Origin of the sequence: Rhodopila globiformis (assembly GCF_002937115.1) — a bacterium.
GTDB lineage: Bacteria > Pseudomonadota > Alphaproteobacteria > Acetobacterales > Acetobacteraceae > Rhodopila > Rhodopila globiformis.
In genome coordinates this window covers 56318-97951 of sequence record NZ_NHRY01000182.1, presented here as the reverse complement: position 1 = coordinate 97951, position 41634 = coordinate 56318, and the positions used below count along the sequence as shown (strand labels likewise).

Sequence of the window (41634 nt, the reverse complement as noted above, 5' to 3'; positions counted from 1 at the left end):
ACCGTCAATGGCGATCCCATCATCGTCTCTCCTGGTCCGAATGCCGTTCGAGGTTACGAATCGAACCTTGAACGTGCTGTCAACCAGGCGCCCGGCCGGGAGAGTCCTTCTTTATGCGGGTTGGTATTACTACACTATAGGTTACACCCGCAACAGTGGCCACCCCGGCAAGTGCTCCACCAAGGACTTTCAAAATCGGCGGCTGTTGCTCTAGAAATCTCAGGATACTCACTTCTATTGCTCCTCACCAGCAGCGAATCGGCATCAACCCCCTCCCGAAATCAAATGCCAGTCCGCCCGAAATTGCCAGTCAAGATGCGGCCTCTGACGACCGATGCCATCACCCGGGCAAGCCGCGCCTGCCTTTGCGCCTCGGTCTCCGTCCCGGAAGCGGTCCCGATCCGTTGGTCTTAGGGTGTCCATGACCGTAGGATAACGCCGTCCGGCCGCGCTTGCCAGTGTCGTCGGAGGACGCAACCAAGACGCATCGGCGACAACAGCGTTTCGCTGCCTGACGGGCACAGCACCGGTTGGCTTCGTCATCAGGAACCCAATCGAAAATACATCCGCGTCCAGCCCGATGCTGCCGCCGGCGCGCGCCCCGTCGTCAGGCGCGCCCTGTCAGCCCGCCGGGCGAATCGGGGGGCATTTCGAATCCGGCTGAAAAACCTCGGCGACGCGCAGACTCTGCCGCTTCAGCCATTCGATCCTTGATGGCGGCAACGGATTCAACACGACATAGGTATCCGGCCTCGATGTTTGTAAGGCATTCGGTGCCGTGGCCGAATTCGGCGCGCCAGAATTGCTCGAGTTCGTATCCATGCTTGTTGCTTAGCACATCCGGCACGTCCTGGCGAACCGCACTATGCCGAGCTTCGCGGGTTTCCGTCAGGGTTGTCATGCCCGGCACATGGCCGCCGTGGTGCTCGACAAAGCCTCGCAGATTGGCAAGCGTACCGCCAAACCCGACATGATCGTCAACCAGACGATAATCGGCGCCGGCAACCACATCGCCGGTAAACAGCGGCGGCGTCACGAGGCGGTGCCACCCGCTTGCCTTCGTGTGACCAACCTTGGTGGACTGCACGACGCAGCCGGCCGCGGCCGCCAGGCCAAGCTCGGCGGCGAGCGCCTGTGCCATGGCATCAGGGATCACGTTGAAGCCTGTGACCTCATCGGCGGTCACCGCCAGGACAAGCGGCCGGCGACCCGCCAACAGGCGGCCGAGCCGATCGGCGGCGTCCATGGCCAGCAGATCCATAACCAAGGCCTTGGCGGCCACGGGGTCGCCAGACTTCGCCGCAGCGTAAAACGGGTGGCTGTCCCGGATCTTCTGCACACTGTGAATGGCGACTTCGGGAAAGTCGGCAGGCCATGGCGTGCGAGGAATGAAACCCGGCATGCTTCTGGTATGCAACTTTCCGGTGTATTTTCAAACACGCGTCGCAAGACCGCATCGGCCTCGCGCCAACAGCCGTCTCAATCCGGCAGGCCGGGCCCATGCCGGCTGAACGCCGGATCATCGAAATCGGCCGGCAAACGCACGGTGAGGCCATCCAGCCCAAGCGCGCGGCGGACGTTCTCCGCCTTCTCGAAATCCATGCCGGAGGTCCGTTGCGCGGACACCAGTTCGACGAACGGACGGCCGTATCTGGTGACGACAACGGGCTCGCCGCGAGCGGCGGCCGCGGCGGCTTCGGCGAAGCGCGCTTTCGCCTCGCGGATCGAAAGTTCCATGGCGCATCTCCCGTTGCATCGGCGCCCAGGGTCAACCGGCGGGCCAAGCGGCACAACAGTGTAACGCCGGAAAGGTTTGTGGTCACCACGGGACCACGCCTCGCCCGGAAGCCGCCGGCGTATGACGGGGCGAAAAGTGTTGGCGCCATGCCATGCTCAGGCGTGCAACCCAGGCGCCTTATGCCCGGTCGTCAGCGATGATGCGGAGCGACGCCTCGACCGTTCGCCTGCTCAAGCGGAAGACGGGCGGAGCCTGTACCGGACACCACAGACCGCAAGGAAGCTGCCGGCCGCCAGTAGCGCCTCTCTGGCTTCCTCGGGTGATGGCACGATCGTCTCGTCGTAATCGGCCGCGGTTCTTTCGTCCTTCACTTCGTTGAATGCTTTCCCGGTGGCCCTCAGAGCGTCATCCCCGTCCCGGACCAGCAGTCCGAACTGCTGGATAACCCCATCGTGCCGCTTTGGCGCACGGCCGGCCGCATGAAACAGGACCGCCCGGGCCGCATGGAACATGGCATAGTCGCTGGCGTGGATGACAGCCATCGGCGAGGCATCCGGATCCTGCGCCAAGGCCTCGCGGAGGTGCGCTTCCGCCTTCTGCCAGGATACCGCTGCCCGATCGGGATCGGAACTCACGTGATTTCCACGCCGTCGCGCAGGATGTCCTCGGCCAGCTCCGTCACCCGCCGTCCGCGCGGTCGAAGATAATCAGACGGCAAGGGGATCGGCCGGATAAAGAAGCCACTCAGGATATGGTCATAAGCCAGGCTGGAAAGAACGCGCCGGACATGCCGGCGATCCGCCAGATCGCGGACCACGACGGCGATGTCGTAGTCACTGTCGGCGCGCGCCTGGTTGCGGGCGCGGGAGCCGAACAGGATCATTTTTTCCACGCCCGGCAGCGCGCGCTGGACGTCGCGTTTATAGGCCGCGAGGCGAGATGCTGCCTCAATGGGAAGGATGTCGGTTGCCGTCCTCATCGCCATGCCGGTTTGTGTCTCTGGCCCATGGGCTGGATCATAACACGGGTCACCGCTGTACGTCGCGCGTTTCGCCACGAACGCGGCATTGACGCCGTGGCGGCCGCCCCTATGTATCGACATTGTCGATATAGGAATGCCAATGCGGGTTCTGGTCAGGAAATGGGGCAACAGCGCCTCGGTCCGCATCCCGGCCGCCGTGATGGAAGCGGCCAGGCTGTCGCTCGACCAACCCGTGGACATCCGCGAGGAAGGCGGTCGCGTGATCATAGAGCCGATACCGGAACCGGCGTTCAACCTCGCGGACCTGCTCGCAGCGGTGTCCGACGAGAATATTCACGCGGAAATCGACTTCGGCCCTCCGGTCGGCAAGGAAATTCTGTAGGTGGGTCAAGGCGGCTATGTGCCGGATACAGGCGATATCATCTGGCTCGACTTCGATCCGCAAACCGGGCACGAGCAGGCTGGACACCGGCCGGCCGTCGTGCTCAGCCCTGCGGCCTACAATGGTCGCATCGGCCTGTTGGTCTGCTGTCCGGTGACCACGAATATCAAGGGGTACCCGTTCGAAGTGCCGCTGTCGGGGTCGCCGCCGAGCGTCGCGCTCGCCGACCAGGTGAAGAGCCTTGATTGGCGGACCCGAGGGGCGATCCGCAAAGGCGTGGCAACGCGGGAGGAAATGGCGGTCATCCGCGCGAAGATCCGAGCGCTGATCGGCACATGACGGTCCGCGTTCGGGTTGCGCTGCCCGGATATCCCCTCGCCCGCCCGGCCGATTGAGGAGCCGGCGTGTCTTGATAACCCCGGCTTCACCGGATATATTACTGGAAGCAGCACGGGCCCCGTCCATGGGCAATTCCCAAAGCCGCGCCATCCGGGCCTACCGCGCCCGCCTCGGCGAACGCGGCCTCGCCCGCTTTGAAGTGCTTGGCCGCGAGGCTGACCGGGACCTCATCCGCGCCCTCGCACGCCGGCTGGCGCAGGAGGGGCCGGAGGCATCGCGGCTGCGCGCTGCCGTCAGCCAGGCGATCGCCGGTGAACCGCCCCGGACGGGCGGCATTCTCGCGGCGCTTCGCCGTTCGCCGCTGGTTGGCGCCGACCTCGACCTTCAGCGTCCGCGGGAGACGGGGCGCGACGTCGCGATCTGATGCGCTACCTGCTGGATACCGCCATCATCAGCAACAGTGTGAAGCCGAACCCATCCGGGTCGTTGATCGCCTGGATGTCGCAGCAGGCGGACCAGGACCTGTTCATCGCCTCGCTGACCGTGGCGGAGATACGCCGCATCGTGCTGGAAGAGCCCGCCGGAAAGCGGCGCGACCGGCTTGAAGCCTGGTTTGACGGTCCCGAGGGGCCTCAGGCGCTGTTCGCGGGCCGCGTCCTTCCCTTCGACGCGGCGGCGGGCCTGATCTGGGCTCGGCTGATGGCCGAGGGGAAAGCAAAAGGCCGGCCGCGCAGCGCGCTCGACATGATCATCGCCGCGGTGGCCGAAGCCAACGGTTGCGTCGTTGTTACTGATAACGAAAGGGATTTCGCAGGGCTCGCGATCGTCAACCCGTTGCGGGGCGGAGCATGAAGGCGCCGAATGCTGACTGGCGCCCCCAGGCGGGCCGTGGTGGTCTGTGACGGCGCGCACCAGTCCCAGCCGGTCCCGCGACAGCGTGTGACATTCGACCCGCGGCCTTGGATCCTGGAAGCCCTGCGCCGCCGAACCAGGATGGGCAGCGGCGCGACCGCCATTCGGTCACGGCAGCCGCCGATGCAACGCAAGAAAGTCGCGCGCTGTCATAATCCTGGTGCCCTCATACAGCCTGAGGGCCAGCAGATCGCGCTTGTCACCGGTAACCAGAAAGTCCGCTGAACCCGCCACGGCCATGGCCAGGAGATAATTATCGGCCTGGTCAGCCAAGGCGGTGACGACAGGAAGTCGATCGATCACGGTGGCAATGTCACGCAGTTCGTTGATGAGCCGGCCCGCCAGCGCCGGGGACAGCCGCTCACATATTCTCGGATAGCGGGTCACGCGCATCAGTTCATCCAACTGTTCGACCGACGTCAGAAGGTCGAACCGGCCCTCGCGCCACAGCACGATAAGGTGGGCCGGCAGCGACGTGCCCGAGAGCAAGGCACGGATGAGGACATTCGTATCAATGACGAGCCGCACGCCTCATGTCGCCTTGGGGGACTTCGCCTGGCGCGTGGCGGCGACGGCCTCATTGATCAATGACTCCAGTTCCTCCCGCGGCACGTCGGCAAACTTGCCACGGGCCTCGGCCATGGTCTGGTCGAGCACGCGCCATTTGACGGCGTCCTCGATGAATTTCGACAGATCGCCTTTCTTCATGCCGCGCTGCGCCAGAAAACTGCGCACGGCGATGTCGGTGGCTTTTGACACCGAAACGGTCCAGCGGGTCGTGTCGTCCGGCATGGCATCCTCCTGAAAAGCCGATAGGCGTCTATCATGATAACCGCTTAAGCGCTGAAGGCCAGTCGGATACCGATGGCGACCCGCCGGATGGACCGCACGCACCGGGCTGCCGCCGACGTCAGGACGCCGCTCCTGCCCCGAACATCACGCATGACAAAGGAAATGATCATACGGCAGACAGGCCGGGCCGGATGAAAGGCAGGATCCTTGCGAGTCTCGGGCCGATGATGACAGTCTGGTCGCTATAACCAGATTGACCGGGACTCCGCCGACGAAGAAGAAGAAGCGGCCCCGCAGCCCCGGCCACTCGCCGCTTCAGCGAACGCGCGCGCACGGCGAAGGGACGCGGATCGTCACCGAGCCCGGGCGCGGGGAAGTCGTCGTCTCGGCGCAGGACTTTCATCGCCGCGAGGGCGACCGGTCCGGTGAGGCCCTGATCGCCGCCATGCAGGCCTCGCCCTGCCGCGACATCGACATCGTGCCGGAAGGCGTGCGCGCCCCGGTGCGCGGGGTCGATGTGTGGCCGGCTGGCTGCTCGATACCAACGTCCTGTCGGACCTGCGCCGTCCGAAACCGGAGCCCCGCGTGCTCGCCTTTGCCAGGAGGTTCCCACTAAATCATGGCACTGCACAAAATTCCAGCAGCCTGAATGGCGGATTCCTGCGGGCCGCGCGCAGTTCATTGCGCCGAATCGGTCGTCAGGCGCCAAATCTGGGTTCACTCGTTTACCCGGACACCAGATCCGGGACGCCGTGCCGGGCTTCAATCGACCGAGAAGCTGGTGCCGCATCCACAGGCAGACTTGGCATTCGGGTTCCGCACCGCGAAGTGGCTGCCCATCAGCGCCTCGGTGTAGTCCAGTTCCGCGCCCCCCAGCAGATCCATGCTGACGGGATCCACCACCACCCGGGCGTCGCCGTGCTGGATGATCAGGTCGTCCGGCTGCAGGTGGCCGTCGAACTCGAACCGGTACTGAAAGCCGGAACATCCGCCGGCCAGCACGGCGACGCGCAAGGCGGCGTCGGGCGGCTGCCGCGTCTCGGCGACAATCTCGGCAATACGGGCGGCGGCGCGATCGGTGACGGAAAACTTGTCCATGCGGTACAACATAGGGAATGTGCCGGCGGAATTGAAGCGGGACATAATTGTGTGTATCGCCTCGGGGCATGCCCGGTGTTTCCCCCTTGGCCCGCTACGCCGTCTCCCCAGCCACCGCGCGCGGGCGTCTGCACCCTGAGCCCGAGGCGGAGACCCGCTCGCCCTGGCAGCGCGACCGCGACCGCATCATCCACAGCTCGGCATTTCGAAAACTGCAGTACAAGACCCAGGTCTTCGTCAATCATGAAGGCGACTTCTACCGCACCCGCCTGACCCACAGCATCGAGGTGGCGCAGATCGCCCGCTCCGTCGCCCGCGCGCTGGGGCTGGACGAGGACCTGACCGAGGCGCTGGCGCTGGCGCACGACCTGGGCCACCCGCCGTTCGGCCACGCCGGCGAGGAGGCGCTGAACCAGGCGATGAAGCCGTTCGGTGGCTTCGACCACAACGCCCAGAGCCTGCGCGTGGTGACCCTGCTGGAAAGCCGCTACGCCGGCTGGGACGGGCTGAACCTGACCTGGGAGACGCTGGAGGGCCTGGTCAAGCACAACGGCCCGCTGCCGAAGCCGCCGGCCTATATCGCGGATTACGACGAGCGCTATCCGCTTGACCTGGACACCCACGCCGGCGCCGAGGCGCAGGTCGCCGCCATGTCCGACGACATCGCCTATCACAGCCACGACCTGGACGACGGGCTGCGCGCCCAGCTGTTCCGCGTGGACGACCTGCACCATCTGCCGATTGTGGGCGAGGCGCTGGCGGCGGCGCAGAAATCCAGCCTGGACGTGCCGCCGCCGCGGCTGCGGCACGAGATGCTGCGGCGGGTGATCAATGCCTTGGTCACCGACCTGATCGCCGAAACCCGCCGCTGCCTGGCCAGCCTGGACCCGGACAGTCCCGACGCCATCCGCCGCAGCAAGCAGCGCGTGGTGGCGTTCAGCCCGGCAATGGCGGACGCCAACCAGGCGATCAAGGATTTCCTGTTCGCCCGGATGTACCGCCACTGGCGGGTCAACCGCATGACCAACAAGGCGCGGCGGCTGACCGAGGGGGTGTTCCGCATCCTGCACGACAACCCCACGCTGCTGCCGGACGACTGGCGCCCCCGCGCCGGGGCGGGCGGGATGCAGCGATCGGCTGTGACCGTCTGCGACTATGTGGCGGGCATGACGGACCGCTTTGCGATGGATGAGCACCGGCGGCTGACGGATATCTCCGTGCAGGGATGAGGCTTGGGGGATTTGCGGACATTCCCGACTGGCCGACGCTAAAAGCGTGCTTCGTCAATGGATTATCGGGGCTGGCAAGATAGCTCGCTCGGGCGGGGATGGTCGAAGTCAGGCAGGGGTTGCATGATTTCAGCGGTTCGGATTCTCTCGCCTTTGCAAAGACACCGGGCGAATCCAGATGGCCCGGACTGAAATCACGCGCCCGAAGTATCGACGAGGCGGGCTGCGCTGAGCAAGCGACCTGATGGATGCGGAATGGGCCTTGATCGAGCCATATCTGCCGCCTCCAGCCAGTGTGGACGCATCCGCACAACCAGCCTGCGTGAGGTTGTCAATACGATCTTCTACGTTGCCCAGTCCGCTGCCGGTGGCGGTTGCTGCCGAAGGATTTCCCGCCGTATTCAACGGTGCAGCGCTATTTCCAGGCTTGGCGCTCCGTGGCGCTCCAAGGCCCTCAGCTCCTTCTCTGTGCGAACAGAAATGCGCCATCAACCACGCTGCCGCAACCGGGGACGCACCTTCCCGGACTGCGGCCAAGCCAGGAAGGCCATGACCCAATCCTTCACGCATGCCCCACGGTGCCAGTTTCCAGCCAGGCAGCAACCGCTCCGGACCTCAAGGTCCGATTCAATCAAACATGCTTACTTCACGCGCCTCGCCGGGCGGCCAGCGCACCTGCCAGTTCGATAGCAGCCACCAAACTCGTTGCCTCAGCAATTCCCATACCGGCGATGTCAAATGCCGTGCCATGATCAGGCGAAGTACGGATGATTGGTAAACCAAGGGTTAGATTGACGCCATGATCGATATCCAGAGTTTTCAACGGTATCAAAGCCTGGTCGTGATACATACAGATCGCGACATCGTAGCAGGCTCGCGCTTTGGCGGTAAACATCGTGTCCGGCGGCCAAGGTCCGGATACCTCGAATCCATCTGCTCGCAGTTCATCAATTGCGGGCTTTATTAAAGTGATTTCTTCAATCCCCAACGCACCTTGTTCTCCGGCATGTGGATTAAGCCCGGCAACCGCCAGGCGCGGTGACACTATGCCAAAATCGCGTCGCAAAGCCTGCTCTGTCGTTCGGCAAACCGTGACAATTCTGTCCGTTGTCAACGTCGCTATGGAATCGCGAAGCGAGGCATGTACCGTGACCGGAACAACACGCAACAGAGGGCTCGCCAGCATCATGACCTGCTGCCCGGGCACGCCGCTCAGTGCTGCCAACAACTCGGTATGCCCGGGATAGGTGAATCCCGCCTTGTAAAGCGCCGCCTTGTTGATCGGGTTGGTGACGATGCCGCTTGCGTCGCCTGCAAGCGCCAGGAACGTTGCCTGCTTGATTGAGTCAACGATGGCATTGGCGTTCGCCTTGTCAGGTTGACCTGCGGTGGGCATGACAGGAAGCCTGGTCGGGAGCACCGGAAGGCTCTGTGAGAATACAGAGGCCGCTTCAGCAATATCTGTGACCGCACGGACGGGAACAGCAAGCCGTAACTTCTGTGCCGTGTAATCCAGGCGTCCGGGATCGTCCAATGCAACGAAAACCGGACCCGTCTGACGCAGCGCCAGCCAGGCACGCAGCGTAAGTTCCCCGCCAATTCCGGCAGGGTCACCCATTGTCAACGCAAGTGGTTTCATGACGTTCGTCGTGTTCACCTGCTGCAGGAACTTCCGATCAAGACCTTTCGGCCGAAACTTCGGCCTATGATCGAGGAATGTCCAGTTGCGGCAACTGAATCGTCAACAATCATGGCGCCGACGCATTGCAGCAGTGAGTGTGTTCTCCAGCAAACATGCGACTGTCATCGGCCCGACACCGCCAGGTACCGGCGTAATGGCGCCGGCGACGCCCGCAGCGCTCTGAAACGCGACATCACCAACAAGGCGACCGTCCGAAAGGCGGTTAATACCGACATCGATTACCGTGGCGCCAGGCTTTACCCACTCTGCCGTCACCATCTCGGGCTTGCCGACTGCCACGATCAGAATGTCTGCCCGCCGGCATTCCGCCACCAGATCACGGGTCCTGGAATGCGCTATCGTGACCGTGGCATCGGCGGCCAGCAGGAGCGATGCCATTGGCCGTCCGACAATAGCCGATCGGCCCAAAACCAATGCCCGTGCGCCGGCAGTCGTCACGTTGGCTGAATGCAGCAGCTTCATCACGCCCGATGGGGTGCATGGCACCAGGGCTGGCCGTCCGTCATACAAATAGCCGACATTGATGGGATGAAAGCCGTCCACATCCTTGGCCGGATCAATCGCTTCAATCACCGCATGCTGATCGATCCCGCGAGGCAAAGGCAACTGGACCAATATCCCATCGATTGCCGGATCGGCATTCAGCGCCTCGATGGTCGCCAATAAAGCGGCTTGCGAGGTCTCGGCGGGCAGATGGATGGTGTGCGCCTGAATGCCGGCCTCTCGCGCGGCACGGTCCTTGGTGCGGACGTACACGCTGCTGGCGGGATCACTACCGACCAGCACGACAGCCAGACCGGGCGCAAAGCCCGCAGCCGCAACGTTCGCCGCAACCTCGGCACGCAATGCCGCAGCCACGGATTTGCCGTCAATAAGCCGAGCAGTCACAGAGCTTCCAGTCTCGCTTTCAAAAGGGAAACATCGCCGGCGACATGGAGAATTTTGTCGCGGCTGGTCTGGCCGAGCGTCACGGTTACCGCCGAAGCCGGCATATCCAGCGCCTGTGCGAGCACGGTACAGGCTGCACGGTTGGCGCGGCCATCCTCTGCCGCTTCGCTCACGCCAATGCGCAGGCAGGGGCCGCGCGAGGAACTGGATCGGCCCTGGATGCCAGGCCGGCGCGATTTTGGCTGAACCTTCACCGTGAGATTGACGCCATCAGGACGAGGGCACCAAAACATTTTCAGAACAGCGGCCGCAACGTGCCCAGGATCAGCGCCTGATAGATGCTCGCCAGGACCATCCGGGCGGCCTGCAGCAAGAGTATGACGATGATTGGGCTGATATCGATGCTCCCGAAGTTAGGAAGCAAATTGCGAATCGGCCGCAGAGCCGGCTCGGTGATGCGATACAGAAAGTCACCGATGCTCCAAACGACGCGGTTGCGCGTGTCCAGAACCCCGAAGGCCGCCAGCATGCTGAACAGCGCCGCCAGGATGACGGCCCAGAGATATAGGCTGAGTAGCTCATCCAAGAGCCAAAACAGCGCACCCATAGGTAAGTACTCCAGATTCGAAAGCGGAACCTAACCGCGACGCCGCCATACCGCAACACTGCTGATCGACCTCAGGTTCGTGATTGCCGGTGTGTGAGGCAGTTCACAGATGGATCAGAGCCGTTGAATGATTATGTGGGCCTCGGCCGGTGGTGCCCCAACCCCGCGTGCCGAGGGGATCTCGATTGATCCTTGTCAACCCGGACCTGACTTGCCCGGCCGCTCTTGCGGCCGGGCCATTTTTTCATGTCCGCGGCGCTGGAACCGTTCAGGGAACCGATGTAAAATGTGTTTACATGAGTTGGTCTGGTTCCTCAAATGGCGGTTCAGGCCGCCGCGGCTATCATCACGGCAATCTGCGTGAAGCGTTGATCGACGCGGCGCTGGAACTGATAAGCGCCAAGGGGCCGGCCGGCTTCACAATTGCGGAAGCCGCCCGGTTGGCGGGCGTCAGCCCAGCCGCCCCATATCGGCACTTTCGCGACGCCGATGCCCTGTTGGCGGAGGTCGCCACGCGCGGTTTCGATCTTTTCGCGGCGCGTCTGGCCGAGGCCTGGAATGGTGGTCGTCCCAACCCGGGGCGCGCATTCGAGGATCTTGGACGGGCCTATCTGGCATTCGCCCGCCAGATGCCGGCCTATTACATAGCGATGTTCGATTCCCGTCTCGCGATGGACGTTCATCCCGGGATGCAGGCTGCGGGCGACCGGGCGTTCAATGTCTTGCGGGAAGCGGCAGACCAGGTCGCCGCGACACTGCCGCCGGAACGGCGCCCTCCGTCGCTGATGATGGCATTGCACGTCTGGGCCATGGCGCACGGAATCGCATCGCTGTTCGTGCGAACAGGCCCCTCCCGGCGCAAACTGCCCATGCCTGCGGAGGATTTGCTGGAGGCCGGCATCTTGATCTACCTGCAAAGCCTCGGCCTGGCCGGCGGTTGACACATTGGCGTTAAAAGCGCAGCGGGCTATTGCCTCTTCGTCATGGCCCGGCTCGTTTGGGCCACCCGTTCCAGCACTGTACCGCGACAGTTGGCGCGGACGAGCCGGGCCATGACGAAGAGGCAAGCATCGTGCCGCCGCCGCGCTATTTTAACGCCAATGCGGCGGTTGACAGCCACCGGCTTGCCGCGCCGGCAGCGATCGTCCCAGAGGTTCGACCCATTGGTTCGACGCCAGTTCCGCTGGACTGGGCACCGCGACGGCCTTCGATGACCAAGCTGCAGCGATGGATTCCCCCGGATGAACGCAGAGGACTTGATTTCACGTTTCCAAAGCTTGACGTCTCATTCCTTCGACCCTAATGTAAATGTGTCTTACATTCACATGAGGCCCTCAATGATGAGTGCTGCAAATCGTAACCCCTATGGTGATCGCGACTGGAACGGCAATCCTGCGTCAACCGGCTGGGGCGGTTCCCGGCAAGGTCCCTGGGCTCAGCAGTGGGATCAGCGGTCCAACGGGGCTGGGGCAGGTATTCCGCCGCCTTTCTGGTATCCGGCGGGTATGAGCCGCCCCGTTGCAATCGCCATCGTTGTCCTCGGCTTCATGTTCTGGTGGCCAGTGGGACTGGCTTTGTTACTCTATATGATTGGGAGTGGCCGTATGGGATGCTTAAGCCGCCGCGGCAGAGCCCGGGTTCAGAATTGGCAGGACGCCGGACCGTTCAGCACCTGGAAATCGTGGGCATGGGGAACCGATGGGTCCTCCGGCAATCATGCCTTCGACGAGTACAAGGCGGAAACGCTGCGCCGCCTGGAAGAGGAGCAGAAGGACTTCACCGCCTTCCTGGAACGCCTGCGCTTTGCCAAGGATAAGGCGGAGTTCGACCAGTTCATGGCGGAACGGCGCAATCGGTCGTCGTCTCCCCCGGCGGAGGAACAGCCTTCGACATGACGGGTGACTGATGATGGCTGCATAGCCATATCGTGCACCGTCTCGGCAATGTCCGGCGGCATCCCGTGTCGCCGGACATGTCTTTGTGTACAGGACGCTACCTCGCCTGCCTGCCGGCGACCATAAATTTCCCACAAAGTGTGGACATGCGGGGCGAACAACCCTGAAGTGACAATTCGGTCTTTGCGCAAATGGGCCGCTTCTCTAAGAGGCATGTGACGTACAGGTAAGGAATCGTAACAAATGGCAGGTATCGACATCCTGGCATCGGCCTTCAATGGTGCCAACGCCGCATTTCTGGCCGATTTGTACGCACGTTGGGCATCCAATCCATCCTCCGTCGATCCCAGCTTCGCCGATCTCTTTGCCGCCATGAACGATGAGGCGCGTGCCGTGCTGGAGGATGCAAGCGGCGCATCCTGGGCGCCCCGCCCGAGCCTCAGCTACGACGAGCAACCCGCCGCCGCCACGGCACCCGGCGGATTGTCCGCCGAGCAGGTCCGGGCCGCCACCATCTCATCGCTCCGCGCGTTGATGCTGATCCGGTCGTACCGTGTGCGCGGCCATCTCGAGGCCCGGCTGGATCCACTGGGCCTGCAGATTCCAGCGCCGCATCCGGAACTGGATCCGAAGTCGTATGGCTTCTCTGAAGCCGACATGGACAAGCCGATTTTCATCGACTACGTGCTCGGCAAGGAAACCGCCACGCTGCGTGAGATCCTGAAGATCCTCCGCGAGACGTATTGCGGCCCAATCGGCGTCGAATTCATGCACATCCAGGACCCGGAACAGAAGTCCTGGATCCAGCGCCGGGTCGAAGGCGCACCGTGGCATTCCACGCTGGACGCCGCGGAGAAGCGCACTATCCTGCACAGCCTGACCGAGGCCGAAGGATTCGAGGCGTTTTGCCAGAAGCGCTATGTGACCACCAAGCGGTTCGGCCTGGAAGGCGGCGAGGTCACGATCCCGGCGCTACGTGCCATGATCGAGACCGTTGCCGCAGCCGGCGTGGGCGAGATCGCAATAGGCATGCCGCACCGCGGCCGGTTGAACACGCTGGTCAACATCGTGAAGAAGCCTCTGATCGCGCTGTTCAGCGAATTCAGTGGTGAAAGCTTCAAGCCGGACGACGTGCAGGGATCGGGCGACGTGAAGTACCACCTCGGCACCTCCACGGATGTGGAGATCGGCGGACACACGGTGCACCTGTCGCTGCAACCCAACCCATCGCATCTCGAGGCCGTCGATCCGGTCGTGGTTGGCAAGGTCCGGGCGCGCCAGGACTGGGCGGGCGACACAAAGAAGCGCGGCTCGGTCATGGCTATCCTGATGCATGGCGACGCGGCGTTCGCCGGCCAGGGGCTGGTGTACGAGACCCTGGCCATGAGCCAACTCATTGGCTATCGGACGGGTGGCACGATCCATCTGATCGTCAACAACCAGATTGGCTTCACCACTGTTCCCGCACATGCTTACTCCGGTCTGTATTGCACCGATGTCGCGAAGTCGATCCAGGCGCCGATCCTGCACGTCAACGGCGACGATCCCGAGGCGGTGATATTCTGCGCCCGGATGGCGGCCGAGTACCGCATGAAGTTCGCCAGCGATATCGTACTGGACATCGTCTGCTACCGGCGGCACGGCCACAACGAAACCGACGAGCCGGCCTTCACCCAGCCGTTGATGTACAAGGCCATCAACCGGACGAAGACAACGCGTGCCCTGTATGCGGAGAAACTGGCAGCGGAAGGCACTGTTTCCGCCGAGGATGCACAAGGTATGCTGGACGCAGTCACCAGAACCTTGGAAGAGGCCAACGCGGCGGCGAAATCCTACAAGCCAAACAAGGCGGATTGGCTGGAGGGACACTGGGCGGGCTTCACGCCGGTCGATCAGCAGGAAGTGGAACTGACGGAAGAGCCGACCGAGGTCCCGGCCGGCACGCTCAGGAAGATCGGCGCCGCCTTGTCCCACGTGCCGGACGGCTTCAACGTCAATCCCAAGATAGCCCGTCAGCTTGAGGCCAAGGCGGAAGCGTTCGAAAGCGGCCAGGGCATCGACTGGGCAACCGGCGAGGCGCTGGCTTTCGGCAGCCTGCTGCTGGAGGGGAGTCGTATCCGGTTGTCCGGCGAAGACACGCAGCGTGGCACGTTCAGCCAACGCCATGCCGTGCTGATCGACCAGTTGAACCAGAACGAATACACACCGCTGAACAACATTGCTCCCGACCAGGCGAAGATCGAGATTTACAATTCGCTTCTGTCGGAGGCCGGCGTGCTGGGGTTCGAATATGGCTACTCGCTGGCCGATCCCCGCACCCTGGTGCTGTGGGAGGCGCAATTTGGCGATTTTGCCAATGGTGCCCAGGTGATCATCGATCAGTTCCTGGCCAGTGGTGAAACCAAGTGGTTGCGCATGTCCGGTCTCGTGCTGCTGCTGCCGCATGGCTTTGAAGGGCAGGGCCCGGAACATTCGTCCGCCCGGATCGAGCGCTATCTGCAGCTCTGTGCGGAGCGCAATATGTATGTATGCAACCTCACGACGCCGGCAAATTATTTCCATGCCTTGCGCCGCCAGGTGCATCGTAACTTCCGCAAGCCACTGGTCGTGTTCGAGCCGAAATCGTTGCTGCGGCACAAGCTGGCGGTTTCGTCACTCGAGGACATGTCCGACGGCACCCGGTTCCAGTACGTGATCCCTGAGATCGACGAAATCCTGCCCCCCGATCAAGTGCGCCGCGTCGCAATCTGCTCCGGCAAGGTCTACTATGACCTTCTGGCCGAGCGCCGGTCCAAGGAGATCAAGGATATCGCCCTGGTCCGGCTGGAGCAGATCTATCCGTTCCCGGAGAACTCGCTGGCCCATGCCTTGGCCCCATATCCCAATGCCGACGTCGTCTGGTGCCAGGAAGAGCCCGAGAACATGGGGGCGTGGAACTTCGTCGACCGGCGCATCGAGAAGGTACTCAGCCGCCTGGACATGAGGGTCAGGCGGCCGGTCTATGTGGGACGTGAAGCCGCGGCGAGCCCGGCCACCGGACTGGTTCGCACGCATATGGCTGAACAGTCGCGACTAGTGGCAACTGTGCTCGGTATCGGCTAGACCCCTCTGCCGTTCGATATAGCGCCTGACTCTTGAGAGGTACTGCCGTGGCGACCGAGATCCTAGTGCCCGCGCTGGGCGAAAGCGTGACCACTGCGACCATTGCTCGCTGGATGAAGCAGCAAGGTGACGCTGTGGCGGCCGATGAGCCCCTGGTGGAACTCGAGACCGACAAGGTGACGGTCGAGGTGAATGCGCCGTCCGCCGGCGTCCTGTCCTCGATTGTTGTGCCTGAAGGCACGGAAGTCGAAGTCGGCGCGGTATTGGGCCTGGTTGTTCCGGCTGATGCGTCCACCCAGGCACAACCGGCCAGGCCAGCCGCCAATCCGCCCGCTGGCATCAATCCGCCGCCGCGGCCTTTGGGACCGGTGTCCCGGCCGGCGGCGTCGGAGCCGGTTCACGCACCCTTGCCAGCGGCCGCGAAGCTTCTCGCCGACAACCAGATCGCTGCGGGCGATGTTGGTGCCGGTACCGGCAAGGATGGGCGCATTACCAAAGGCGACGTGCTGGGTTTCCTGAACCGCCCGGCTCCGGCCCCTGCGTCTGTTCCGGTCGCGAAGGGGCCACGCCAGGATGAGCCAGGCGAGCAGCGGGTGAAGATGACGCGCCTGCGTCGCACGATTGCGCTGCGCCTCAAGGAAGCGCAGAACAACGCGGCGATGCTGACCACCTTCAACGAGGTGGACATGAGCGCGATCATGGCGCTCCGCAGTGAATACCGCGACGCTTTCGAGAAGAAGCACAAGGGCGTCCGCCTCGGTTTCATGAGCGTGTTCGTCCGCGCCTGCTGCGTGGCGCTGAAGGAGTTCCCGGCCGTCAACGCCGAAATCGATGGCGACGACATCGTCTACAAGAACTTCGTCCACATGGGGATCGCGGTCGGCGGCCCGTCCGGACTGGTCGTGCCGGTCATTCGCGACGCGGACAAGCTCGGTTTTGCAGGCATCGAGGCCGCGATTACCGACTTCGGCCGGCGCGCGCGGGATGGCGCGCTGAAGCTGGAGGAGCTGACGGGCGGCACGTTCAGCATCACCAACGGTGGCATCTATGGCTCCCTGTTGTCGACGCCCATCCTGAACCCGCCGCAGTCGGCAATCCTGGGCATGCACAAGATCCAGGATCGACCTGTCGTTGCCGGCGGCAAGATCGAGATCCGGCCGATGATGTACCTGGCCCTCAGCTACGATCATCGCATCGTCGACGGAAAGGAAGCGGTATCATTCCTGGTCCGTGTCAAGGAAGGCGTCGAGGACCCCCGCCGCCTGTTGCTGGACCTTTAGGAGCCGACGGCAATGAGTGATTCCTTTGACGTCATTGTTGTTGGCTCCGGCCCTGGCGGTTATGTCTGCGCGATCCGGGCCGCACAGCTTGGCCTGAAAGTCGCCTGCGTCGAGAAGCGCGGGACGTTGGGTGGCACCTGCCTGAATATCGGCTGCATCCCGTCCAAGGCCCTGCTGCAGTCCTCGGAAGAGTTCGAAAAAGCCAAACATGCGCTCAAGGACCATGGTGTGCTCATCGATGGCCTGGAGCTAGATCTTGCCCGCATGCAGGCGCGCAAGTCCGAGGTTGTAGCCGCCAACACCAAAGGCGTCGAATTCCTGTTCCGCAAGAACAAAGTTGCCTGGTTGAAAGGTACCGGGCGCATTACTGCTCCCGGCACCGTGGATGTCGATGGCAAGGCTTACGCGGCAAAAAGTATTGTCATAGCCACCGGCAGTGAAAGCGTGCCCCTGCCTGGTGTCGTCGTGGACGAGAAGCAGATCGTTACGTCGACCGGCGCGTTGGAGCTGGACAAGGTGCCCGGCCACCTCGTGGTGATCGGCGGTGGCGTCATCGGACTGGAACTGGGCAGTGTCTGGCGCCGCCTAGGCGCGGACGTCACGGTCGTGGAGTTCCTTGATCGTATCGTACCGGGCATGGACAATGAGATTGCCGGAGCATTTCAGCGCATCCTGCAGAAGCAGGGACTCAGGTTCAGGCTGGGCATGAAAGTCACCAGCGCCAGTGTAGCGGAAAATGGCGTCAGACTGGTGGTGGAACCGGCGGCAGGCGGTGCAGAGGAAACGATCTCCGCCGATATCGTGCTGGTCTCCATCGGCCGGCGTCCCTATACCAGCGGCCTTGGCCTGGAGGATGTCGGCGTCGCGCTGGACGACCGTGGGCGAGTCAAGGTCGATGCGCACTATGAAACGAATGTTCCGGGCATCTATGCCATTGGCGATGTGATCGCAGGCCCGATGCTGGCGCACAAAGGCGAGGATGAGGGTGTTGCGGTCGCTGAAATCCTTGCTGGCCAGACGGGACATGTGAACTACAATGCGATCCCGGGCGTTGTCTATACATGGCCGGAGGTTGCCTCGGTAGGTCAGACCGAAGAAGAGCTGAAGGCCGGTGGCATTGCCTATACTGTCGGCAAGTTTCCGTTTTCGGCGAACGGACGTGCCCGGGCGATGGGCGACATAGACGGGTTTGTGAAGATCCTGGCGGATAAGACGACAGACCGTCTGCTTGGGGCGCACGTGATCGGGCCGGATGCAGGCACGCTCATTGCCGAACTGACAACGGCAATCGAATTCGGTGCGTCCGCGGAGGACGTGGCGCGAATTTGCCACGCCCACCCGACCTTGAGCGAAGCGGTAAAGGAAGCTGCTCTGGCAGTTGAAGGCCGCGCTCTCCATATTTGAACAACGGGATCTACAGCAGACCTCAGGTCGGTTGAGACAGGGCGACGCGGCGTGAGCCGCGCATCGGGCGTGGGGTGTGGTGCGGACCCGGATAGGGCGGGGCGGATTTGCCTCCGCAATCAAGCGAACACGGAGTTCCACGGGGTTTGCACGGAGCTCCGCAGAGTCTTCCGGGACGCCCGCAACATGGTCACCCCTGTGGCCGCCTCTGTGGCCGCGTCCGATGACTTCATGCGCTTCGCGCGAAGCGCGATATCCACGTCCTCCGTGAAACTCGGTGCGAACCCCGTGTCAGCCTGATTGCTGCCGGTGAAATCAGCACCGGCCATGACAGTGTGAGCCACGGCTGCCGCGGATCGTTTCCGGGATCTGTGCATCCGGTAGGGACAAGCTGCATGGGCGCTGACTTCAGAGAGACAGGGCCAGGTCCGTTACCTCACCGTCATGGTCGGGCGTGTCCCGGCCATCTGCGCTTCGACGGCGGGGGGGTAGATGGCCGGGACACGCCCGGCCATGACGATAAGGCGACGACCATGCCCTGTTCCCCATTTAGGTTAGCGCCAATGGGGACGAGCCGGGCCATGACGATGAAGACAGGCCGCCTGTGCGTCCCAACCGGCCTGCGGTCCGCTTTAGAATTGCTGATGAAACCGGCTTCCGCATCGGCGGCCGGGTTGGTCGCAACCTGCTCTTGCGGCTCAGCCTGCGGCAAACCAACGCCGACCCGCGTGTGCCGTCGCGACGGGCGGATGATGAAATTGCGCCAGACGATTTTCGGTGGCTTCCGCTCCATGGAGCGGGCGATGGAGTTCGCGGTGATCCGCTCGCCGCTGCCGGCGGCGCGGCAGCAGGGTCGTTGGTATTGCCTCTGTTCTGAAGCGCGAATGCCCTGCGTGCGATCACGAGCATGGCATTGCGTTCCGAGCAGGCGTAACAGGATCCCGCCGATCAACCTGCCAGGCCCATGAACCCCGAACATCGCGCCACCAACCGCCTGCCGTGGCCAGGCATCCGCCGCGCGGCTCGCCTGGCACTACTCCCAATTCTGTTCCTGCTGACCGCCTGCATGGGGAAGCCAATGCCCGACGCTCATGTGCCGCCTTTCGCCAAGGTTCCGTTCCAGCCGTTTTCCCGTCAGGCCGTCGTCGCCATCGCGCTGCGGGAATGGCGCCTGTTCGGCCGGACCATGGCGGACCCCGAGGCGGAAGCCGATCGCACCATCAAGCCGGAACGCGAGCAGGGCCTGTGGCAGCGCGTCGGCGAATATTGGTGGCTCGGCCTCAACGCGGGCTCGGCGGAAAGCGACTGGACCGGCAAGCATGACGGGCATGGCGTGGTGTTCCCGCCGGATATGGATGGCGACTACGCCTGGTCCGCCGCGTTCGTTTCCTACGTCATGCGCATCGCCGGCGCCGGGCGGCGCTTTCCGTATTCCGCCGATCATGCCGACTACATCAACGCGGCGAAAAAGATGACGCTCGGCCAGGCGACCGGCTGGCTGGTGGCAGCCGAACGGGTGCAGGACTACGCGCCGCGCCCGGGCGACCTCGTCTGCTTCGGCCGCGGCGCCGCCCGGGGGCTGCGCTACGAGGACCTGCCGACGCCCGGGCTGTTCACCTCGCACTGCGATATCGTTGTCGATACCTCGGTGCCCGGCCGGATCGCGGTCATCGGCGGCAACGTGCAGGATTCGGTGACGATGAATTACGTGCCGGTGACGGCGGACGGCAAGCTCGCGGCGCCCGAGGGCGTCGTGCTGGATACCCGGTTCCCGTGGATGACGGTGCTGCGGCTGCTGGTCGATGAGGAGGGCCCGGCCCACGTCGCGGCCGCTGATCAGGCACGGCGGTAACCCGCGGCGCGAGAGCGGTCCCGCCGTGGCCGGGAACGCTCTCGATCGGTCCTGGTGGACGACGGCATCCGCCGGGGGCTCGCCTGGCGATCCGGCCAGGCTGATCCAGCTCTACGGCTGCCGCCACGGCAGCCCGTCGGCCTTCCATCCGGCGGTGACGCCGCGATGGCCCTGGCGGTCGGACGGACCCTCGAACCCGTCGGCGACGTTATAGACGTTGGGGAATCCCGCCGCCTTCGCCGCCTCGGCCGCCGCCATGCTGCGCGCGCCGCTGCGGCAGATGAAATAGAGGTGGTGGTCCGGCGTCAGGCCGGCATCCGCCAGTTGCTCGGTGAAGGCGTCGTTCCGCCGCATGCCCGGATAGGTCTGCCACGGGATCAGCACGGTTTTCTTTCCGGCCTGGCTCAGGTCGGGCACGCCGACGAACGCCCATTCCGCTTCCGTGCGCACATCGACCAGCTGCGCCTCTGGATTGCCGGCCAGGGCATCCCAGGTCTGTTTCGGCACGACATTCTCAACCATACTGACGGCTCCGCTGGGGAAAGAGAGGTCCAAATGACTGCCCTATATCACGGCACCACCTGGCAGGAAGACCTGGCCGAGGCCATCGGCAACACGCCGCTGATCCGCCTGCGACGGGCGTCCGAGGCAACCGGCTGCACCATCCTGGGCAAGGCCGAGTTCATGAACCCCGGCGGCTCCGTCAAGGACCGCGCCGCTTTGGCGATCATACGCGACGCCGAGGAGCGCGGCACGCTGAAGGCCGGCGGCACGATCGTCGAGGGCACCGCCGGCAACACCGGCATCGGCCTGACCCTGGTGGGCAATGCCCGCGGCTACCGCTGCGTCATCGTCATGCCCGAAACCCAGTCGCAGGAGAAGATCGACACCCTGCGCATGATCGGCGCCGACTTGCGGCTGGTGCCGGCGAAGCCGTTCCGGGACCCGGAGAATTATGTGCATGTCTCCCGCCGCCTGGCCGAGCAGATGGCGATCGACACCGGCAACGCCATCTGGGCCAACCAGTTCGACAACCTGGCGAACCGCGAAGGGCACCGGATAACCACCGGGCCGGAGATCTGGGACCAGACCGGCGGCCAGGTCGATGCCTTCACCTGCGCCTGCGGCACCGGCGGCACGCTGGCCGGGGTCTCGCTGGCGCTGAAGGAGCGCAAGCCGGATGTGCGCATCGTACTGGCGGACCCGCACGGCAGCGGGCTGCATGGCTGGGTCAAGAGCAACGACCTGACCGTCGAGGGGTCGTCCATCACCGAAGGTATCGGACAGTCGCGCGTGCCGGAGAACCTGAAGGACGCGGCGATCGACGACGCCGAACGCATTCCGGACGCGGAAGCGCTGACGTGGATCTATGAAGTCCTGATCCATGAGGGTCTGTCCGTCGGCACCTCCAGCGGCATCAACATCGCCGCCGCGGTCCGGGTGGCGCGGACCCTGGGGCCGGGCCATACGGTGGTGACCATCTTGTGCGACGGCGGGTCCCGGTACCAGTCGAAACTGTTCAACCCCGAATTCCTTCGCGGCAAGGGATTGCCGGTGCCCGACTGGCTGGGGTGAGAGTGGGGTCCATCACCCGGCGCCTGGCGCCGGCATGGTGGTCCCGGGAGCAGCGGACACTGCGTTTTGTTGCGGAATGATATTGCTCAGGGCGTACCGACAGGCTATTGGCAGGCACGGTCCCGGACACATGAAAACAAGGTAACAGGTTGCATTGTCTAATGTCGAACAACCTATTGGATTGCGATCTGCACATTGACGTTGAATAGTTGTGGTAGCCCTGCCGCCACCTACTTAAGATGATCACCTTACGTCGGCAAACGCGGAGCGTGGCGTCGGCAACGACAATGCAGCATGTCTGGAAACGTCACTGGTCTTTTCGTTACGGTGTTGCTGTAACCATCTTCGTTCTCGCCGCCGCGTTGCGACTGTTTCTCGAGGCTCGCTACGGCGCCATACCGCCCTATCTGACGTTCTACCCCGCCACCATAATCGCCGCAGTCGTTTGCGGCGCCGGCCCTGGCGTTTTCATCACGGTGCTTTCAGCCGCCTTCGAGGCGATATGCCTGCTCGAGCCAAGAGGCGGTTTCGCGATCGAGCGCCCGTCGGACGCTATCGCACTGGTCGTGTTCGTCGTCATGGGCCTGTTGATCTGCGCCATGGCCGGCGCCCTGCAACGGATCAAGGAACGGGAACACAGGCTGATCCAGCGGGCGCTGCGCGACAGCGAGGACCGTTATCGCCTGGTGATCACGAGCGTGAAGGACTATGCGATCTTCATGCTCGATCCGCAGGGCCGCGTCGCGACCTGGAACGCCAGTGCGCAGCGGATCAAGGGCTGGACCGCGGAGGAAGCCGTCGGGCATGATTTCTCTCTGCTGTTTCCTCAAGAAGTCGCGCAGGCCGGCCGCCCCCTGGAGGTGCTGAGGCTTGCCGCGGCCGAGGGCGGTTTTCATGAGGAAGCCGAGCGTGTGCGCAAGGATGGCTCGCGCTTCTGGGCCGACGTCTCGATCACGCCGCTTTACGACGAGAGCGGCCGACTGACCGGTTATGCCAACATCCTGCGCGACATCAGCGAGCGGAAACAGGCGACGCGGGAGATGGCGGAAAGCCGGTCGCGCCTGGCCGGCGTCGTCGACTCCGCCATGGATGCGATCATCACCGTCGATGAGGACCAGCGCATCGTGCTGTTCAACGCGGCCGCCGAGGCGATGTTCGGCTGTCCGGCAAAGCAGGCGCTTGGCGGTCCGCTCGGCCAGTTCATTCCACCGCGCTTCCGCGAGGCGCATGCCGGCCATGTCCGCGGCTTCGCGGAAACCGGCGTCACCAGCCGGGCGATGGGAAAGCTCGGCACCCTGTACGGAGTCAGGCGCAGCGGCAAGGAGTTCCCGATCGAGGCGTCGATCTCGCAGGCCAGCGTGGACGGGCGGAAACTGTTCACCGTGATCCTGCGCGACATCACCGAGCGCAAGCGGGCGGACGAGCATCAGTCGCTGCTGCTGAGCGAGCTTGTGCATCGGGTCAAGAACACGCTTTCGGTGGTGCAGTCCATTGCCGCCCAGACGCGCCGTTCCACCGCGCCGGAACAGTTCTACGACACATTCGCCGGACGCCTGGCGGCACTCGGCGCGGCCCATGACCTGCTGACCCGCTCGGAATGGGAAGGGGCCTGGCTTGCCGACGTCATCCGCATCGGCCTGCAGCCCTACGCCGTGTCTGACGTGGCCGAGCGCTGGACAATGGATGGCCCGGCCATCTGGCTCGCGCCAAACGAGGCGGTGACGCTGAGCCTCGCGTTCCATGAGCTGACGACGAACGCCGCCAAGTACGGCGCGCTGTCCGGCGTCAACGGCACGATTGCGATCCGCTGGCAGGTGCAGCCCGACGGCGAACCGGGGGAACTGGCCATTCATTGGCGCGAGCATGGCGGCCCGGTTGTCGTGACTCCGTCCCGGCGCGGCTTCGGATCGCGGCTGCTCGAACGGGCCATTGCGCATGAGCTTGGTGGCGAAACGCAAATGCATTTCGATCCGGCGGGTGCACAATGCCGGTTCCGGATTCCGCTTTCTCCAAGGATCAGGAGGCAGCCATGAATGCAACGCCGCCGGATGACAGGCTGGCCATTCTTGTCGTCGACGACGAAACCCTGATCGCGATGCTGCTGGAGGATCTGCTGCTTGATCTCGACTGCACCGTCGTGGGGCCTGCCAGCACGGTCGCTCAGTCGCTGGCGCTGGTCGAGAATGGCGGCGGAACGCTTGACGGTGCGCTGCTGGATATCAACCTGCGCGGCGAACTGGTGTATCCCGTGGCCGACGTGCTGGCAGCGCGCGGCGTGCCGTTCGTGTTCATAACCGGCAACGCGCAGCATGGAATCGATCCCCGCTATGCCGCCATACCGGCCCTGGCCAAGCCGTTTTCCAATGATACAATCAGCGACGTCGTCGAAAGCTTCAGGGAGCGCCGCGCGCGGGTGGGAGGCTGATTGGCCGTGATGGCGACCGCCGGGGTCCAGATCGTCATGGCCCGGCATGTCCCCATCGGCGCTGACTTATTAATGAGACGGCCAAACAGCGACCATCCCCAACCGTCATGCCGGGCGAAGGCCCGGCATCCACGCCTTGCGGTGCTGATCCCGGCAGAGGCGTGGATGGTGGGCCTGCGCCACCATGACGTTGTAGCAACGGTGGTGCCACTGGCCGCTTAAGTTAGCGTCTATGCGGCATGCCCGGCCATGACGGGAACGGCGGCCGGTGCGTCCCAACCGACCTGTGGTCTGCTGTACCGGACGCCGGCGGATTCCCGAGCGGGGTAACTCGCCATCGACCCACGCCCCCGTTCCGCGCTAACACCCGCGCCATGAACCCCACCGACCTCTACGCCCACCTGCGCCAGACCGTCCTCGACGCCCTGGCCGCCACCATCCCCGACCTTCCGCCGCAGGTCGCCGCGCGGGTCGAAATCAGCCCGGCCAAGGACCCCGCCCACGGCGACATGGCCACCAACGCCGCCATGGTCTCGGCCAAGGCCGCCCGCCAGCCGCCGGCGAAGATTGCCGCCGCCCTGGTCCAGCACCTGAAAGCCGCCCCCGGGATCGCCGCCGCCGAAGCCGCCGGCCCCGGCTTCGTCAACCTCCGCCTGAAGCCCGACGCCTTCCGTGCCCTGTTGCCGGCGATCCTGACGGCCGGCGAGTCCTATGGCGACGGGACCACAGGCGCCGGCACGAAGATCAACATCGAGTACGTCTCCGCCAACCCCACCGGCCCGATGCATATCGGCCACTGCCGCGGCGCCGTCGTCGGCGACGCCCTGGCCAACCTGCTCGCCAAGGCCGGCTACGCAGTCACCAAGGAGTACTACATCAACGACGCCGGCGCCCAGGTCACCGCCCTCGCCTGGGCCGCCTACTGGCGCTACCTCCAGGCCATCGGCTCGCCGATGACCGAGGCCGAGTTTTCCGACGAAGTCCCCGGCGGCCTGCAATACCGCGGCGAGTACCTGATCGACGTCGGCAAGGCGCTGGCGCACAAGTATCAGGCCTCCTTCGCCACCCCCGACCTCGGCATCGCCTCGCCCGAGCTATGGCTCGACACCGTGCGCGACTTCACCATCGACGCCATGATGGCCGAGATCCGCGAGGACCTCCGCCTGCTCGGCGTGCGGCAGGACGTGTTCAGTTCCGAGCGCAACCTCGTCGCCACCGGCGCCGCCGACGCGGTGATCGAAAAGCTCCACGCCGACGGCCTGATCTACGAAGGCATCCTCGACCCGCCCAAGGGCAAGGCGCCCGAGGACTGGGAACCCCGCCCGCAGACCCTGTTCCGCTCCACCGGCTTCGGCGACGACGTCGATCGGCCGCTGCGCAAGTCCGACGGCAGCAACACGTATTTCGCCAACGACATCGCCTATCACGCCGACAAGATCGCGCGCGGCTACGACGCCCTGATCGACGTCCTCGGGGCCGATCACGGCGGCTACGTGGCGCGCATGCGGGCCGCCGTCCGCGCGCTGTCGCAGGATGCCGTCCGGTTCGACGCCGTGCTCTGCCAGATCGTGCACATCGTCAAGGGCGGCGAACCGGTGCGCATGTCCAAACGCGCCGGCAGCTATGTCACCCTGCGCGACCTGCTGGATGAAGTCGGCAAGGACGCCGTCCGCTTCACCATGCTGACCCGCAAGGCCGACGCGCAGATGGAGTTCGACCTCGACGTCGTGCTGGCGACCACCCGCGACAACCCGGTGTTCTACGTCCAGTACGCCCACGCCCGCTGCCGCTCGGTCCTGCGCGCCGCGGCCGAGATGTTCGCCGCCGACACGGTGACCGACCAGGCGCTGGCCGGCGTCCCGCTGGACACGTTGGACAGCGAGCCGGAACTGACCGTGATCCGCCGCCTGGCCCTGTGGCCGCGCACCGTGGAAAGCGCGGCTTCCGCAAGAGAACCGCATCGAATTGCATTTTTTCTCTATGACTTGGCGAGCGACTTTCATATGCTGTGGAACCGAGGGAAGGACGACACGACGCTACGATTCCTCCAGGCCGACCAGCCCGTGGCGACGCGGGCGCGATTGGCTTTGGTGGCGGCAACGGCTGTCGTTATTCGATCCGGCCTCGCAGTGATGGGCGTTCAACCAGTCGAAGAAATGCGCTGACAGCCGGCTGTCTCGCCGGCCAGCGGCCCAGCGGGAAAGACACGGAACAGTGGTAGACGATCTCAGCATTCCCAGGCCCGGCATACGCACCACCACCACCACGACCACCATCACCGCGCGCTCCGGCCGCTACGGCGCGCGGCAGCAGGTGGCCAGGCCGGGGATGGACCCGGATGTGCGCCGCATGGCGCTGTTCGCGGGCGGCATCGGCACCGTGCTGGCCGTGCTGATCGGGATCTCCACCCTGACCGGCCGGCACAGCGGCGAAATCCCCGTGGTGAGCGCCGATGCGCGCCCGGTCCGCGTGAAGCCGGCCGATCCGGGCGGGATGAAGATCGACGCCGCCGAGAACGACGTTTTCTCCGGCGGCTCGGACACCGCCAAGGCCAGGCTCGGCCCGGTGGCGGAGACCCCGGATACCGCCGCCCTGCGCACCGCCGTCACCGACGCTCCCCCGGCCGACGAGGCGTCATCCGCTGCCGCCCCTGCGTCCGTCGTCCAGGCCGCACCCAAGGCACCGCCGGCGTCCGTCGTGCAGAGCCTATCCAAGGCCTCGCTGACTCCCGCCGTGCAGCACATGTCCAAAGCCTCCCCTGCGCCCGCCGTCCAGGCCACAGCACCCAAGGCATCGCCCGCGACCGTCGTGCAGAGCACGCCCAAGGCGCAGGCTGCGATATCCAGGCCGGTCGCGACGTCCGCTCCGGCGGGCCACGGCGCGACGGTGCAACTGGCGGCGCTGACCACCGAACAGGGCGCCCGGACCGAGTGGCAACTGCTGGTGAAGCGGATGCCGGAGCTGCTGGCCAGCCGCCAGCCCAGCTTCTCCCACGTCGAGCACGACAGGCACACGTTCTGGCGGTTGCGGACGTCCGGTTTCGCCGACGTCGCCCAGGCGCGCAGCTTCTGCGACAAGGTGCGGGCCAAGGGCGGCGGCTGTACAGTGACGGAATTCTGACCTGGCTACCCCCTTGGCTGCCCCGGCCAAGGCTGCGCCCACCAGGGCTGCGATCGTCGGCATTGCCGGCCCGGCCCTGCTGGCGCAGGAGACCGCGCTGTTCGCGGCCTTCCCGCCGGCGGGCGTCATCCTGTTCGCCCGCAACATCCAGGATCCCGGTCAGCTTGGCCGCCTGATCGCGGCCCTGCGGCAGGCCCTGCCGGAAGACGCCGCGCTGATGGTGGACCAGGAAGGCGGCCGGGTCGCCCGGCTGCGCCCACCTCACTGGCGCGCCCATCCCCCTGCGGCGTCGCTCGGCCGCCTGTTCGACACCCACCCCGCAGCCGGCCTGCGAGCCGCCTGGCTGACCGGCGCCCTGATTGGCCTCGATTGCCGCGCCGCCGGCTTCACCATCGCCGCCGCGCCGGTGCTGGACCTGTCGGTGCCCGGTGCGCATGACGTCATCGGCGACCGCGCCCTGGCATCTTGTCCCGCCGCCGTCGCCCGTCTTGGCCGGGCGCTGGCCAACGGCCTGCTCGCCGCCGGTGTGCTGCCCGTCGGCAAGCACGCGCCAGGACATGGCCGGGCGCGCGTGGACAGCCATCTTGCGTTGCCGGTCGTGCCCGACAATGTTCTGGACGCCGATATTCGGCCTTTTGTGTTGAATGCCGATCTGCCATGGATGATGACCGCCCACATCGTCTTCCCGGCGCTCGACCCGGCCGCTCCAGCGACCCTGTCCAGCGCTGTGATCACAAACGTCATCCGCGGGCGGATCGGCTTTGAAGGAGTCCTGGTGACCGACGACCTGGCAATGAAGGCGCTGACCGGCGCGCCGGCCGACCTCGCGGCCCGGGCGCTGGCTGCCGGCTGCGACATCGCGCTGTATTGCAGCGGCGATTTCCCGGCGACCGAGGCGCTGCTGCGCACCTGCCCGCCGCTGACGCCGCAGGTCCGGGCGCGGCTGCAGGCGGCCCGCGCCCGGCTGGCGGCCTCCGCCATGACGCTGGATGGTGACGCGCTGGCCGCTGAACGCATCCGCTTGCTGGGAATGATCGCGTGAACATCCTCCCCATCGTCATCAACCTGGCGATTGCCGTCGTGCCGGTGATCCTGGCGATCACCCTGCACGAGGCCGCGCACGGCTTCGCCGCGCTGGCGCTGGGCGACACCACGGCACGGGACGCCGGCCGGCTGTCGCTCAACCCGATCCGGCATATCGACCCCGTCGGCACCATCATCCTGCCGGGCTTCCTGCTGGTCACCCAGTTGGTGCTGCCGCCGCACCGGATCTTCTTCATGTTCGGCTGGGCCAAGCCGGTGCCGGTTTCGGCTTTCAGGTTCCGCGACCCGCGCCGCGGCATGGCGCTGGTGGCGACCGCCGGGCCGCTGATGAACTTCTTCCTCGCCTGGGTCGGGGCGCTGATCATGCCCAGCGTGCTGGGGCCAAGCGTCTGGAGCGCCGGCGCCCAGCAGTTCCTGATCTATTTCATGCTGGCCAACATCGTGCTGGGCCTGTTCAACCTGCTGCCGATCCCGCCGCTGGACGGCGGGCGCATCGCCGTTGGCCTGCTGCCGCTGCCACTGGCTCGCGCCTGGGCGCAGCTCGAGCGGGTCGGCATCCTTATTGTGCTGCTGGCGATTTTCATCCTGCCGCGCCTGATGGGCTTCGATCCGCTGGGCGCGGCGCTGGACCGTGTCCTGCCCTGGGCTTTCCGGGTGATCTTCTGGCTTGCCGGACAGAATGTCGCAGGGCTCGATGGAGCCAGCATCTGACGCCGCGGCTGCCGCGCCGCCCCCCGACCCGGCGGACGCTCCGCCGCCGCTGCCGATGGAGCCGCCCGGCGAGAGCCTGGTCTTGAGGCTGGAGGGGTTCGAGGGTCCGATGGACCTGCTGCTCGACCTGGCGCGGGCGCAGAAGGTGGACCTGGCGAAGATCTCGATCCTGTCGCTGGTCGATCAGTACCTGGCGGTGATCGAGGGGGCGAAGCGCGTCCGCCTGGAACTGGCGGCCGACTGGCTGGTGATGGCCGCCTGGCTGACCTGGCTGAAATCCCGCCTGCTGGTGCCCTCGCCGACGGCCGAGGACCTGGAAGACGGCCTGCAGGCGGCCGAGGCGCTGGCCGAGCGTCTGCGCGAGATGAACGTCGTCCGCACGCTGGCCGCCTGGCTGGCGGCGCGGCCGGTGCTGGGCCAGGACGTGTTCGCCCGCGGCGCGCCGGAACGCCACGAGGAGATTGACCGCTCCCGCATCGCGCTGGAAACCGGCGCGTTCGTGCGTGCCTACCTGGACGCGGTGCGGCGCGGCACGAAATCGACGGTGTACAAGCCGCGCCCGCTGACCATCTGGACCGTGCAGGACGCGCTGCGCCGCCTGGCAGATCTGGTCGGCAGCCTGCCGGACTGGACGACGCTGCAGGAGTTCCTGCCGGATCAACTGGAAAGCCCGACGGAACGGCGCGCCGCCCTGGCCAGCACCCTGCTCGCCAGCCTGGAACTGGCGCGCGGCGGCGTGGTGCGGCTGCGGCAGGAGGAAGCCTTTGGCCCGATCCTGGTGCGCCGGGGCGGCGGCGATGGAGAACAGGACGGATGAGCGACGATCAGGACCGCAGCCCCGCCCCGGCCGGGCAGGCGGCACAGCCGGTGGACCAGGGCCAGCCGGACGAGATGGCTCCCGCCGGCGACAGCGACGAGGCAGTCACCGCGGATGCCGGCGCCGGCGACCTGCCGGACACCGCCGCGGCCGAGGATGCGCCCGCAGCGGAGCACGCGGTCGGCGACATCGCCGCGGCTGAGGACGCGACGCCCGCAGACGCCCCGGGATTCGCCGAGGCCGGGACCGCGGCCGGCGAGCCGGACGTCGCCGCGACCCCGGAGGCCGCCTCGTCCGGCGTACCGGAAGCCGCCGCTTCCCCCAACCGCCTGCGCGAACCGGACGAGGACTCGCTGCGTCTCGCCGAGGCGCTGATCTTCGCCAGCGCCGAACCGGTTTCAGCCCGGGCGCTGACCCGGGTGCTGCCGGACGACATCGACGCCGACGCGGTGCTGGCGCGGCTGCGCGAACGCTATGCCGGCCGCGGCGTCGAACTGATCGACATCGGCACCGGCGTGATGTTCCGCACCGCGCCCGACCTGGCGCCGCGGCTGCGCAAGGTGATCGAGGTGCCGCGCCGCCTGCCGCGCGTGGCGCTGGAGACGCTGGCGATCATCGCCTATCACCAGCCGATGACGCGGCCGGAGATCGAGCATATCCGTGGCACGGCGCTATCGCAGCAGACCCTCGATTCGCTGCTGGAATTGAACCTGATTGCTCCGAAGGGGCGGCGCGAGACCCCCGGCCGCCCGACGCTGTGGGGAACGACGCCGGAGTTCCTGGCGCATTTCGGCCTGAAGGACCTGCGGGAACTGCCGCGGCGGGAGGACCTGCTGCTGGAAACCGCCCCGCCGAAGCCGACGCCGGAGGTGCTGCCGGCGGACCTGCAGCCGCCGCCGGAGCCGGCGAAGGAGCAGCCAGCCTGAGCACAGGCCAGATCGGCGCCAGGTCCGGGCCGGTCGCCCTGCCCGGCCGCCGTCTGGGGCAGGAGAAGAGGGCCAAAACGGCCAGGATCGCGGTCTGATCAAAGGGTCAGACACTGCAAGGCTGCCTGAGGCAATCCCGGCCGGGCTGCCAGGCGATGACGACAAGGCCGGAGGCTCTTTCTTGCCGTGCCTCAACAGTGCTTGCCACAATTGCCGGAAGCCCGCTGAAACCGGCAGCACTTGCTGACGACACGTCAACAAACCCATGATCCGGTAAGACCTGGCAGCCGGCACTTCTACACGGCAGGATGATGGATACCAAGCAAGCCCTTATTTTGACTGTGTCAGTTTCCGCCTAACACATTGTAGTCACGACGTTTTCTCGCAAACTAGAGCTCCCATAACCCATTGATAACATTGACTATCTCTCAGTTTTTGACACAGTAAGATTATTGCCCTGAAAGCGGGAAACATACCGGCGGGCTGGTCCGATGACCGATTTCCGCCGATGGATCCGCCCAGGTGGATCGTGTTCGAGGGCTGCAAGCCCAACCAGCGCTTTGCTCCGGTGGAACAAAATCCGGTCGTATCATGACCGCCTGCCAGGTTCGCACGACTGCGAAATCGAAGACCATTTGTGTTCAATCGCGGTAGGGGTGCGCCTTGCGCACCCCTACCGCGATTGGCTCCGGTTCCGCCGGCGCCGCCCGGTAATCCAGACCGGGCGTCCCGAACCGGTCACCGGGGCAATCGATACCATGCCGGCGCGACCGCAGATCGCTGGTATTGCGCCTCTGCCCGCTCTATCGCACCGCTCGGCAAACGCAGTGTTGAATGGCGATGCTTTGGTCCCTACAAGAGAAGTGGCGGCCGCATTAAGCAAATCAACTGATAATTCAAGAAAATCTGTCTTTCCTCCGACGGTTCGCAAGAGAATATCCAGGCTGGCCATACCGCTGAACGCAGACTGGCCGACCCGGATCCTGGATCATCAGGTGCCGCCATGAAATGGTACTCTTGTTTAAGTACAGTTGCGGCTGTCGCCATGTGCGGGCTGATGCTTTCCACAGCCGCGGAAGCCGCTGTGGCGCCTTACCTGCTCGTTGTGCCGCCGCCGCCACCTAACTCCCCGCCGGCCCACGCCCCACCGCCGCCGGAACGAGCAATGTCCGACTGGATGCCACCCTGGCCGGCCCCCGCGCCAGACATTCCACCGCCGCGGCCCCAGTGTTATGCTGGCACCCAGGTCTGCCCGTTGAAGCAGCCCGGTACGGTCGCGAACACCTGCACATGCCAGACCGCCTCCGGCAGCGTCACAGGCCGGGCGCTCATCCCGCCCAGCCGCCGCCTCGCCTTGCGGACGGCGTCAAGCCGCTGAGCTCGCGGGCTGCGCGCCGCATTCGCCCCCGCGCCGCGGCTGCGCAAGGTAATCGAGGTGGCGCGCCGCCTGCCGCTGAAGACGCCGGCGATCATCGCCTGCCACCAGCCGATGACGGCCGGAGATCGAGCCTATCCGCGGCACCGCGCTGTCGCAGCTTGCACCGTCGCTTCGGTAGCGTTCTGGCTGTCGCTGCCTGCGGGCTGATGCTCGCCACAACCGCGCAAGGCCGCGGCGGCATTATCCTGCTCATTGTGCCGCAACCGCAGATTATCGTCCCGCCGGCCTATCGCCCGCCGCCGCCGGCCCTGACAACACCCGACTGGATGCCGCCCTTGCCCGGCCCGGGGCCAAGCATCCCGCCGCCGCCCCGCCGGTGCTATGCCGGCACCCTGGTCTGTGATCTGGAGCAACCCGATACAGTCACGGACACCTGCACATGCCAGACCGCCTCCGGCAACGTCACAGGACGGGCGCTCATCCCGCCGAGCCGCCACTTCGGCCCGAGGCCCGCGCCAGATCGCTGACCTCGCGGGCGGCGCGATCGCCTTGCAAGGCGTCCAGCCGGTTCGCCGGCGGCACGCGCAGGCCACCCGGCCTCCGCGGCGTTTGCACGCAATAGCCGGGACGCGCGCAGCGGGATATAGTGCGGCAATGCGTTCGTTACAGTCCCTTGCCGGCAGGCGGGCGATGGCCGGGCGCCCGATCGAGTAAAGGCATGACCACTCCTGACCTGCACGACGAACTGGATGGCGAGTTTGCCCGCGCCGGGCACAGCAGCAACCTCGTCAACGTCGCGCCGCGCCACCTCGGCAGCTGGCGGTTCAACGACGAGCCGCGGACCTTGCGCATCGCCGGGGTGCGGGAATTCAACCGGAACCTGTTCGAGATGCTCGACCAGGCGGAAACACCGGCCGAGGCCGCGGACGCGTTCGAGAACTACGTCCACGCGGCGTTCAACATCGATCCCGAGCAGCGCGACCGCTCCGGGGCGCGCCGACGCTTCCGCTCCAGCTACATGCGCCTGCTGCGAGGCTGGGGCTATGACGCCAACAGCCCGGAAGGCGCGGTGATCAAAGGATGGGTGGAAAGCCGCTTCGGCCTGCTTCCCACCCATCACAAGCAGCAGATGAACGCCGCGTCCGTCGATGCCTGGACGACGTATGTCGCGGAAAAGATGTCGACCCGCTTCCACGACAATTCCATCTATGCGCAACTCGACCTGCTGTACGAATTCTGCCAGTGGCGGATGCGCCGTTTCGTGCCCGGGAAGACACATGTCACGCTCTTCCGCGGCACCAACGAATGCGATGACGCGAACCTCGTGCAGCGGATCGATCGGCGCACGGTGGTGATGCGCTTCAACAACGTCGTCTCGTTCACGGAAGACCGCGACACCGCCGGCTGCTTCGGCGACCACATCCTGGAGGCGCGGGTGCCCGCGGTGAAAATCCTGTTCTTCAATACCCTGTTGCCGCACCATCCGCTCAAGGCGGAAGGCGAGTACCTGGTCATTGGCGGGGAGTACCGGGTTGTCGCCAGCTACCACTGACATGACGACGCCGAGCCTGCATGAGCGGGCGCTCGGGGCCTATCTCGGGTTCGCCGTCGGCGATGCCCTGGGCGCCACCGTCGAGTTCATGACCCGCCGGGAGATCGAGGCCACGTACGGCAGGCACGAGACCATCGTGGGCGGCGGCTGGCTGCGTCTCGCGCCCGGCCAGGTGACGGACGATACCGAGATGACGATGTGCCTGGGCCGCGCCATCCTGGAAGGAGAGACCTGGGACGTCGCCCGCGTCTGCGAGCAGTTCGCCGCGTGGCTCAGGGGCAATCCCGTCGACGTCGGCAACACCTGCCGGCGGGGGATCCGCCGCTATATGAGCGACGGATCGGTCTGCGGCCCGTTCAGCGAGGGCGACGCGGGCAACGGCGCGCTGATGCGCAACCTGCCTGTCGTGCTGGCCACGCTGGGCGACGAGGCTGAATTCGAACGCTGGAGCATCGAACAGAGCCATGTGACCCACCACCACCCGCTCTCCGACGCGGCGGTCCTCGCGCTCGGGCGGATGACGCGTGTGCTGCTTGCGGGAGACGGGGTTGCCGCGGCCCGGCGCGAGGCGTCCGCCCTGGTGGCCGGGCACCCCCAGTTCCGTTTCAAGCCGTATCGCGGCCTGTGCAGCGCCTATGTGGTCGATACCGTGCAGACCGTGCTGCACCATTTCTTCGAGACCGACAGCTTTCAGTCCTGCGTGGCCGAAACCGTGAACAAGGGCGGCGACGCCGACACTACCGGGGCGCTGGCAGGCATGCTGGCGGGCGCGGCCTACGGGGTGCAGGACATCCCGCCGCGCTGGCTGTCGCGGCTCGACCCCGGCCTGTGCGCCGAGATCCGCGGACAGGTCGCCGGCCTGATCGCGCGAAGCCACAAACCGGCACAACCGGCCTGAAGCGGCTTCCGTCTGGAAGCGCGGATGGCCCGTTGACGGCCGATCCGCCATAATGCATGTTTCGTAACATTATGGTCACGCAAGAACAGCCCCTGCCCGGGCTTCATCGCCGCTTGGTCGTCTGCTGCGACGGCACCTGGAACGCCGACGACGCCGGGCCGTCAGCCACCAACGTGGTGCGGATGCTGCGCTGCATCGCGCCGCAGGCCGAGGACGGCACGCCGCAGATCGTGCACTATCATCCGGGAGTTGGGACCGGCGATCCGCTGGATCACATGCTGGGCGGGGCGCTGGGCATCGGGCTCGCGCCGGCGATCCGCGACACCTATGCCTTCCTGGCCAACAACTATGCCCCAGGCGACGAGATCTTCCTGTTCGGCTTCTCGCGCGGCGCCTTCACCGCGCGTAGCGTCGCCGGGCTCATCGGCGCCATCGGCCTGCTGCACGCCAGGGAGATGGGACGCTTCATGGACGCCTGGCGCTGGAGCCAGTTGCCGAAGACGCAGCGCGACCTCGCCGCGCTGGACCGCTGCTTCCCCCTGCGCGCCCGCGACGTGCCGATCCGCTGCATCGGCGTGTGGGACACGGTGGGCGCGCTCGGCGTGCCGCGCAACCGGGTGCTGAAGAACTGGCATCCCTGTGCCGAGACCTACCGGTTCTACGACACCAGCCTTGGCAGCCACGTCCGTTATGCCTTCCAGGCGCTGGCGATCGATGAACGCCGCGAGCCGTTCGCGCCAGCCCTGTGGAACACAACCAGGGATCCCGCGCCGGACCAGATGATCCGCCAGGTCTGGTTCGCCGGCGTGCATGCCGACGTCGGCGGCGGCTATGCGGACCACGGTCCGGCCGATATCCCGTTCGTGTGGATGCTGGCACAGGTCGATCCGCTGCTGGCGCTGGATCTCAATGCGATTCCGCCGGAACTCGACACCACCGAGCCGTACGACCGCGGCGGGCTGCACGAATCCTTCGAGGGGCCGCTGTGGAAATGGGCCGGCGAGAAGCGCCGCACCGTCGGCCCGGGCGCCAGCCAGTACGTGCACGAAACCGTGCTGGAGCGTTTCGGCTACCGCGGCTACCCCACCAATCCGGACTTCGATTTCAAGGCGCTGCCGGTCTGGCGCCGCGACAGCTTCGAGCGGGATTTTGCCTGGTCGCAGGCCGCTCCGCCACCGCCGTCGCCTTCCCTGCCCGGCCGCAAGCCCAGCCTGTGCGGCAAAGTGGTGGGGTGGCTGGAGGGAAGCTGAGCGCGATGCGGCAGGCGCGGCATCCCGTCGCCGCCGCAACGCCAATCAGCGTCAGGCGGCCGCCTCCACCACCGTCGGCACGTCGTCCGAAACCGTGGTGCGGCGCAGGTCGCGCACCTGCGTTTCGTCATATGGCCGTGAGCGGTGCATGGTGCAGCGGTTGTCCCACATGACCAGGTCGCCGACGACCCAGCGGTGGGTATAGGCGAACGCGCGCTGCGTCGCGTGCTCGGTCAGGTCCATCAGCAGCAGGCGCGCCTCGGGGTCCGGCATGCCGCGGATGCGCCCGGCATGCGATGACAGGAACAGCGACTTGCGGCCGGAGCCGGGATGGGTGCGCACCAGCACCTGCGGCACCGGCGCCATCCGCGCGCGCTCTTCCTCCGACCAGTCGCAAAAACCGATGCTGCCGCGCGAGAACAACTGCGAGTGCTCGCAGACCAGCCCCTCGACCCGCGCCTTCATGCGATCGGACAGCGCGTCCCAGGCGGCGCGCATGTCGGCGAACTGGGTTTCCCCGCCCTGGTTCGGGATCACCCGCGCCGACAGCAGCGAGAACCGCGCCGGGACACGCTTGAAGCTGCTGTCCGAGTGCCACAGCCGGTTCCCCAGCCCGTCCAGCCAAAGCCGATCGGCTTTGGGCAGGATGCGGTTGTCGGGGCCGAGGTTGGAGATGTCGGCCATGTGCAAGTCGAGGCGGGGCACGAAATCCTTGCGGTAGGCGCGGACCGTGGTTTCCAGTTCGCCGAAGTTGCGGCTGAACGCCATCTGCTGCTGGTCGGTGATCATCTGGCCGGGGAACACCAGGACGGCATAGCGGTTGATGGCCTCGGTGATCGCCGCAACCGTCCGCGCATCGACCGGCTGCCGCAGGTCAACCCCAAGGATTTGCGCAACGAACTCCGGATGCAACGGCTTTACGGTGATCGTCATCGCTTTTCTCTCTTTTGTTGTTCGTTGTTGGATGAATACTACCGACGAGCGGGCCGCGTTGGCAATGGACGTGATTTCGCGCAGGGTGCCGGCAAAGGGAGGACAGCGGCATGATCCCGGCGCTCGATATCGATCCGTTCTGCCAGGCATTCTTCGACGACCCCGGTCCGACGCACGCGGCCATGCGCGACGCCGGCCCGGTGGTCTACCTGCCACGCTACGACATCCATGCCGTGGCGCGCTACGACGATGTCCGCGCCGTGCTGCTGGACTGGCGCGCCTACGCCAGCGCCCGCGGCGTCGGCCTGTCCGACTTCGCCCGGGAAAAGCCGTGGCGGCTGCCGAGCCTGCTGCTGGAAACCGACCCGCCGGTGCACGACCGGACGCGGGCGCTGATGGACAAGGTGCTGTCGCCGGCCGCCGTGCGCGCGTTGCGCGACGGCTTCACCCGTGCCGCCGAAACGCTGGTCGACGATCTTCTGGCACGCGGCTCGTTCGACGCCATCCATGACCTGGCCGAGGCCTATCCGCTGACGGTATTTCCCGACGCCGTCGGCATGCCGGCCGAGAACCGGCGCTTCCTGCTGCCCTACGGCAACATGGTGTTCAACAGCTTCGGCCCGCGCAATGCGTTGTTCGAGGCCGCGGTGGCCGACGCCGAGCCGGTGCTGGCCTGGGTGCAGGCGCAGTCCCGCCGCGAGGCCCTGTCCACCACCGGCTTCGGCGCGGCGATCCATGAAGCGGCCGAGCGGGACGGCTTCACCGTCGCCGAGGCCGAGATCCTGGTGCGCTCGCTGCTGACCGCCGGCGTCGACACCACCGTCAACGGCCTGGGGGCCGCGATCTGGTGCCTGGCCCGCTTCCCGGCCGAATTCGAGCGGCTGCGCGCCGAGCCCTCGCTGGCGCGGGCAGCGTTCGAGGAAGCGGTCCGGCTGGAAAGCCCGGTGCAGACCTTCTTCCGCACCACGATGCGGGACGTGGTCATCGGTGGAGAAACGATCCCGGAAGGCCGCAAGGTGCTGATGTTCCTGGGCGCCGCCAACCGCGACCCGCGCCGCTGGGAGCAACCGGACGCGTACGACATCACCCGCCGCAACGCCGGCCATGTCGGCTTCGGCGCCGGCGCCCATGCCTGCGTCGGCGCCGTGCTGGCCCGGCTGGAGGGCGAGGCGGTGCTGGCCGCACTGGCCCGGAAAGCGCGCGCGATCACCATCACCGGCACCCCGCGGCGCCGCTACAACAACACGCTGCGCGCGCTGGCCAGCCTGCCGGTGACGCTGCTGGCCGCCTGAGCGCAACGGGTTTGATCCTTGTCATGCGTTTGGCTAGCCTGACCACCGGCAAGATAAGGAATCGCCACGTGACGCTGCGATATGGATTTGTGCACGCAACAGCGGCGGCGCTGCTGCTGATTGGCGTGTCGGCCGCCGATGCCCAGATCAACCCGTTCCGGAGCAGCCGGCAGGCAACTGGCCTGACCAATGACGACGTGGCCAGGCTGACCGAGGCGACCGGGCGGTTGAACCAGAAGGAGCCGATCCACGTCGGCGATGCCGAGACCTGGAGCAATCCCACCAGCGGCAATTCGGGCAAGGTGACGGTGACGCGCCTGTTCAAGTACAGCGGCATGGCCTGCCACGGCGTGCGCTACGACCTGACCTACAAGGCGCAACGGCCGCCCCGCAGCTACACCGCCAGTTGGTGCCGCACAAAGGCCGGCGAGTGGAAGCTGAAGAGCTGACGGCAGAACAATTGTTCTTGCTTTAGTCCACAACTTGTGGTAGATAGGGGCAATTCCTGTGCTGATATAGCCGAGGCGCCCGCCGTGGTCACCGATGCTGCTCTGGATAAGGTCCAGGGTTTTCCCACTCCACTCTTCCGCGACGCGGCGGCGGACAACGCGGCGCGAGAGGCGGCGGTCCGGCAGACGCCGACCAGCTACGACGCTCGCAACCACCATGCGCTTCGTTTCACCGCGCGGTCGATCGTCTTCAGCGCCGGCAACCTGGGCGCCCTGAGCCGGGTGGCTTTGCAGAACGAAGCGCGACCGGGAAAGGCGCGAGGCCAGCCGCCTGGGCAGGCTATGGCGGCCCCGGTGGCGCAACTGCGCACACGCGACCTGCCCGCGCGCCCTGATATACAGGATCTGGCCGATTTCGCTCGCGTCGCCTGGAAGACCGAAAAGGTTACCACCGCCGCGCAGCCGGTGGCGACGCTGTCTCGCCAGCAGCGCCGCTTTGCCGGGCGGCAACCGGAACTGGAGCCGGCCTGTCTGGCGCGGCGCGCCGATCGGCGCCTGAGCGGCCTGGTGGCCGCGCCGCCGGATCGTCTCCCGCCGTCGCGGGAACTTCTCACGCCGGGTGATGCCGATTGGCATTGAGCCTGACTGTTCGCACGAAGTTCCCGGCGGCCTGGCCGGGGCGCGTCTTCCGGACGTCAGAGCAAGGCTGGTTCGGGAGGGGCTCTTGCTGCCGGGGCCGTTCCTTCTCCGTCATAGCCGGCGCGGTCCTTCCCATCCAACCCTGCCATCGAACGGCAGGCACAGTACCGGCCGTCAACCACCCGGGCAGCGAAACGATGGCTCCTGGCGAAATGATGCTGACCTTCACGTTTGCCGCGAATGCCAGGGGCGGCAGCATTGCGCCGAGCGTGATCGGCCCGGCGACCGGTCAGGCCCGGCTCTGCCACGCCTGGTTTGATTCCGTTGAAATCTCAGTATAAGGCTGTCGAGTGTAACTTTGTACAAAGATATTGCCAGATTAAGTGTGGATATTCCCGCTGCTTATAGCGGCGTTGCGTGTGTGAATACTGGCAAGGGAATCGGGATCGCTTTCAATGTAAAGGTTTATGCCCCACATGATCAGGCAGTGACCGATGTTGGGCTGCCGGATGCATGTCGCAGCCAGTTCTCGTTCGAGGCGCCAGGCACCGCCGACGACCCGATCGGACACGGCTGCGCCTGGCTCGGGACCTTGCCGGACCGCACAGAAACGATTGAAGCATATGCTAACGCCTCGCTGTGAAGTCTGCATGCCCAACAAAACCTGTGAATGCTTCACCTGCAAATACAGATCGAAATACCCGTCACCGCACCTGAGCATCGACAAGCAGGAATGGTATGGGGTGTGCATGCATCCGAAAGCCAATCTCCGCGAGCGGCTAAAGGTGGCGCTTGACGGAGATGATGTTTTTGCGAACTACACGCTATACATTCACGAGCAAGCCCTGTGCAGTGTGTTCAGGCAATATAATCATGATTTCTGTGGAGCCCAGGCACAGTATTACGAGCCGATTGAGCCGGCATCCTGTCCCTGCAAGCAGGGAAGCGAATGATTGATTTCGTGAACGGAGTCCTCTCTGTCCTGGCCGCTCTGACGCCAACTGTCGGGCCAGCCGGTGTCGCCCTTCTGACATCCAACCTCATCATCGGTGCCGTGCTGATTTATTGGATGCGGCATGCCTCGAAAGAACGTCAGGAGCAGGCTGACCTTCGCCGCGAGCAATCCGAGCGGCATATGCGTGAGACGAAGGAGATCAGGGACGAGGCTGAGGAGAAGTTGAATGCGTTCATGTCGAGCCATGAGGAAATCATTGTCCGGCACAACGCCTTTACGCAGGACCTGATGAGCCGGTTTCTCCACCACGAGACACTGACCAAGGAGGAGTTGGCGGACATCGTGAAGGAGTTGCACGCCCATTCCGTGACGCTTGCCAGGATTGACGCGGTTACCGCGCGTTTGAAGTAGCTTCGATGCATCTGGTCGATTGATGTTGTGCCGCCGGCGACCATTTGTCCAGTGAATCTATTTCGGACCCTTGGTCATCGTTCTATCGACAAGGGATTTTCTTTGGCCGGTTGAGCGGCGGAGTCGTTGTCACTGCCTCATGGTCGACCTTGTGCCGGCCATGAGGCGTGTCTGGCTGAGTCTCTCTTCCAGGGGCGGCCCATGATCTGGGCGCCGATGGCATGGACAGGGTGTGCCTGCGTTTCGATTGACCGTGCGCCACCGGCGGCGGACGTGCGGTACGGTCGTCCTTGAACGTTCGCACAGAGAAAAATGAAGAACTGCCGAGGGCCACAGGGAAGAAGATCTGGCGCTGCCGGCGAAGCGCCCGGCGATCAGCACTGCTGGACCATGCGGCGCCTGGCCTCGCCGCCCGGCCGGACGGCTGCATCAGCCTGCCACGGCGGCAACATCAGCACTTTGTCGCGCGACGTCCCCCTGATCCCTGTGGCCCTCCACGGCCCTCAGTTCATTCTCTGTTCGAACGGAAATACGCCATCAACCACGCTGTCCATGCCGGCGGAGGCACCCTGTCCGGACCACATCCGTGCCAGACCATGTGGCCACGTCTCGTTCCAAGACCGCACCAGCCAGACACCAAGCCCTCCAGCCCTTCCGGCTCAACTCAGACAGGCTCCAACCCGGAAGTAACCGGCGTCGCTGTTCTACAGCAGGCCGCAGGTCGATTGAGACAGGGCGACGGCGCTCCCTCATCGTCATGGCCCGGCTTGTCCGGGCCACCTGTTCCAGCACATGTGCCGCGATAGGTGGCCCGGACAAGCCGGGCCATGACGATGAGGACAGGGGGCCTCAGTGTCCCAACCGACCTGCGGTCTGCTGTAACGCCAATGGATCCGCGTTCGGCATGGCGAAGCGGCCACGCGCGGCAATCACGCATCCATCTTCAGCGCCGCGAGGAACGCCGACTGCGGGATCTCGACCTTGCCGAATTGCCGCATCCGCTTCTTGCCTTCCTTCTGCTTCTCCAGCAGCTTCCGCTTGCGCGTGATGTCGCCGC

Annotated in this window: 45 protein-coding genes; 30 read left to right on the top strand and 15 right to left on the bottom strand. The window is 65.4% G+C overall.

Annotated elements, in window-relative coordinates:
• Positions 1-607: 607 nt before the first annotated feature.
• The 4 genes from CCS01_RS16980 to CCS01_RS16965 all read right to left on the bottom strand — a co-directional run bounded on the left by CCS01_RS16980 (position 608) and on the right by CCS01_RS16965 (position 2795).
• Positions 608-1402 carry a hypothetical protein gene (locus tag CCS01_RS16980; protein ID WP_104519960.1) on the bottom strand — a complete coding sequence of 265 codons (795 nt, stop codon included), beginning with the start codon at positions 1400-1402 and terminating at the stop codon, positions 608-610.
• A gap of 77 nt (positions 1403-1479) precedes the next feature.
• The gene (locus CCS01_RS16975) at positions 1480-1737 is read right to left on the bottom strand and encodes a type II toxin-antitoxin system prevent-host-death family antitoxin (protein ID WP_104519959.1); all 258 of its coding nucleotides are present in this window, start codon (positions 1735-1737) and stop codon (positions 1480-1482) included.
• A gap of 231 nt (positions 1738-1968) precedes the next feature.
• Entirely contained in the window at positions 1969-2373 is a 405-nt protein-coding gene (locus CCS01_RS16970) for a HEPN domain-containing protein (RefSeq protein ID WP_104519958.1), read from the bottom strand.
• Complete coding sequence (locus tag CCS01_RS16965) at positions 2370-2795, bottom strand: nucleotidyltransferase domain-containing protein (RefSeq protein ID WP_239992202.1); 426 nt, start codon at positions 2793-2795, stop codon at positions 2370-2372. The genes CCS01_RS16970 and CCS01_RS16965 overlap by 4 nt, the downstream gene beginning before the upstream one ends.
• A gap of 64 nt (positions 2796-2859) precedes the next feature.
• On the opposite strand from CCS01_RS16965, the gene CCS01_RS16960 reads away from it, so the two are divergent.
• The 4 genes from CCS01_RS16960 (at position 2860) to CCS01_RS16945 (ending at position 4293) form a co-directional block, all read left to right on the top strand.
• Positions 2860-3102, top strand: coding sequence for an AbrB/MazE/SpoVT family DNA-binding domain-containing protein (locus CCS01_RS16960; RefSeq protein WP_104519957.1), 243 nt, complete (start codon positions 2860-2862; stop codon positions 3100-3102).
• Positions 3103-3441: an endoribonuclease MazF gene (gene mazF, locus CCS01_RS16955; RefSeq protein ID WP_104519956.1), complete on the top strand. Its 339-nt coding sequence runs from the start codon at positions 3103-3105 to the stop codon at positions 3439-3441.
• 124 nt (positions 3442-3565) lie between these two features.
• Positions 3566-3865: a hypothetical protein gene (locus CCS01_RS16950; RefSeq protein ID WP_104519955.1), complete on the top strand. Its 300-nt coding sequence runs from the start codon at positions 3566-3568 to the stop codon at positions 3863-3865.
• Positions 3865-4293, top strand: a complete 429-nt coding sequence (locus CCS01_RS16945; protein WP_193540142.1) for a type II toxin-antitoxin system VapC family toxin — start codon at positions 3865-3867, stop codon at positions 4291-4293. Before CCS01_RS16950 ends, CCS01_RS16945 begins: the two co-directional genes overlap by 1 nt.
• A gap of 168 nt (positions 4294-4461) precedes the next feature.
• Here the strand turns inward: CCS01_RS16945 and CCS01_RS16940 are convergent, their stop codons facing one another.
• From CCS01_RS16940 to erpA, 3 genes are all read right to left on the bottom strand, one after another.
• A complete protein-coding gene (locus CCS01_RS16940; RefSeq protein ID WP_104519953.1) occupies positions 4462-4881 on the bottom strand; it encodes a putative toxin-antitoxin system toxin component, PIN family in 420 nt (139 codons plus the stop codon).
• 3 nt (positions 4882-4884) lie between these two features.
• A complete protein-coding gene (locus CCS01_RS16935; RefSeq protein ID WP_104519952.1) occupies positions 4885-5145 on the bottom strand; it encodes a ribbon-helix-helix domain-containing protein in 261 nt (86 codons plus the stop codon).
• Between the two features lie 762 nt (positions 5146-5907).
• Positions 5908-6243, bottom strand: a complete 336-nt coding sequence (gene erpA / locus CCS01_RS16925; RefSeq protein WP_104519967.1) for an iron-sulfur cluster insertion protein ErpA — start codon at positions 6241-6243, stop codon at positions 5908-5910.
• Between the two features lie 68 nt (positions 6244-6311).
• Here erpA and CCS01_RS16920 point away from each other — a divergent pair, with 68 nt between their 5' ends.
• The gene (locus CCS01_RS16920; protein WP_104519951.1) at positions 6312-7472 is read left to right on the top strand and encodes a deoxyguanosinetriphosphate triphosphohydrolase; all 1161 of its coding nucleotides are present in this window, start codon (positions 6312-6314) and stop codon (positions 7470-7472) included.
• Between the two features lie 646 nt (positions 7473-8118).
• Here CCS01_RS16920 and pdxA read toward each other — a convergent pair.
• The 4 genes from pdxA to CCS01_RS16895 all read right to left on the bottom strand — a co-directional run bounded on the left by pdxA (position 8119) and on the right by CCS01_RS16895 (position 10669).
• Positions 8119-9111: a 4-hydroxythreonine-4-phosphate dehydrogenase PdxA gene (gene pdxA / locus CCS01_RS16910; protein WP_104519949.1), complete on the bottom strand. Its 993-nt coding sequence runs from the start codon at positions 9109-9111 to the stop codon at positions 8119-8121.
• Positions 9112-9213: 102 nt separating this feature from the next.
• Positions 9214-10062, bottom strand: coding sequence for a bifunctional methylenetetrahydrofolate dehydrogenase/methenyltetrahydrofolate cyclohydrolase FolD (folD, locus tag CCS01_RS16905; RefSeq protein WP_104519948.1), 849 nt, complete (start codon positions 10060-10062; stop codon positions 9214-9216).
• Complete coding sequence (locus CCS01_RS16900) at positions 10059-10355, bottom strand: DUF167 domain-containing protein (RefSeq protein WP_104519947.1); 297 nt, start codon at positions 10353-10355, stop codon at positions 10059-10061. Before CCS01_RS16900 ends, folD begins: the two co-directional genes overlap by 4 nt.
• 2 nt (positions 10356-10357) lie before the next feature.
• On the bottom strand, positions 10358-10669 hold the full coding sequence (locus CCS01_RS16895; protein WP_104519946.1) for a YggT family protein: 312 nt from the start codon (positions 10667-10669) through the stop codon (positions 10358-10360).
• Between the two features lie 185 nt (positions 10670-10854).
• Between CCS01_RS16895 and CCS01_RS16890 the strand changes: the two genes are divergently transcribed.
• From CCS01_RS16890 to CCS01_RS16860, 6 genes are all read left to right on the top strand, one after another.
• Positions 10855-11610: a TetR/AcrR family transcriptional regulator gene (locus CCS01_RS16890; protein ID WP_239992201.1), complete on the top strand. Its 756-nt coding sequence runs from the start codon at positions 10855-10857 to the stop codon at positions 11608-11610.
• 396 nt (positions 11611-12006) lie between these two features.
• The gene (locus CCS01_RS16885) at positions 12007-12564 is read left to right on the top strand and encodes a DUF2852 domain-containing protein (RefSeq protein WP_239992200.1); all 558 of its coding nucleotides are present in this window, start codon (positions 12007-12009) and stop codon (positions 12562-12564) included.
• Positions 12565-12807: 243 nt separating this feature from the next.
• Complete coding sequence (locus CCS01_RS16880) at positions 12808-15666, top strand: 2-oxoglutarate dehydrogenase E1 component (protein ID WP_104519943.1); 2859 nt, start codon at positions 12808-12810, stop codon at positions 15664-15666.
• Between the two features lie 47 nt (positions 15667-15713).
• Positions 15714-16946, top strand: coding sequence for a 2-oxoglutarate dehydrogenase complex dihydrolipoyllysine-residue succinyltransferase (gene odhB, locus CCS01_RS16875; RefSeq protein ID WP_104519942.1), 1233 nt, complete (start codon positions 15714-15716; stop codon positions 16944-16946).
• Between the two features lie 12 nt (positions 16947-16958).
• Positions 16959-18350, top strand: coding sequence for a dihydrolipoyl dehydrogenase (gene lpdA, locus CCS01_RS16870; protein ID WP_104519941.1), 1392 nt, complete (start codon positions 16959-16961; stop codon positions 18348-18350).
• Between the two features lie 964 nt (positions 18351-19314).
• A complete protein-coding gene (locus CCS01_RS16860; RefSeq protein ID WP_104519939.1) occupies positions 19315-20202 on the top strand; it encodes a DUF2272 domain-containing protein in 888 nt (295 codons plus the stop codon).
• A 111-nt stretch (positions 20203-20313) separates the two neighbouring features.
• Here the strand turns inward: CCS01_RS16860 and CCS01_RS16855 are convergent, their stop codons facing one another.
• A complete protein-coding gene (locus CCS01_RS16855; protein ID WP_104519938.1) occupies positions 20314-20724 on the bottom strand; it encodes a rhodanese-like domain-containing protein in 411 nt (136 codons plus the stop codon).
• A gap of 33 nt (positions 20725-20757) precedes the next feature.
• On the opposite strand from CCS01_RS16855, the gene CCS01_RS16850 reads away from it, so the two are divergent.
• The 9 genes from CCS01_RS16850 to scpB all read left to right on the top strand — a co-directional run bounded on the left by CCS01_RS16850 (position 20758) and on the right by scpB (position 30820).
• On the top strand, positions 20758-21777 hold the full coding sequence (locus CCS01_RS16850) for a cysteine synthase A (RefSeq protein ID WP_104519937.1): 1020 nt from the start codon (positions 20758-20760) through the stop codon (positions 21775-21777).
• A 287-nt stretch (positions 21778-22064) separates the two neighbouring features.
• The gene (locus tag CCS01_RS16845; RefSeq protein ID WP_158258449.1) at positions 22065-23810 is read left to right on the top strand and encodes a PAS domain S-box protein; all 1746 of its coding nucleotides are present in this window, start codon (positions 22065-22067) and stop codon (positions 23808-23810) included.
• Positions 23807-24202: a response regulator gene (locus CCS01_RS16840; protein WP_104519935.1), complete on the top strand. Its 396-nt coding sequence runs from the start codon at positions 23807-23809 to the stop codon at positions 24200-24202. The genes CCS01_RS16845 and CCS01_RS16840 overlap by 4 nt, the downstream gene beginning before the upstream one ends.
• Before the next feature lie 374 nt (positions 24203-24576).
• A complete protein-coding gene (gene argS / locus CCS01_RS16835) occupies positions 24577-26367 on the top strand; it encodes an arginine--tRNA ligase (RefSeq protein WP_104519934.1) in 1791 nt (596 codons plus the stop codon).
• Positions 26368-26416: 49 nt separating this feature from the next.
• Positions 26417-27322 (top strand): SPOR domain-containing protein, encoded by a 906-nt coding sequence (locus tag CCS01_RS16830; protein ID WP_104519933.1) that lies wholly within the window; start codon positions 26417-26419, stop codon positions 27320-27322.
• A gap of 13 nt (positions 27323-27335) precedes the next feature.
• Entirely contained in the window at positions 27336-28364 is a 1029-nt protein-coding gene (gene nagZ / locus CCS01_RS16825; protein WP_104519932.1) for a beta-N-acetylhexosaminidase, read from the top strand.
• Complete coding sequence (locus CCS01_RS16820) at positions 28361-29077, top strand: site-2 protease family protein (protein ID WP_104519931.1); 717 nt, start codon at positions 28361-28363, stop codon at positions 29075-29077. The genes nagZ and CCS01_RS16820 overlap by 4 nt, the downstream gene beginning before the upstream one ends.
• Positions 29061-29894 carry a segregation and condensation protein A gene (locus tag CCS01_RS16815; RefSeq protein WP_104519966.1) on the top strand — a complete coding sequence of 278 codons (834 nt, stop codon included), beginning with the start codon at positions 29061-29063 and terminating at the stop codon, positions 29892-29894. The genes CCS01_RS16820 and CCS01_RS16815 overlap by 17 nt, the downstream gene beginning before the upstream one ends.
• A gap of 329 nt (positions 29895-30223) precedes the next feature.
• The gene (gene scpB, locus CCS01_RS16810; protein ID WP_104519965.1) at positions 30224-30820 is read left to right on the top strand and encodes an SMC-Scp complex subunit ScpB; all 597 of its coding nucleotides are present in this window, start codon (positions 30224-30226) and stop codon (positions 30818-30820) included.
• Positions 30821-32050: 1230 nt separating this feature from the next.
• Here scpB and CCS01_RS16805 read toward each other — a convergent pair.
• The gene (locus CCS01_RS16805) at positions 32051-32293 is read right to left on the bottom strand and encodes a hypothetical protein (RefSeq protein WP_104519930.1); all 243 of its coding nucleotides are present in this window, start codon (positions 32291-32293) and stop codon (positions 32051-32053) included.
• Positions 32294-32916: 623 nt separating this feature from the next.
• Between CCS01_RS16805 and CCS01_RS16800 the strand changes: the two genes are divergently transcribed.
• The 3 genes from CCS01_RS16800 (at position 32917) to CCS01_RS16790 (ending at position 35898) form a co-directional block, all read left to right on the top strand.
• Positions 32917-33750 carry an NAD(+)--dinitrogen-reductase ADP-D-ribosyltransferase gene (locus tag CCS01_RS16800; RefSeq protein ID WP_104519929.1) on the top strand — a complete coding sequence of 278 codons (834 nt, stop codon included), beginning with the start codon at positions 32917-32919 and terminating at the stop codon, positions 33748-33750.
• A 1-nt stretch (position 33751) separates the two neighbouring features.
• Entirely contained in the window at positions 33752-34648 is an 897-nt protein-coding gene (gene draG / locus CCS01_RS16795) for an ADP-ribosyl-[dinitrogen reductase] hydrolase (RefSeq protein ID WP_104519928.1), read from the top strand.
• 71 nt (positions 34649-34719) lie between these two features.
• On the top strand, positions 34720-35898 hold the full coding sequence (locus tag CCS01_RS16790) for a T6SS phospholipase effector Tle1-like catalytic domain-containing protein (RefSeq protein ID WP_158258448.1): 1179 nt from the start codon (positions 34720-34722) through the stop codon (positions 35896-35898).
• A gap of 51 nt (positions 35899-35949) precedes the next feature.
• Here the strand turns inward: CCS01_RS16790 and CCS01_RS16785 are convergent, their stop codons facing one another.
• Positions 35950-36831 (bottom strand): TauD/TfdA dioxygenase family protein, encoded by an 882-nt coding sequence (locus CCS01_RS16785; RefSeq protein ID WP_104519926.1) that lies wholly within the window; start codon positions 36829-36831, stop codon positions 35950-35952.
• A gap of 110 nt (positions 36832-36941) precedes the next feature.
• On the opposite strand from CCS01_RS16785, the gene CCS01_RS16780 reads away from it, so the two are divergent.
• The 7 genes from CCS01_RS16780 to CCS01_RS16765 all read left to right on the top strand — a co-directional run bounded on the left by CCS01_RS16780 (position 36942) and on the right by CCS01_RS16765 (position 40577).
• Positions 36942-38123 carry a cytochrome P450 gene (locus CCS01_RS16780; protein WP_104519925.1) on the top strand — a complete coding sequence of 394 codons (1182 nt, stop codon included), beginning with the start codon at positions 36942-36944 and terminating at the stop codon, positions 38121-38123.
• A gap of 68 nt (positions 38124-38191) precedes the next feature.
• Entirely contained in the window at positions 38192-38572 is a 381-nt protein-coding gene (locus tag CCS01_RS16775) for an RT0821/Lpp0805 family surface protein (protein ID WP_104519924.1), read from the top strand.
• Positions 38573-38656: 84 nt separating this feature from the next.
• On the top strand, positions 38657-39211 hold the full coding sequence (locus tag CCS01_RS16770; protein WP_104519923.1) for a hypothetical protein: 555 nt from the start codon (positions 38657-38659) through the stop codon (positions 39209-39211).
• A 212-nt stretch (positions 39212-39423) separates the two neighbouring features.
• Entirely contained in the window at positions 39424-39552 is a 129-nt protein-coding gene (locus CCS01_RS35735; protein ID WP_275112928.1) for a hypothetical protein, read from the top strand.
• A gap of 17 nt (positions 39553-39569) precedes the next feature.
• On the top strand, positions 39570-39854 hold the full coding sequence (locus CCS01_RS32915; protein ID WP_146101810.1) for a hypothetical protein: 285 nt from the start codon (positions 39570-39572) through the stop codon (positions 39852-39854).
• 7 nt (positions 39855-39861) lie between these two features.
• Positions 39862-40164 carry a hypothetical protein gene (locus tag CCS01_RS32910; protein ID WP_146101809.1) on the top strand — a complete coding sequence of 101 codons (303 nt, stop codon included), beginning with the start codon at positions 39862-39864 and terminating at the stop codon, positions 40162-40164.
• The gene (locus CCS01_RS16765) at positions 40161-40577 is read left to right on the top strand and encodes a hypothetical protein (protein ID WP_104519922.1); all 417 of its coding nucleotides are present in this window, start codon (positions 40161-40163) and stop codon (positions 40575-40577) included. The genes CCS01_RS32910 and CCS01_RS16765 overlap by 4 nt, the downstream gene beginning before the upstream one ends.
• Positions 40578-41506: 929 nt before the next feature.
• Here the strand turns inward: CCS01_RS16765 and CCS01_RS16760 are convergent.
• Positions 41507-41634, bottom strand: a 128-nt coding sequence (locus CCS01_RS16760; RefSeq protein WP_146101811.1) for a hypothetical protein, incomplete at its 5' end; no start/stop codon positions are given.

What these genes read in the sequence shown, in the direction of transcription:
- CCS01_RS16785 (WP_104519926.1), bottom strand. Translation starts at nt 36,831, where the DNA reads ATGACGATCACCGTAAAGCCGTTGCATCCGGAGTTCGTTGCGCAAATC.
- CCS01_RS16800 (WP_104519929.1), top strand. Translation starts at nt 32,917, where the DNA reads ATGACCACTCCTGACCTGCACGACGAACTGGATGGCGAGTTTGCCCGC.
- pdxA (WP_104519949.1), bottom strand. Translation starts at nt 9,111, where the DNA reads ATGAAACCACTTGCGTTGACAATGGGTGACCCTGCCGGAATTGGCGGG.
- CCS01_RS16920 (WP_104519951.1), top strand. Translation starts at nt 6,312, where the DNA reads ATGCCCGGTGTTTCCCCCTTGGCCCGCTACGCCGTCTCCCCAGCCACC.
- CCS01_RS16895 (WP_104519946.1), bottom strand. Translation starts at nt 10,669, where the DNA reads ATGGGTGCGCTGTTTTGGCTCTTGGATGAGCTACTCAGCCTATATCTC.
- CCS01_RS16780 (WP_104519925.1), top strand. Translation starts at nt 36,942, where the DNA reads ATGATCCCGGCGCTCGATATCGATCCGTTCTGCCAGGCATTCTTCGAC.
- CCS01_RS16805 (WP_104519930.1), bottom strand. Translation starts at nt 32,293, where the DNA reads ATGATCGCCGGCGTCTTCAGCGGCAGGCGGCGCGCCACCTCGATTACC.
- CCS01_RS16765 (WP_104519922.1), top strand. Translation starts at nt 40,161, where the DNA reads ATGATTGATTTCGTGAACGGAGTCCTCTCTGTCCTGGCCGCTCTGACG.
- draG (WP_104519928.1), top strand. Translation starts at nt 33,752, where the DNA reads ATGACGACGCCGAGCCTGCATGAGCGGGCGCTCGGGGCCTATCTCGGG.
- lpdA (WP_104519941.1), top strand. Translation starts at nt 16,959, where the DNA reads ATGAGTGATTCCTTTGACGTCATTGTTGTTGGCTCCGGCCCTGGCGGT.
- argS (WP_104519934.1), top strand. Translation starts at nt 24,577, where the DNA reads ATGAACCCCACCGACCTCTACGCCCACCTGCGCCAGACCGTCCTCGAC.
- CCS01_RS16975 (WP_104519959.1), bottom strand. Translation starts at nt 1,737, where the DNA reads ATGGAACTTTCGATCCGCGAGGCGAAAGCGCGCTTCGCCGAAGCCGCC.
- CCS01_RS16960 (WP_104519957.1), top strand. Translation starts at nt 2,860, where the DNA reads ATGCGGGTTCTGGTCAGGAAATGGGGCAACAGCGCCTCGGTCCGCATC.
- CCS01_RS35735 (WP_275112928.1), top strand. Translation starts at nt 39,424, where the DNA reads ATGATGCTGACCTTCACGTTTGCCGCGAATGCCAGGGGCGGCAGCATT.
- CCS01_RS16950 (WP_104519955.1), top strand. Translation starts at nt 3,566, where the DNA reads ATGGGCAATTCCCAAAGCCGCGCCATCCGGGCCTACCGCGCCCGCCTC.
- CCS01_RS16790 (WP_158258448.1), top strand. Translation starts at nt 34,720, where the DNA reads ATGGTCACGCAAGAACAGCCCCTGCCCGGGCTTCATCGCCGCTTGGTC.
- CCS01_RS16935 (WP_104519952.1), bottom strand. Translation starts at nt 5,145, where the DNA reads ATGCCGGACGACACGACCCGCTGGACCGTTTCGGTGTCAAAAGCCACC.
- CCS01_RS16980 (WP_104519960.1), bottom strand. Translation starts at nt 1,402, where the DNA reads ATGCCGGGTTTCATTCCTCGCACGCCATGGCCTGCCGACTTTCCCGAA.
- CCS01_RS16885 (WP_239992200.1), top strand. Translation starts at nt 12,007, where the DNA reads ATGATGAGTGCTGCAAATCGTAACCCCTATGGTGATCGCGACTGGAAC.
- CCS01_RS16880 (WP_104519943.1), top strand. Translation starts at nt 12,808, where the DNA reads ATGGCAGGTATCGACATCCTGGCATCGGCCTTCAATGGTGCCAACGCC.
- CCS01_RS32910 (WP_146101809.1), top strand. Translation starts at nt 39,862, where the DNA reads ATGCCCAACAAAACCTGTGAATGCTTCACCTGCAAATACAGATCGAAA.
- CCS01_RS16845 (WP_158258449.1), top strand. Translation starts at nt 22,065, where the DNA reads ATGCAGCATGTCTGGAAACGTCACTGGTCTTTTCGTTACGGTGTTGCT.
- CCS01_RS16900 (WP_104519947.1), bottom strand. Translation starts at nt 10,355, where the DNA reads ATGTTTTGGTGCCCTCGTCCTGATGGCGTCAATCTCACGGTGAAGGTT.
- CCS01_RS16850 (WP_104519937.1), top strand. Translation starts at nt 20,758, where the DNA reads ATGACTGCCCTATATCACGGCACCACCTGGCAGGAAGACCTGGCCGAG.
- CCS01_RS16945 (WP_193540142.1), top strand. Translation starts at nt 3,865, where the DNA reads ATGCGCTACCTGCTGGATACCGCCATCATCAGCAACAGTGTGAAGCCG.
- CCS01_RS16840 (WP_104519935.1), top strand. Translation starts at nt 23,807, where the DNA reads ATGAATGCAACGCCGCCGGATGACAGGCTGGCCATTCTTGTCGTCGAC.
- CCS01_RS16855 (WP_104519938.1), bottom strand. Translation starts at nt 20,724, where the DNA reads ATGGTTGAGAATGTCGTGCCGAAACAGACCTGGGATGCCCTGGCCGGC.
- erpA (WP_104519967.1), bottom strand. Translation starts at nt 6,243, where the DNA reads ATGGACAAGTTTTCCGTCACCGATCGCGCCGCCGCCCGTATTGCCGAG.
- CCS01_RS16860 (WP_104519939.1), top strand. Translation starts at nt 19,315, where the DNA reads ATGAACCCCGAACATCGCGCCACCAACCGCCTGCCGTGGCCAGGCATC.
- CCS01_RS16815 (WP_104519966.1), top strand. Translation starts at nt 29,061, where the DNA reads ATGGAGCCAGCATCTGACGCCGCGGCTGCCGCGCCGCCCCCCGACCCG.